This is a genomic window from Mesorhizobium sp. P2_D6 (genome assembly GCF_056404315.1).
Genome location: NZ_JBFUEG010000005.1, coordinates 388,139 through 445,000 on the forward strand (window position 1 = coordinate 388,139; position 56,862 = coordinate 445,000).

At 63.5% G+C, this 56,862-nt stretch carries 53 protein-coding genes (2 of these 53 only partly in view); 25 read left to right on the plus strand and 28 right to left on the minus strand.

The window, feature by feature from the left end:
- From AC1D1L_RS13955 to AC1D1L_RS13995, 9 genes are all read left to right on the plus strand, one after another.
- On the plus strand, positions 1-9 hold the 3' portion of the coding sequence (locus tag AC1D1L_RS13955) for a DUF4893 domain-containing protein (protein ID WP_477342061.1). Its footprint begins 567 nt before the window's first position; 9 of the gene's 576 nt are visible here — the last part of the coding sequence; its start codon lies beyond the left edge, outside the window; its stop codon occupies positions 7-9.
- A gap of 112 nt (positions 10-121) precedes the next feature.
- On the plus strand, positions 122-904 hold the full coding sequence (locus tag AC1D1L_RS13960) for a formyl transferase (RefSeq protein WP_477342063.1): 783 nt from the start codon (positions 122-124) through the stop codon (positions 902-904).
- A gap of 191 nt (positions 905-1,095) precedes the next feature.
- Positions 1,096-1,398: a virulence factor gene (locus tag AC1D1L_RS13965; protein WP_477342065.1), complete on the plus strand. Its 303-nt coding sequence runs from the start codon at positions 1,096-1,098 to the stop codon at positions 1,396-1,398.
- Complete coding sequence (locus AC1D1L_RS13970) at positions 1,391-1,987, plus strand: methylenetetrahydrofolate reductase C-terminal domain-containing protein (protein ID WP_477342067.1); 597 nt, start codon at positions 1,391-1,393, stop codon at positions 1,985-1,987. The genes AC1D1L_RS13965 and AC1D1L_RS13970 overlap by 8 nt, the downstream gene beginning before the upstream one ends.
- Complete coding sequence (locus AC1D1L_RS13975; RefSeq protein WP_477342069.1) at positions 1,984-3,075, plus strand: methylenetetrahydrofolate reductase; 1,092 nt, start codon at positions 1,984-1,986, stop codon at positions 3,073-3,075. Before AC1D1L_RS13970 ends, AC1D1L_RS13975 begins: the two co-directional genes overlap by 4 nt.
- A gap of 76 nt (positions 3,076-3,151) precedes the next feature.
- Positions 3,152-4,126 carry a methyltetrahydrofolate cobalamin methyltransferase gene (locus AC1D1L_RS13980; RefSeq protein ID WP_477307418.1) on the plus strand — a complete coding sequence of 325 codons (975 nt, stop codon included), beginning with the start codon at positions 3,152-3,154 and terminating at the stop codon, positions 4,124-4,126.
- Positions 4,077-6,206, plus strand: a complete 2,130-nt coding sequence (locus AC1D1L_RS13985; RefSeq protein WP_477342071.1) for an ASKHA domain-containing protein — start codon at positions 4,077-4,079, stop codon at positions 6,204-6,206. The genes AC1D1L_RS13980 and AC1D1L_RS13985 overlap by 50 nt, the downstream gene beginning before the upstream one ends.
- A 175-nt stretch (positions 6,207-6,381) precedes the next feature.
- Positions 6,382-6,555 carry a hypothetical protein gene (locus AC1D1L_RS13990; protein ID WP_185970170.1) on the plus strand — a complete coding sequence of 58 codons (174 nt, stop codon included), beginning with the start codon at positions 6,382-6,384 and terminating at the stop codon, positions 6,553-6,555.
- 252 nt (positions 6,556-6,807) lie between these two features.
- Complete coding sequence (locus tag AC1D1L_RS13995; protein ID WP_477342073.1) at positions 6,808-7,773, plus strand: alpha/beta hydrolase; 966 nt, start codon at positions 6,808-6,810, stop codon at positions 7,771-7,773.
- Between the two features lies 1 nt (position 7,774).
- Here the strand turns inward: AC1D1L_RS13995 and AC1D1L_RS14000 are convergent, their stop codons facing one another.
- Complete coding sequence (locus AC1D1L_RS14000; RefSeq protein ID WP_023670389.1) at positions 7,775-8,674, minus strand: LysR substrate-binding domain-containing protein; 900 nt, start codon at positions 8,672-8,674, stop codon at positions 7,775-7,777.
- A 203-nt stretch (positions 8,675-8,877) separates the two neighbouring features.
- On the opposite strand from AC1D1L_RS14000, the gene AC1D1L_RS14005 reads away from it, so the two are divergent.
- The 3 genes from AC1D1L_RS14005 (at position 8,878) to AC1D1L_RS14015 (ending at position 10,827) form a co-directional block, all read left to right on the plus strand.
- Complete coding sequence (locus AC1D1L_RS14005; protein ID WP_023700331.1) at positions 8,878-9,063, plus strand: hypothetical protein; 186 nt, start codon at positions 8,878-8,880, stop codon at positions 9,061-9,063.
- Positions 9,064-9,404: 341 nt separating this feature from the next.
- Entirely contained in the window at positions 9,405-9,539 is a 135-nt protein-coding gene (locus AC1D1L_RS14010) for a hypothetical protein (RefSeq protein WP_023681787.1), read from the plus strand.
- A gap of 349 nt (positions 9,540-9,888) precedes the next feature.
- On the plus strand, positions 9,889-10,827 hold the full coding sequence (locus tag AC1D1L_RS14015; protein ID WP_352560327.1) for a GlxA family transcriptional regulator: 939 nt from the start codon (positions 9,889-9,891) through the stop codon (positions 10,825-10,827).
- A gap of 15 nt (positions 10,828-10,842) precedes the next feature.
- Here the strand turns inward: AC1D1L_RS14015 and AC1D1L_RS14020 are convergent, their stop codons facing one another.
- From AC1D1L_RS14020 to AC1D1L_RS14085, 14 genes are all read right to left on the minus strand, one after another.
- Positions 10,843-11,640 carry an ABC transporter ATP-binding protein gene (locus tag AC1D1L_RS14020; protein WP_477231352.1) on the minus strand — a complete coding sequence of 266 codons (798 nt, stop codon included), beginning with the start codon at positions 11,638-11,640 and terminating at the stop codon, positions 10,843-10,845.
- Positions 11,637-12,410 carry an ABC transporter permease gene (locus AC1D1L_RS14025; RefSeq protein WP_477342075.1) on the minus strand — a complete coding sequence of 258 codons (774 nt, stop codon included), beginning with the start codon at positions 12,408-12,410 and terminating at the stop codon, positions 11,637-11,639. The genes AC1D1L_RS14020 and AC1D1L_RS14025 overlap by 4 nt, the downstream gene beginning before the upstream one ends.
- Before the next feature lie 90 nt (positions 12,411-12,500).
- A complete protein-coding gene (locus tag AC1D1L_RS14030) occupies positions 12,501-13,451 on the minus strand; it encodes an ABC transporter substrate-binding protein (RefSeq protein WP_477342077.1) in 951 nt (316 codons plus the stop codon).
- Between the two features lie 97 nt (positions 13,452-13,548).
- Positions 13,549-14,397, minus strand: coding sequence for a DUF1194 domain-containing protein (locus AC1D1L_RS14035; protein ID WP_477342079.1), 849 nt, complete (start codon positions 14,395-14,397; stop codon positions 13,549-13,551).
- A 94-nt stretch (positions 14,398-14,491) separates the two neighbouring features.
- Complete coding sequence (locus AC1D1L_RS14040) at positions 14,492-17,053, minus strand: GcvT family protein (RefSeq protein ID WP_477342081.1); 2,562 nt, start codon at positions 17,051-17,053, stop codon at positions 14,492-14,494.
- Between the two features lie 154 nt (positions 17,054-17,207).
- A complete protein-coding gene (locus AC1D1L_RS14045) occupies positions 17,208-17,966 on the minus strand; it encodes an FkbM family methyltransferase (RefSeq protein ID WP_477342083.1) in 759 nt (252 codons plus the stop codon).
- Positions 17,963-19,198, minus strand: coding sequence for a hypothetical protein (locus AC1D1L_RS14050; RefSeq protein WP_477342085.1), 1,236 nt, complete (start codon positions 19,196-19,198; stop codon positions 17,963-17,965). The genes AC1D1L_RS14045 and AC1D1L_RS14050 overlap by 4 nt, the downstream gene beginning before the upstream one ends.
- A 15-nt stretch (positions 19,199-19,213) precedes the next feature.
- Positions 19,214-20,644: an aspartate aminotransferase family protein gene (locus AC1D1L_RS14055; RefSeq protein ID WP_477342193.1), complete on the minus strand. Its 1,431-nt coding sequence runs from the start codon at positions 20,642-20,644 to the stop codon at positions 19,214-19,216.
- A 68-nt stretch (positions 20,645-20,712) separates the two neighbouring features.
- Positions 20,713-21,720 (minus strand): NAD-dependent epimerase/dehydratase family protein, encoded by a 1,008-nt coding sequence (locus AC1D1L_RS14060; protein ID WP_352560222.1) that lies wholly within the window; start codon positions 21,718-21,720, stop codon positions 20,713-20,715.
- Positions 21,717-22,151: an EamA family transporter gene (locus AC1D1L_RS14065; protein WP_477342087.1), complete on the minus strand. Its 435-nt coding sequence runs from the start codon at positions 22,149-22,151 to the stop codon at positions 21,717-21,719. The genes AC1D1L_RS14060 and AC1D1L_RS14065 overlap by 4 nt, the downstream gene beginning before the upstream one ends.
- A gap of 107 nt (positions 22,152-22,258) precedes the next feature.
- Positions 22,259-23,626, minus strand: coding sequence for an FAD-binding oxidoreductase (locus tag AC1D1L_RS14070; RefSeq protein WP_477342089.1), 1,368 nt, complete (start codon positions 23,624-23,626; stop codon positions 22,259-22,261).
- 3 nt (positions 23,627-23,629) lie between these two features.
- Positions 23,630-25,063: a UbiA family prenyltransferase gene (locus tag AC1D1L_RS14075; RefSeq protein ID WP_477342091.1), complete on the minus strand. Its 1,434-nt coding sequence runs from the start codon at positions 25,061-25,063 to the stop codon at positions 23,630-23,632.
- Positions 25,064-25,269: 206 nt separating this feature from the next.
- On the minus strand, positions 25,270-25,533 hold the full coding sequence (locus AC1D1L_RS14080; RefSeq protein ID WP_477231363.1) for a hypothetical protein: 264 nt from the start codon (positions 25,531-25,533) through the stop codon (positions 25,270-25,272).
- Between the two features lie 145 nt (positions 25,534-25,678).
- Positions 25,679-28,165 carry a mechanosensitive ion channel family protein gene (locus AC1D1L_RS14085; protein WP_477342093.1) on the minus strand — a complete coding sequence of 829 codons (2,487 nt, stop codon included), beginning with the start codon at positions 28,163-28,165 and terminating at the stop codon, positions 25,679-25,681.
- A gap of 207 nt (positions 28,166-28,372) precedes the next feature.
- On the opposite strand from AC1D1L_RS14085, the gene AC1D1L_RS14090 reads away from it, so the two are divergent.
- From AC1D1L_RS14090 to AC1D1L_RS14110, 5 genes are all read left to right on the plus strand, one after another.
- Complete coding sequence (locus AC1D1L_RS14090; RefSeq protein ID WP_477342095.1) at positions 28,373-29,632, plus strand: sarcosine oxidase subunit beta; 1,260 nt, start codon at positions 28,373-28,375, stop codon at positions 29,630-29,632.
- Positions 29,633-29,641: 9 nt separating this feature from the next.
- Positions 29,642-29,938 (plus strand): sarcosine oxidase subunit delta, encoded by a 297-nt coding sequence (locus tag AC1D1L_RS14095; RefSeq protein ID WP_023670367.1) that lies wholly within the window; start codon positions 29,642-29,644, stop codon positions 29,936-29,938.
- On the plus strand, positions 29,935-32,931 hold the full coding sequence (locus tag AC1D1L_RS14100) for a sarcosine oxidase subunit alpha (protein WP_477342097.1): 2,997 nt from the start codon (positions 29,935-29,937) through the stop codon (positions 32,929-32,931). Before AC1D1L_RS14095 ends, AC1D1L_RS14100 begins: the two co-directional genes overlap by 4 nt.
- Positions 32,924-33,526: a sarcosine oxidase subunit gamma gene (locus AC1D1L_RS14105; RefSeq protein WP_477342099.1), complete on the plus strand. Its 603-nt coding sequence runs from the start codon at positions 32,924-32,926 to the stop codon at positions 33,524-33,526. The genes AC1D1L_RS14100 and AC1D1L_RS14105 overlap by 8 nt, the downstream gene beginning before the upstream one ends.
- Positions 33,527-33,684: 158 nt before the next feature.
- On the plus strand, positions 33,685-35,127 hold the full coding sequence (locus tag AC1D1L_RS14110; protein ID WP_477342101.1) for an MFS transporter: 1,443 nt from the start codon (positions 33,685-33,687) through the stop codon (positions 35,125-35,127).
- Between the two features lie 22 nt (positions 35,128-35,149).
- On the opposite strand, the gene AC1D1L_RS14115 is transcribed toward AC1D1L_RS14110, so the two are convergent.
- Positions 35,150-35,854: a nitroreductase gene (locus tag AC1D1L_RS14115; RefSeq protein ID WP_477342103.1), complete on the minus strand. Its 705-nt coding sequence runs from the start codon at positions 35,852-35,854 to the stop codon at positions 35,150-35,152.
- Between the two features lie 283 nt (positions 35,855-36,137).
- Between AC1D1L_RS14115 and AC1D1L_RS14120 the strand changes: the two genes are divergently transcribed.
- The 5 genes from AC1D1L_RS14120 to AC1D1L_RS14140 all read left to right on the plus strand — a co-directional run bounded on the left by AC1D1L_RS14120 (position 36,138) and on the right by AC1D1L_RS14140 (position 43,751).
- On the plus strand, positions 36,138-36,680 hold the full coding sequence (locus AC1D1L_RS14120; protein ID WP_477342195.1) for a helix-turn-helix domain-containing protein: 543 nt from the start codon (positions 36,138-36,140) through the stop codon (positions 36,678-36,680).
- Between the two features lie 96 nt (positions 36,681-36,776).
- On the plus strand, positions 36,777-39,230 hold the full coding sequence (locus tag AC1D1L_RS14125) for a GcvT family protein (protein WP_477342105.1): 2,454 nt from the start codon (positions 36,777-36,779) through the stop codon (positions 39,228-39,230).
- Entirely contained in the window at positions 39,227-40,126 is a 900-nt protein-coding gene (locus AC1D1L_RS14130; protein WP_477342107.1) for a homocysteine S-methyltransferase family protein, read from the plus strand. Before AC1D1L_RS14125 ends, AC1D1L_RS14130 begins: the two co-directional genes overlap by 4 nt.
- Positions 40,126-41,307, plus strand: coding sequence for a pyridoxal phosphate-dependent aminotransferase (locus AC1D1L_RS14135; RefSeq protein WP_477342109.1), 1,182 nt, complete (start codon positions 40,126-40,128; stop codon positions 41,305-41,307). Before AC1D1L_RS14130 ends, AC1D1L_RS14135 begins: the two co-directional genes overlap by 1 nt.
- A complete protein-coding gene (locus AC1D1L_RS14140) occupies positions 41,304-43,751 on the plus strand; it encodes a GcvT family protein (protein ID WP_477342111.1) in 2,448 nt (815 codons plus the stop codon). The genes AC1D1L_RS14135 and AC1D1L_RS14140 overlap by 4 nt, the downstream gene beginning before the upstream one ends.
- 145 nt (positions 43,752-43,896) lie before the next feature.
- On the opposite strand, the gene AC1D1L_RS14145 is transcribed toward AC1D1L_RS14140, so the two are convergent.
- The 7 genes from AC1D1L_RS14145 to AC1D1L_RS14175 all read right to left on the minus strand — a co-directional run bounded on the left by AC1D1L_RS14145 (position 43,897) and on the right by AC1D1L_RS14175 (position 50,886).
- Positions 43,897-44,484 carry an NAD(P)H-dependent oxidoreductase gene (locus AC1D1L_RS14145; protein WP_477342113.1) on the minus strand — a complete coding sequence of 196 codons (588 nt, stop codon included), beginning with the start codon at positions 44,482-44,484 and terminating at the stop codon, positions 43,897-43,899.
- Positions 44,484-45,065: an NAD(P)H-dependent oxidoreductase gene (locus AC1D1L_RS14150; protein ID WP_477342115.1), complete on the minus strand. Its 582-nt coding sequence runs from the start codon at positions 45,063-45,065 to the stop codon at positions 44,484-44,486. Before AC1D1L_RS14150 ends, AC1D1L_RS14145 begins: the two co-directional genes overlap by 1 nt.
- Positions 45,066-45,270: 205 nt before the next feature.
- Positions 45,271-46,674 (minus strand): FAD-binding oxidoreductase, encoded by a 1,404-nt coding sequence (locus AC1D1L_RS14155; RefSeq protein ID WP_477342116.1) that lies wholly within the window; start codon positions 46,672-46,674, stop codon positions 45,271-45,273.
- Complete coding sequence (locus AC1D1L_RS14160; protein WP_477342118.1) at positions 46,674-47,987, minus strand: cytosine deaminase; 1,314 nt, start codon at positions 47,985-47,987, stop codon at positions 46,674-46,676. The genes AC1D1L_RS14155 and AC1D1L_RS14160 overlap by 1 nt, the downstream gene beginning before the upstream one ends.
- Positions 47,988-48,216: 229 nt before the next feature.
- On the minus strand, positions 48,217-49,068 hold the full coding sequence (locus AC1D1L_RS14165) for an ABC transporter permease (protein ID WP_477310841.1): 852 nt from the start codon (positions 49,066-49,068) through the stop codon (positions 48,217-48,219).
- Positions 49,055-49,864, minus strand: coding sequence for an ABC transporter ATP-binding protein (locus tag AC1D1L_RS14170; protein WP_477342121.1), 810 nt, complete (start codon positions 49,862-49,864; stop codon positions 49,055-49,057). The genes AC1D1L_RS14165 and AC1D1L_RS14170 overlap by 14 nt, the downstream gene beginning before the upstream one ends.
- Positions 49,865-49,881: 17 nt before the next feature.
- Complete coding sequence (locus AC1D1L_RS14175) at positions 49,882-50,886, minus strand: ABC transporter substrate-binding protein (RefSeq protein ID WP_477310837.1); 1,005 nt, start codon at positions 50,884-50,886, stop codon at positions 49,882-49,884.
- A 254-nt stretch (positions 50,887-51,140) separates the two neighbouring features.
- Between AC1D1L_RS14175 and AC1D1L_RS14180 the strand changes: the two genes are divergently transcribed.
- Together AC1D1L_RS14180 and AC1D1L_RS14185 are read left to right on the plus strand one after the other, a co-directional pair.
- On the plus strand, positions 51,141-51,524 hold the full coding sequence (locus AC1D1L_RS14180; protein WP_477342123.1) for a RidA family protein: 384 nt from the start codon (positions 51,141-51,143) through the stop codon (positions 51,522-51,524).
- 218 nt (positions 51,525-51,742) lie between these two features.
- Positions 51,743-52,546 (plus strand): creatininase family protein, encoded by an 804-nt coding sequence (locus AC1D1L_RS14185; protein WP_477342125.1) that lies wholly within the window; start codon positions 51,743-51,745, stop codon positions 52,544-52,546.
- 3 nt (positions 52,547-52,549) lie between these two features.
- Here AC1D1L_RS14185 and AC1D1L_RS14190 read toward each other — a convergent pair whose 3' ends face one another.
- The gene (locus AC1D1L_RS14190; RefSeq protein WP_477342127.1) at positions 52,550-53,059 is read right to left on the minus strand and encodes a tyrosine phosphatase family protein; all 510 of its coding nucleotides are present in this window, start codon (positions 53,057-53,059) and stop codon (positions 52,550-52,552) included.
- Positions 53,056-54,111 (minus strand): threonine-phosphate decarboxylase CobD, encoded by a 1,056-nt coding sequence (gene cobD / locus AC1D1L_RS14195; protein WP_477342197.1) that lies wholly within the window; start codon positions 54,109-54,111, stop codon positions 53,056-53,058. The genes AC1D1L_RS14190 and cobD overlap by 4 nt, the downstream gene beginning before the upstream one ends.
- On the opposite strand from cobD, the gene cbiB reads away from it, so the two are divergent.
- Positions 54,110-55,087, plus strand: a complete 978-nt coding sequence (gene cbiB / locus AC1D1L_RS14200; protein ID WP_477342129.1) for an adenosylcobinamide-phosphate synthase CbiB — start codon at positions 54,110-54,112, stop codon at positions 55,085-55,087. The genes cobD and cbiB overlap by 2 nt on opposite strands.
- A 39-nt stretch (positions 55,088-55,126) precedes the next feature.
- Here cbiB and cobO read toward each other — a convergent pair whose 3' ends face one another.
- The 3 genes in view from cobO to AC1D1L_RS14215 are tightly spaced (each overlapping or abutting the next) and all read right to left on the minus strand, a layout consistent with a single transcriptional unit that may run on beyond the window.
- Positions 55,127-55,741, minus strand: a complete 615-nt coding sequence (gene cobO, locus AC1D1L_RS14205; protein ID WP_477342131.1) for a cob(I)yrinic acid a,c-diamide adenosyltransferase — start codon at positions 55,739-55,741, stop codon at positions 55,127-55,129.
- The gene (cobU, locus tag AC1D1L_RS14210) at positions 55,741-56,253 is read right to left on the minus strand and encodes a bifunctional adenosylcobinamide kinase/adenosylcobinamide-phosphate guanylyltransferase (protein ID WP_477342133.1); all 513 of its coding nucleotides are present in this window, start codon (positions 56,251-56,253) and stop codon (positions 55,741-55,743) included. Before cobU ends, cobO begins: the two co-directional genes overlap by 1 nt.
- A protein-coding gene (locus AC1D1L_RS14215) for a CbtA family protein (RefSeq protein ID WP_477342135.1) crosses the window boundary here: on the minus strand, positions 56,246-56,862 show its 3' portion. The gene runs 163 nt beyond the window's last position; only the last 617 of its 780 coding nucleotides appear in the window; its start codon lies off the right edge, out of view; its stop codon occupies positions 56,246-56,248. The genes cobU and AC1D1L_RS14215 overlap by 8 nt, the downstream gene beginning before the upstream one ends.

Consider the following 56,862-nt stretch of genomic DNA (forward strand, 5'->3'; position numbering starts at 1 on the left):
AAACGCTGATCCCGCTGGCCTCTCACCGGCCGGGCGGTCATCAAGATTTAACCCCGCCTGGCACAGAATTGAGCCAGGCAGCGCACGGGAAGACGGTTGCGCGCCGGCAAGAAGGCGCGCCATGGCTTCAGCTGACAAGAACAGTGCTGCGATCGTTGTCGTCACCGAAGGCGGCCCGCACATCTGGGCCATCGTCAACGCCATCGCCGACCGTCTCGGCCCTGTCAGCGTCGTCCTCGAAAACCCTGAATCCAAAAAGCAATTGCTGCTCGGCCGCGCCCGCCGCCAGGGCTGGTTTTCTGCCATCGGCCAGTTCGGTACGATGGTGCTGACCAGGCTGGGCAAACGCTTCTTTGCCGGCCATGCGGCGCAGCTGATTGCCGGGCAGAAACTTGGGACCGAACCAAGGCCGGACCAGAAGATCATCCACGTCTCCTCTGCCAACGCGTCGGATTGCCTGCAGGCGATCGCCGACATCCGGCCGGGTGTGGTGTTGCTTGCCGGCTGCCGGCTCTTGTCCCGGCAGACGCTGGCGCAAATGCCGTGCCCGGTGCTCAACTATCACGCCGGCATCGCGCCGAAATATCGCGGCATGAATGGCGGCTACTGGGCGTTGGCCTCTGGCGATGCGGCAAATTTCGGCACCACCGTGCATCTGGTCGATGCCGGCGTCGACACCGGTGGAGTGCTGAAACAGGCGCGCGGCAAGCCCAAGCCCGGCGACACCATTTCGAGCTATGCGTTGCGCCAGGCGGCCTTCTCACGCGACATCTGTGTTGAGGCGGTCCGCGATGCGCTGGATGGCAAGCTGGCCACGATCGACCCCGGCCTGCCGTCGAAACAATGGTACCACCCGACGATCTGGTTCTATCTCTGGACCGGCCTCACCAGGCGGGTCTGGTAGCCGGTTTCGCCTGCGAATCTCGCCTTTCTTTTTGCGACGTCCAATAGCGTCGCTTTTGAATGCGCGCGCGTCGTCCCATAACAAGCAGCCCCACTGCGCATCCGGCAATGCTCGCTCCTGCTGAATAGAGTGGCCGAGCGTCCTTCATGCGTCCAAGCGGACGCACTGCGCTCGGCAGGGAGTGAGAATTCATGGCCGATCTGATCGTCGTCTACTGGCGCGACATCCCAGCCCAGGTCATCGTCAAGAAAGGCCGGCAGAACGCCAAGCGCGAACTGCCGCTGCGTTTCACCGAGGCGATCGACATGTGCGCCATGCGCACCGGCGCCGGTGGCACCGACGACTATCTCGCCGAATGGCGCAAGGCCGATCCGGTTCCGGTCGGCGACGATCTCGAGGCCGAGGTCGAGAAGGCTTTCAGCGACATCGACGCAAAATACGACCGCGAGCGGCTGGTCGCTCTGGTCAAGGCGGGCGGGAAAGAACATGTCTGAAACGAATCCGGCGGTTACCCAGGCCACCCTGGTCAAGAAGGCAGCGCCGAAATCCGACTACAAGCCGGCCGATGTGTCGCCGCAGCGGCGCGTCCAGCGCTCCTTTGCAGTCAGACTGTGGTCGATCCGGCATTCGCGCCTGCTCGAATGGTTCTACTCCAGATTAGCCGACATGTTCCTGCTTCTCCACCCTTTGTGGAAAGGCCTTGGCTACGGGCGGGTCGAGGCCCCGATCAAGTTTGTCGAAAAACGCGTCAAAGGCTTCATGTTCGACTGCCGCATGTGCGGCCAGTGCGTGTTGTCCTCGACCGGCATGTCGTGCCCGATGAACTGCCCGAAGCAGTTGCGCAACGGCCCCTGCGGCGGCGTGCGCGCCAATGGCAATTGCGAGGTCGAGCCCGACATGCCTTGCGTCTGGGTCAAGGCCTGGGAAGGCTCCAAGAACATGGTGCATGGCGACAAGATCCTCGACGTGCAAAAGCCCGTCGACCAGTCGCTGCGGGAAACCTCAGCCTGGCTGCGGGTGACTGCGCAGTCGGCAGCAGCCCGCGAAGCTGCGGCCAATGCCAAGACCGGAGCAGCCGCATGATCGCCCGCCAGCGCGACGAGAACCCGGCCGGCATCCATCTGCCGCTCGAACCCCTGCCCGGCCACTCCTCACGCGGCCGGCTGGAGCGCGTGCTGCGGCGCGGCGAATTCGCCGTCACCACCGAGCTCAACCCGCCCGACAGCGCCGATCCGGAAGACGTCTACAACCGGGCTAAGATCTTCGACGGATGGGTCGACGCCATCAATGCCGTCGATGCCTCCGGCGCCAACTGCCATATGTCCTCGGTCGGCATCTGCGCGCTTTTGACCCGCATGGGCTATGCCCCGATCATGCAGATCGCCTGCCGCGACAGGAACCGCATTGCCATCCAGGGCGATGTGCTGGGCGGCGCAGCGATGGGCGTCGCCAACATGCTGTGCCTCACCGGCGACGGTGTGCAGGCCGGCGACCAGCCCGGCGCCAAGCCGGTGTTCGACCTTGATTCCATGTCGCTGCTCGAAACCTGCCGCATCATGCGCGACAACGGCAAGTTCCTGTCCGGCCGCAAGCTGACGACACCGCCGCAGATTTTCCTCGGCGCCGCCGTCAATCCGTTCGCGCCGCCCTTCGATTTCCGTCCGATCCATCTCGGCAAGAAGATCGCCGCCGGCGCGCAGTTCGTGCAGACGCAGTACTGTTTCGACGTGCCGATGTTCAAAACCTTCATGCAGAAGGCGCGAGATCTCGGCCACACCGAAAAGGTGTTCATCCTGTGCGGCGTCGGCCCGCTGGCCTCGGCCAAGACGGCCAAATGGATCCGCTCCAACGTGCCCGGCATCCATATCCCGGACGCGATCATCAAGCGGCTGGAAGGCGCACAGGACCAGAAAAAGGAAGGCAAGCAGCTCTGCACCGACATCATCAACGAGGTGAAGGAAATCCCGGGCGTCTCCGGCATCCATGTGATGGCCTACCGCCAGGAGGAATATGTCGCCGAGATTGTCGATGAATCAGGCGTGCTGAAAGGCCGCCAGCCGTGGAAACGTGAGATCCGCCACGACGACCAGATGGTCGCCGACCGGCTCGACCGCATATTGCATGACGAGATTACCGAAACACAGGTGGACATGGTAAAGACCGCGCACTAAGCCCGGCCAAGCACCAGACCTGGAACGAAACCAGACACGATATAAAGAAGCACTTTATATCAGGCGGAGAGACTTCATGACCCGGACCATCGTCGCCTCGGCGACACGCGAGATCATCATCGGCTTCGACCAGCCCTTTTGCGTGATTGGTGAGCGCATCAACCCGACCGGCCGCAAAAAGCTGGCCGCCGAGATGATCGCCGGCAATTTCGAGACCGTCATCAAGGACGCGCTGGAACAGGCCGCCTGCGGCGCCACCATGCTCGACGTCAATGCCGGCGTCACCTCGGTCAATCCCAATGAGACTGAACCGGGCCTTCTGGTGCAGACGCTGGAGATCGTGCAGGGCCTGGTCGATCTGCCGCTGTCGATCGATAGCTCCGTTACCGCCGCCATCGAAGCCGCTCTCAAGGTCGCCAAGGGCCGCCCGCTGGTCAACTCCGTCACCGGCGAGGAAGAAAAGCTCGAAGCCATCCTGCCGCTGGTCAAGAAATACAACGTCCCGGTCGTGGCCATCTCCAATGACGAGACCGGCATTTCGATGGATCCGGACGTGCGCTTTGCCGTCGCCAAGAAGATCGTCGAGCGCTGCGCCGATTTCGGCATCCCGGCGCATGACGTCGTCGTCGACCCGCTGGTGATGCCGATCGGCGCGCTGGGCGATGCCGGCCGCCAGGTGTTCGCGCTGCTGCGCCGCCTGCGCGAAGAGCTCAAGGTCAACACCACTTGCGGCCTCTCCAACATCTCGTTCGGCCTGCCGCACCGCCACGGCATCAACGCCGCTTTCATCCCGATGGTGATCGGCGCCGGCATGACGAGCGCCATCATGAACCCGGTGCGCCCGCAGGAAATGGAAGCCGTGCGCGGCGCCAATGTGCTGAACGGCACCGACGAGAACTGCACCAACTGGATCAGGACCTACAAGGACTACAAGCCGGCCGAAGGTGGCCAGGCGGTAGCTGCACCCACGGCCGTCAACGCGCCGGGCGACGCTGCTGCCAATGGTGGCCGCCGCCGTGGCGGCCGCGAAGCCCGGATGGGTCGAGGATAAGCGCGCAATCGTGAACTCGCCTGCAAACATTACCGATCCGCTCGTGCTGTTCATGCCGTCAGGCAAGCGCGGGCGGTTTCCCGTTGGCACATCGGTGCTGGATGCCGCGCGCCAGCTCGGCGTCTATGTCGAAAGCGTCTGCGGCGGCCGCGCCACCTGCGGACGCTGCCAGATCGAGGTGCAGGAAGGCAATTTCGCCAAGCACAAGATCGTCTCGTCCAACGACCACATTTCGCAGAAGGGCGCCAAGGAAGAGCGCTACGAGCGCGTCCGCGGCCTGCCCGAACGGCGCCGCCTCTCCTGCTCGGCGCAGATCCTCGGCGACCTCGTCATCGACGTGCCGCAGGACACGGTCATCAACGCGCAGACCATCCGCAAGGATGCCGACACCCGCGTCATCGCCCGCGATGCGGCAATCCGCATGTGTTATGTCGAGATCGAAGAACCCGACATGCACAAGCCGCTCGGCGATCTCGACCGCCTGAAGATCGCCCTGATGAAGGATTGGGGCTTCAAAAACCTCGAATTCGATTTCTACCTGATGCCGCAGGTGCAAGGCATTTTGCGCAAGGGCAACTGGACCGCTACCGCCGCCATCCACAAGGATGCCGAAAGCGACATTGCCCGCGTCATAGCGCTGTGGCCCGGCCTCAAGAACGAGGCCTATGGACTGGCCTGCGACATCGGCTCGACCACCATCGCCATGCATCTGGTGTCGTTGCTGTCGGGCCGCGTCGCCGCGTCGTCCGGCACGTCCAATCCGCAGATCCGCTTCGGCGAGGATCTGATGAGCCGCGTCTCCTATGTGATGATGAACCCGGACGGCCGCGAAGGCATGACGGTCGCCGTGCGCGAGGCGATCTCCGGCCTGGTCGACAAGGTCTGCGCCGAAGGCAATGTCCAGCGCAATGACATCCTGGACAGCGTCTTCGTCGGCAATCCGATCATGCACCACCTGTTCCTCGGCATCGATCCGACCGAGCTCGGCGGCGCGCCCTTTGCGCTCGCCGTCTCGGGCGCCGTGCGCATCAAAGCCTCCGATATCGGCCTGAAGCTCAACCAGGGCGCGCGTCTCTACATGCTGCCTTGCATCGCCGGCCATGTCGGCGCGGATGCTGCCGCCGTGACTTTGTCGGAAGGTCCGCACCGCCAGGATGAAATGATGCTGATCGTCGATGTCGGCACCAATGCCGAGATCGTGCTCGGCAACCGCTCGCGCGTTGTCGCGGCCTCCTCCCCCACCGGTCCGGCCTTTGAGGGCGCTGAAATCTCCGGCGGCCAGCGCGCAGCGCCCGGCGCGATCGAGCGCGTGCGCATCGATCCCGACACGCTGGAGCCGAAATACCGTGTCATCGGTTCGGAACTTTGGTCCGACGAGCCAGGCTTCCTCGACAGCGTCCAAGCCACCGGCGTCACCGGCATTTGCGGCTCCGGCATTATCGAGATCGTGGCCGAAATGTATCTCGCCGGCATCATCTCCGAGGATGGCGTTGTCGACGGGTCGCTCGCCGAGCGTTCGCCGCGTGTCACCGCCAATGGCCGCACCTTCTCCTATGTGCTGAAGGAAGGCGAACCCAAGATCACCATCACCCAGACCGACGTGCGCGCCATCCAGCTCGCCAAGGCGGCCCTTTATGCCGGCACCAAGCTGTTGATGGAAAAGCAGAACACCGAGCACGTCGACCGCATCCATTTCGCCGGCGCCTTCGGCTCCTTCATCGACCCGAAATACGCCATGGTGCTTGGCCTGATCCCGGATTGCGACCTCGACAAGGTCTCGGCCGTCGGCAACGCAGCCGGCGCCGGCGCGCGCATGGCGCTGCTCAACCGCGGCTATCGCCGCGAGATCGAGGACACGGTCAGCCATATCGAGAAGATCGAGACCGCGCTGGAACCGAAATTCCAGGAGCATTTCGTCTACGCCATGGCGCTGCCCAACAAGGTCGATCCGTTCCCGAAACTGTCGGCGGCGGTAAAGCTACCACCACGCAAGACCGTCAGCGAGGACGGCGTCGCCGGCGACGCTGCCCCACGCCGGCGTTCGCGCGAAGGCCACGCGGCCAGGCGCAGCCGCGAGTAAGCCGGCCGCCAGTCTTCAATTTCGTTTGTATGCAAATGTTTCCAGATCGCTCCGATCTGGAAACCGAAGCGCTGTTTTCGCGCAATCCACCCGATACAGACGTGAAGCATTTAACGGACACCGAATGGCGGGCCGGACTATTGCGCCGTCACAACGCTTCAAAAGGAGAATGAAGATGTCGATGTTCGACAGCCTCGGCCGTTTTCGTGCGGCCATCAAGCATGCCCAGTCCGTGCGGGCCATGAACAGCCTGCCGCCTGAAGTGCAGAAGGACATTGGCTGGCCCGTGTCGCCGCGCATCGACGCCCAGGCCAACCTGACGCGCCTGATCCTGGGCTCGGGCCGCTAATGACCTTCGCCGACAAATGCAAATTGCTGACAAAACGCCGGGGCCGCCGCGTGGTCCCGGCTGCGCCTGACATCAAGCTGCGCGCCGCGCTACTGCCCCGGCGCTGAGGCCGTTGGCGGGAAAACCGCAAACTCGGTCGATCAAACAACCGTGTTGCGTTGGTCCAGATTCTTGACATTTCGGCTGGAGGCGCGATCTTCCAAATAGTAGGGGAATTCTCTTAGTCGGCTGCTGCCGAGCTTGTGTATTCGAATGCCCAGTTTCAAAAGCCACGTCGTTTCCTTCATCCTCCGGCACAGCCGGAAGAAGGCATTTGCCAGCCCCGAAAACCTGCAGCGCTGGATCGCCTATGCGCGCAAGACCGAGGACCACCATCCTCCGGCATCGCTGCGCGAGCGCCTCCATATCACCGAGCGTAGCGTCGATGGTTTCCCCGTCTACGAGATCGCGCCGAAGGCCGGCAAGCGCAGGCGCATCCTCTACATGCATGGCGGCGCCTATGTCTTCCAGATCACCTCCTATCATTGGGGGCTGATCGCCGAGATGGCCGAACGGCTGGGTTTCGGCATCACCGTACCTATCTACCCGATCGCGCCTGAACACGATTTCCACGCCATGTTCGGCATGGTCGGCGACGTTTACCGGCAGATGCTGGACGAGACGGACGCCGAAAATGTCGTTTTCATGGGCGATTCCGCCGGCGGCAACATGGCCGTGGTGCTGACCATGATGGCGGCCGAAGAAGGCCTGCCCTTGCCGTCGCGCCACGTGCTGATTTCACCCGGGCTCGACATGTCGCTGTCCAACCCGGAAGTGTTCGAGGCGGAACGCAACGATCCGTGGCTCGGTATATCAGGCGGGCTGGAAGCGATCCGCATGTACAGCGCCGGCATCGATCGCAGCGACTGGCATATCAGCCCGCTCTACGGCGACCTCTCGGTGCTGCCGCAGACCCTGCTTCTGACCGGCTCACACGACCTGCTCAGCCCCGACAATCTGATCTTCGCCAAAAAGGCGCGCGCTGCGGGCGTCGATATCGACGTCGTCTACGAGGAAGGGATGTTCCACGTCTGGCCGCTGATCGAGATGCCGGAGGCCCGCCGCGCCAGGGATAGCATCGTCACTTTCTTGGCCGGTGAGCCCGCCAGGCGGCGCGCAACTGCGCGGCGCAGACCGCGAACCGCCTTCGCGGCGCGCCCTGCCGAGGCAGCGAAATAACTCAGAACTTGCCGGTTTCCCGGAACAGTTCGAAGGTCGCGCGGATATGGTCGGCGACGGCCTTGACCGGCGCGCTGGCGTCCGGCGACACCACCATCGCCAGATTGTAGGTGCCGATATCGGGCATGCCGTCCTTCGGGCAGAGCTCGACCATGTCGTTGCCGAGGAATGACTTCGGCAGCGGCGCAACCGCGAGATCCGACATGATGGCGGCGCGCTGGCCGGCCGTATGCGCGCTCATATAGGCGATGCGGTAGTTGCGGCCCTCACGGCTCAGCGCATCGAGCGCGCCGGCCCGCCAGGCGCAGCCCTCTTCCCACAGCGATACCGGCAATGGCTCGCGCAGATGCGCGCTGCCGCCCTTGGCGCCGGCCCAGACGATCGGCTCGGTCAGCAGCACCTCGGCGCCAAGCGCGCTGGTCTTGTAGGAATTGGTCAACAGCGTGATGTCGAGCGCACGGTCGTCCATGCGCCGGCGCAGATTGCTGCTTTGGTCGATGGTGACGTCGACGGCGATCGACGGATGCGATTGCGCGAAACGCTTCAGCACGTGCGGCAGCACGCGCTCACCATAATCGTCCGGCGATCCGAGCCGCACCACGCCGACGATCTCGGGGATGATGAATTTCGACACCACCTCGCGGTTGATCGACAGCAGCCGGCGGGCATAGCCGAGCAGCATTTCGCCATCGGTGGTCAGCGTCACCGAGCGCGCATCGCGCGCAAAGACCGAGCGGCCGAGAATGTCCTCGAGCTTCTTGATCTGCATGGAGACCGCCGACGGCGTGCGGAACACCGCATTGGCCGCGGTGGTGAAGCTGCCGGTCTCGGCAATGGCCACAAAAGTGCGCAAAACGTCGAGATCGAGCAGCGGCAGTGGGTGATTGAGTGGGGCGTTCATCGGGATCGACCTTCAATTTTTCTGATGTGAAGCATCATTCCATTTCGTTTGATTGAACATCAGATTGGGAGGATAGTCAACTCCATCGAAGGCAGACGTGCCCCGGATCGAAAAGCTCCTGACACGAAATTGCATTCGATGCGGAATATCCCGGTTACAGAACGCGTTCATGCGGGACGTGCCACAACCAAAGGAGAATGAAAATGTCTATCCTGTCATCCATCGGTCGGCTTGCGACCGAGTTCAGCGCGGCCCGCGCCCGCTTCCAGACCGAACGTGCGATCCGCTCGCTGCCGATCGAACTGCAGAAGGATATCGGCTGGCCTGAAGCTGCCGACACCAAGACCGGTGCACGCCACGGCGTCGGATCCTGGGCTGGAGCAAAGTAAACCATTGTGTACCATGTGCTGAAGGCCTGCCGCGCAGACCAGCCCGGCAGGCCTTCTCTATTTTATTCGTACTCAAATGAATTTCAGAGCCATGTTGCCACTGCATGGCGCATATGTGCAAGTTGCATAACGCCTTAATGTCGCGCTTAACACATTGTAAGTAATCGTAAATTTTAGGCAGAATGCCCAGAAATGTCGCAATCGATGTCGCATTTCCATTCAAGCGCTTCGCATTTGCGATTTAGTTTCTGCTCACACACGCCTATATCAGCGCCAGCAAACGAGCTGCCCCACTCCATCAAGCGAAGGCGACCCGTCTGAGCAACCGATAGGAGATGATGATGAAGCTTTTTGCCCGCCTTTTTGCCCGCCGCGAAATGAACCTGACGACCGCTCTCGAGCGCCAGCGCCTTGCCAACACCATGCCCGGCCAGACCGGCGCCATGAACGCGGTGCGCCTCGGCTTCGTCGCCTGAGATCACGACTACCGCGCAGCGCTCCCTGCCGCTGTCGACAGTCGATTACAGCGCCGCTTCGGTTTGACCGAGGCGGCGTTTTTCGTTCTGAAGCCGATGTTGCGGGATAGCGATGCTCATTCCGGCGGCAGCCTTTGCCCGTCATCCCGGACAATTGCCCATTTGCGACCCATGTCGCAAATTTAGTTGCCACTTGGCCGCCTAGCCGATTGACAGGAATGGTTTTTCCTGATGTCGCTATGCTGTTCGCGACATCCTGTTCGCGCCATGGCTGCGTGAGGTTCCCTTGAACGCCGTAAAGCATCCGATCAAGCGATCGTTTGTATTCTTCCTCGTCCCCGACTTCACCATGATCGCCTTTGCGACGGCGCTCGACCCGCTGCGCTCGGCCAACCGCATGCTCGGCTATGAGGCCTATCGCTGGCGCCTCGCCAGCATCGACGGCAAGCCGGTGCGCGCCTCCAACGGCGTCGAATGCGCTGTCAACACCTCGCTCGAGGAAGAGCGCAAGAAGATGGCCGGGCCGGATCGGCCGAACATGGCCATTGTCTGCAGCGGCGTGAATGTCGAGCGCTACCAGAACAGGTCGGCCTTCGCCTGGCTGCGCGAGGAGTATAACAGAGGCGTCGCCGTCGGCGGCCTGTGCACCGGCGCGCATATCCTTGCCGCCGCCGGCCTGCTCTCCAACAAGCGCTGCGCCATCCATTGGGAAAACCTGCCGGGCTTTTCCGAGGCCTTCCCGAAGGCCAACGTCTTTGCCGACCTCTTCGAAATCGACCAGAACATCTACACCTGCGCCGGCGGCACAGCAGCACTGGACATGATGCTGAAGCTGATCGGCGACGACTTCGACGACAATCTGGTCAACCGCGTCTGCGAGCAGGTGCTGACCGACCGCGTGCGCAGCCCGACCGACCGCCAGCGCCTGCCGCTGCGCGCCCGCCTCGGCGTGCAGAACTCCAAGGTGCTGACCATCATCGAATTGATGGAGGGCAACCTCTCCGAGCCGCTGTCGCTGATCGAGATCGCCGACCATGTCGACCTGTCGCGCCGCCAGATCGAGCGCCTGTTCCGTACCGAGATGGGCAGGTCCCCTGCCCGCTACTATCTCGAGATCCGCCTCGACCGCGCCAGGCATCTGCTGATCCAGTCGTCGATGCCGGTGGTCGAGGTGGCGGTCGCCTGCGGCTTCGTCTCGGCCTCGCATTTCTCCAAATGCTACCGCGAGCTCTACGCCCGCTCGCCGCAACAGGAGCGCGTCGACCGCAAGCAATTGCTGGCCGCCTGAACCGAACGCTTCAGATCAAGCCTCGGCCGGCTGCGCCTGTGCCGTCCGCATCGCCTCGACGCGGATATCTTCGGTCAGCCGCGCCTTCAGCGCCGAGAACTCCGGGCTGGTCTTCAGCGTGTAGTGGCGTGGATGCGGCAGGTCGATGGCGACGTCCGACTTGATGCGCCCCGGCCGCGCGCTCATCACGATCACCCGCGAGGCCATGAAGATCGCCTCCTCGATGTCGTGAGTGACAAATAGCACCGTTTTCTTGCGCCGTTCCCAGATGCCGAGCAAAAGCTCCTGCATCAGCCCGCGGGTCTGGTTGTCGAGCGCGCCGAACGGCTCGTCGAGCAACAGGATCTCGGGATCGTTGGCCAGCGCCCGGGCGATTGCCGTACGCTGCTGCATGCCGCCGGAAAGCTGCTTTGGCCAATGGTTCTCGAAGCCCTTGAGCCCGACAAGATCGACATAGGAGGCAACGATCCCGTCCCGCTCCTTTTCGGCCATGCCGCGTTCGCGCAGGCCGAAGGCGATATTCTGCGCCACCGTCAGCCACGGAAACAGCGTGTAGGACTGGAAGACCATGCCGCGATCCGGTCCCGGCCGCGTCACCGCCTTGCCGTCGAGCAACACGCGGCCTTCGCTCGGCGCCTCGAGGCCGGCGACAATCCTGAGCAGCGTCGACTTTCCGCAGCCCGACGGCCCGAGAATGGTGATGAAGTCGTTGGCCGCGACCGTCAGATCGACCGGCATCAGCGCCTTGACCGGCTGCCCGCCGCGCACGCCGGCGAATGTGCGCGAGACGCCTTCGATCAAAAGCTTGCTCATGCCAGGCTCCAGGGGAAGAGCCAGCGGTTGAACGCCTTGAAGGCGAAGTCGGACAACAGCCCGATCAGCCCGATGACGATGATGCCGAAGATGATCTGGCCCGTCGCCAGCCGCGACTGGCTGTTGATGATCATGTAGCCGATGCCTGAGGACGAACCGATCAGCTCTGCGACAATGACATAGGTCCAGGCCCAGCCAAGCACCAGCCGCAGCGTCTCGGCGATCTCCGGCGCATTGGCCGGCATGATCACCCGTTTGACGATGCCATTGTTGGTCGAGCCCAGCGTATAGGCGGCCTCGACCAGGTCGCGCCGCGTCGAGCCGACCTTGACGGCGACGATCAGGATGATCTGGAACACCGAACCGACGAAGATGACCAGCAGCTTTTCCAGCTCGCCAATGCCCGACCACAGGATCAACAGCGGAATGAAGGCCGAGGCCGGCAGATAGCGGGCGAAGGAGACGAACGGTTCCAGGAACGCCTCCACCGGCTTCCAGGCGCCCATGGCGATGCCGATCGGCACGGCGACGATCGACGCCAGCACAAAGCCGCCGAAGACCCTCCAGATGGTGATCAAAATGTCGAGCCAGAAACGGTCTTCGACCAGCAGCCGCCAGCCATCCCGCAGCATTGACAGCGGATCGGCGAGGAAGATGCGGTTGACGTGGCCGCCAAGCGTGATCCACGCCCAGAAGGCGACGAACAGCACGAAGAAGGAAATGCCGAGCACGGTTCGAATGCCCGGCGACACCGGATGCAAGGGGCGCATCGTCAGATCGTCCGCATCTTCAAATCACCACTTGTCCAGGAGGAGGCGGCGGCGCCAAGCACCGCCGCCTGATGGTCAAAGGCGAGCCCGTCAGTTCGATACCGCGCTGGTGTCGGCCAGCGTGGCGACATCTGGCGCTTCCTTGATCAGCCCCATCTGCAGGAGCAGTTCGCCGGCGGTCTTGGAAAAGTCCTGGAATTCCTTGGTGAAGAACTGCTTGTTCTCCGCCTTGTCGGCCCACTTCAGATATTTCGCCGAATCCTCGAACTCCTTGGCCGACTGTTTTACGTCGGCACCCATGATCTCGTAGGATTTCTGCGGATCGCTCTTGATCAGGTCGAGTGCCTCGAAATAGCTGTCGGCGAGCGCCTTGGCGGCGTCGGGATTGGCGGTGAGGAACTCGGGCGTGCAGCCGACGGTGTCGAGCACCATCGGATAGTCGAGCGTGGTCGCCAAAATATGACCCTGGTCAGCCTTGTCGCGCACCGCCGAGATAAACGGCTCGTAGGTGACAGCGGCGTCATTCTGGCCGGCGAGGAAGGCTTGCGCTGCCGCATCCGGCTCCAGGTTGACCAGGGTGACATCCTTGGTCGACATGCCGTTCTTGTTCAGCACCCAGGCCAGCATGAAGTAAGGAGACGTGCCCGGCGCCGAAGAAGCGACATTCTTGCCCTTGAGGTCAGCGACGGTCTTTATGTCGTTGCGCACGACAATGCCGTCGGCGCCATAGGATTTGTCGAGCTGGAATATCTGTTTGGTGGTGACGCCGCTGGCGTTCCAGACCAGCCAGGTCTCGACCGTGGTGGCGGCGCATTGCAGGTCGCCGCTGGCAATGGCGAGCGGCCGGCTGGCCTGCGGCACCTTTTTCAAGGTGACGTCGAGGCCGTGCTTCTCGAAGATGCCCGTCTGTTTGGCAAGTGTCAGCGGCGCAAAGCCGGTCCATCCGCTGATGCCGATGGTCACCGATGTGGCGGCGTTGGCCGGAGCGGACAATCCCGCTGCAAGCGCCAATGCCGCGGCAAAGACGATGGTTCTGTTCATGTCAGTTCCCCTTGTTTTTTCGGATGGGGAATTGTGTCACAGACGCCCATGGGCTTGTCAATGAAACTGATGCTGCATTGCGGCATGGGCCAAAGGTCTAATGCGCGTCGAACATCCAGCTGCGGTCGCGCCACATTTTTTCGCCGACCTGGCAGTCAGTCGGCCGGTCCTGCGCCAGCACCACCGGCGGGTGAGCGGCCTCTTCGCTTGGCCATTGCGGCGAAGCGGGGCCGGCCAGTTCCAGCACCAGCTTGCGGCGGATCGCTTCGGGAAACTGCGTCCAGTCATTGACCGGGATCATGAAGGCGCCAGGCCCGCCGATGACGCAGTCGCTGTAATAGCGGTCGAGATTGTTGACGTCATAGGCGCCGCCAAACCCCCCACCGCGCGTCATCAGCGGTAGTCCATTGATGATTATGCCTTGCTTGACCACCGCGTCGCGGGTGATGTCGACGGGCGCGCCCTGATTGTTGGGGCCGTCGCCGGAAATGTCGATGACGCGCTTTGTCCCCTGGAAGCCGCTTTCGGCAAAAAGATCGCTGCCGAATTCGAGCGCGCCGGAAATCGAGGTGCGCCGGGCGCTGGCCGGCGGATGGGCGGAAAGCTGCGCCGCCACCCGCTCGGCGTCGGCCCGGCTGGCGATCACCGTCCACGGCACGACGATCTGTTGCGTGGTCGCTCCCGCCCATTCGACATAAGTGACGGCGACCTTGCCATAGGCGCCGTCGGCTATGGCTTGCAGCACATTGTCGTGTGTCAGCGCAGCCGCATAGCCGTGACGTTGGATTTCGAGTTCGGCCGGCGACATCGACAGCGACACGTCGACGGCCAGCACCAGCTCGACATCGACCGGCTCGGCGGCATGGATCGGTGGTGTCAGCCAAAGCATCAGCGCCAGTGCGGCGCTGCCTGAGAGGAAATGTCCTGCGCGCGAAAAAGCAGACATGCCGCAAGGTAAGCGAGAATCAGCGGCTGACAAAGGGAAAAGCCCGGCTATGAGCCGGGCTTTGCATTCATACTTCCGCGATTGCGGCGTCCGCTCAACTTCTCGGCTTCAAATTCTCCGGATCGTAGAGCGGCTTGTAGCCGACACCAGCAACCTCGATGGGATAGGTCTCGCCAAAATACTCGACACTGAGCTTGCGGCCTTCCTGGGCATAGGCCCGGGGCAGATAGGCGAGCGCGATGTTCTTGCCGATGGTCGGGCCATAGGCCACGGATGTGGTGAAGGAGCGGCGGCCGAGTTCATCGACCAGCGTCTCGCCGGTCTTCGGATCCATCACCGGCATGGTGCCGACGGGATAGCGGGCGACGCCTTTCGAATCGACGTTCTCGGTCATCACCAGCGTGCACAGGATCGCCGGCTGGTGCTCACGGGCACGGTACTCCACGTGCTTCGCCTTGCCGCAAAAATCGTTCTCCTTGACCTTTGGACGCGCGAGATCGGCTTCCAGCAGATTGTACTCGGTCAGAAGGTCGGCATTCTGCAGCCGCAGGCTCTTTTCCATACGCCGCGTGTTGGCGTAGGTCTCGACGCCGAACGGCATCACCCCGGTCGAGCGCAGCGCATCCCAGACGGCGAGACCGTCCTCGTAGCGCATATGCAATTCCCAACCCTGCTCGCCGACATAGGAGATGCGGAAGGCGGTGACATCCTTGCCGCCGATCCTGACCGGCTTGATCGCCGCGAACGGGAAATTCTCGAGCGACAGGCCGTCCGGATTCTCGACCACCTTCTGCAGCGTCGTGCGGGCGTTCGGACCCCAGACGCCGATGGTGACAAACTTCTCCGTCACGTCGGTGATGGTGACATCAAAACCTTTGTCCTGCGCGGTGCGCTGCATGTAGCGGAAGTCGCGCGGGCCGGCGTCGGCGCCGTCGATCAGACGGCAGCGATCGGCCATGCGGATGACGGTAAAGTCGGCGCGCACCATGCCTTCCTCGTCGAGGAAGTGGGTGTAGATGCCCTTGCCGATGTTGTTGTCGCCGCCGATCTTGGCCGCGCACAGCCATTCCAGCAGCGCGACATGATCGGGTCCCTCGATGTCATACATCGAGAAATGCGACAGGTTGACGATGCCGCAATCCTCGCTCATCGCCAGGTGCTCGGCATTGGAGACGCGCCAGAAATGGCGGTTGTCCCACTCGTTCTCGCGCACGGGAACCCGGTTGCCATACTTCTCCAGGAGATGCTCGTTGGCGGCGTAACCATGCGCGCGCTCCCAGCCGCCCAGCTCCATGAAGTAGCCGCCGAGCTCCTTCTCGCGCTCCCAGAACGGCGAGCGGCGGATGTTGCGGCCCTTGGAGAACGGCTCGCGTGGATGTACCGCCGGATTGTAGACCTTCATCGCCGTTTCGGTGCAGCGATCCCAGATGAACTGTTCCTTGGTCTGGTGTGGATAGAAGCGCGCATAGTCGATGGCATGATGGTCGATCTCGGTGCGGCCGTCGGTCATCCAGTCGGCGATCAGCTTGCCCATGCCGGGCCCGTCCTTGACCCAGATGGCGACGGCGTACCACAGACCCCTCACCTTCTGGCTCTCGCCCATCGATGGGCCACCATCGGCGGTCACCTGCAAAAGGCCGTTGAAGGAATGGCTTTCATTGTAGCCGAGCTCGCCCAGGATCGGCGTCAGCTCCATGGCACGTTCCAGCGGCGCCAGGATCTGCTCCATGTCGAGGTCGCGCTGCGACGGCGACAGCCGTGCCTGGTCCTTTTCCAGGAGGTCGCGCGGATGGCAGAGGCGCGGATTGGTCTCTTCGTAGTAGCCCCATTCGATCTGGCCGCCCTCGGCCGTCTTGGGATCGCCGGTGTCGCGCATATAGGCCGAATTGCCCTGGTCGCGCAGCAGCGGCCAGCCGATCTCCTTGCCGGTGCCGGCAAACTCGTTGTAGGGGCCGAAGAAGGTGAGCGGATGGTCGATCGGCATCACCGGCAGGTCCTCGCCGACCATCTCGGCGATCAGCCGGCCCCAGATGCCGGCGCAGACGACGACATAGTCGGCCATGATGGTGCCGCGGTCGGTGACGACGCCCTTGATGCGGCCCTCTTCGACGATGAGGGATTTGGCCGGCGTGTTGGCGAAGGATTTGAGTTTCCCCGACGCTTCCGCCTGGTCGACCAGCTTGCCGGCGACCGTCTGCGAGCGCGGAATGACCAGGCCGGCATCCGGATCCCACAGGCCGCCCTGCACCATGGACTCTTCGATCAGCGGGAATTTTTCCTTGATCTCGGCCGGCTCGATCAGCCGGGCGCGGGTGCCGAAGGATTTGGCCGAAGCGATCTTGCGCTTGATCTCGTCCATGCGGCTGTCGTCGCCGACGCGCGCCACTTCGAGGCCGCCGATGCGGGCGTAATGGCCCATCTTCTCGTAGAAATCGATGGAATAGAGCGTCGTCCAGCAGGACAGGAAATCATGGCTCGTCGTGTAGCAGAAGTCGGACGCATGCGCGGTCGAGCCGATATCGGTCGGGATGCCCGACTTGTCGATGCCGACAATGTCGGTCCAGCCGCGTTCGATCAGGTGATGGGCGATCGATGCGCCGACAATACCACCCAGGCCGACGATGACGACCTTCGCCTGTTTCGGAAACTCTGCCATTGCGCGCGACTCCAAGGGGATAAAGCGGGCGCGTCGGCGCCCGTTCGAATGGCGCACAATATGCAGACGACGCGGATGGAGCTACCGCCTGTTTGCGACACGTCGCAGATGCGGCGCGACCAGCGCGCCGGCGTGTCGTCAGTGGCGATCTATCTCAGGCGAAGGCCCAGATGTCCTCGGCCTGGAAACCGACCTGGTAGCCTGCAGTCTTCAGCTTGACCACGACCTGGCCGATTTCGGCGGCCGGCAGTGCGCCGACCTCGACCTTGATCATGCCGGGACGGTAGCGCTTGAGGTCGAGCTGCTCAAAGACGATCCAGTCGGCGCCCTCGCAATCGACCAGGAAGGCGTCGATATGCGTGACGCCGTTGCGGTCGAGCAGCGTCTGCAACGTTTCCGACGGCACCTCGATATCCCTGAGGTGCGGCGCGAACTTGTTGAAATTGGCGTCGGCCTCGCCCCAGGCGTTCTTGCCCGACATCAGATTGGTGTCGGTGACCGACGAGCAGCCGATGAACTCGATTGGCAATGTGCCGGCCTCGAGCGCTGCTGCATCGAAAGTGTGGACGGTGATCGTGCCCTTGGTTTTGGTCACCGCAACCGGCTCGATGATGAATCGGGTCGTGTCGGGATAGTTGGCGCGCAGCCGCTTCTGATTGTACGGGATCGGCTCGACCAGCACGGCCCGCGCCCGCGGGATGCGATGCAGCCACGGCGTGACGTCGTCGAACAGCGCGCCGTCGCAGGCGCCGACATTGACCATCTGGAACGGTTGCCCGCCACCGCTGAAGCGCGCCTTCAGTGCCGCCTTGGCCAGGAATTTCGTGCCATGCAGCGCCGGCCCGCGATCGAGCAGGCCGACAGGCAGACCGAGTGAAAGGGCAATGCGCGCCAGACCGGATACAGAACTCATGGCTTATCTCCGGGAAGGGCGTGCAAGGCGATGGGCCGCCTTCCACCTGGGCTTGCCGACGCCCACAGCGCCATGACCGGACCCACCAGCAGCAGGAAGGGCGGCAGAAGGTTGGGGAAATAGATGCGGGTGTCGTGGATCGGAAAGACGGTGAATTTTGCCAGCACGCCGAGCACAAGTGCTGCCAGCAGGATGCCCGCGCGGCGATCGAGCCGGAAGCCCGCGCGGCTGAGCGCAAACCACCCGGCCAGCGCCAGCACCGAGACGCCGACCCAGCTGTTGAGCTCAATGGCGCGAAGGAAGGACGCGGCGAACGCCTTGAGATACGCGCCAACCGAAAACGGCGGCTCGAAACCATCCATATTGTAGTGCTGCTCGATGCTGGAGAACCACAGATGCGGCCACCAACCGGGATGCTGCGCCCAGTGCGAGATGGCGAAATAAGCGACGAAGGAAGCGGCAAAGCCGGCCAGTGCCCCCCATGCCCGCTGCCGGAAAACCAGCAGCAGAACGGCGAAAATGGCAAGGAAAACAATATTGTCCGGCCGCGCCATGAAGGCGAGGAAGAGCAGGATTGCCGTCGCTGCTTCGCGTCCGCGCACATAGGCAAGCAGACCGCCGAGGAACAGCGCCGAGCACAACAGATCCGGCGTCGAGGCGCGTGCCGCGTCACCGAAATCAGCCATGATCAGCACCGCGCCGACCACCAGCGCCAGCGCCAGCGCGCCTTCGGCTCGCAGCCACAGCAGTGTGATCATCCCGAACAGCAGAACCGAGACCACCTGCAGCACCCGCATCGCCTCGACCGGAGACATCACCGCGCTCATCGTCGACAGCATTTCGGCGTAGAGGAACTTGATCCGGTACATGCCAAGCAGCGAGTGGAAGTCGGCGGCATTTTCAGCCATATGGCTGCGGAAGCCGCCACCATCATCGGTCAGCGCCTTGTAATCGGCGGCCGACACGCCGGCCTGGACCGTGCTATAGGCATAGTCATGCAGCGCCTGCGCATCGGGGTACGTGCCCTCCTCGGCAACGGCGAGATAGGGCAGCATGTCCCAATTGGCGTCGGGCATCGTCCAGGCGGTAAAAGCCGTGAGCAGCATGTAGAGCGAAAACGCGATCGCGCCGATCGGCGCCGCCCATCGCGCATAAGTCCCCTCGCCCCACGCGAGAGCGGCAGCGGTCAGCCGGTCGAATGTGCTTTGCGCGGCGGGAGGCTTGCTCAGCATTGTCAGGCTCGGGACTTAACGGACTTGGCTTTTGACGAAATCCTTCACGATCGACACGATGCCTCGCGACAACAGGCTGTCGAAGGCATCGACGAAACGGTCGACATGTTCGCGCTGGCAGATCAGCGGCGGCTCGAGACGGATGACGTTGCGGTTGTATTCGGTGAAGGCGACGAGCACGTCATAGTCGCGCAACAACAGCGCGCCGACGAAGCCCGACAGCGAGCCCTTCAGCTTGTCGTCGAGCACGCTGACGATCGGCCGCAGCACCATCGGCAAGGTCTGCGAGAAGTCGTGAAACTCGAGCCCGACCATAAAACCCTTGCCGCGCACGTCCTTGATGATCTTCGGATATTTCTCCTTCAGCGTCTGCAGACGCTGCAGCAAATAGTCGCCGGTCGAGGCGGCATTTTCGATCAGCCCCTCATCATAGAGCACGTTGATGCCCTCGATCGCGGTGACGCAGGCCTCGCCCATGCCGCCGAAGGTGGCCATGGCGTGGATCATCGCCGTCTTCGGCGTGCCATAGGCCTTCATATAGACTTCGCGTCGGGCGATCATCGCGCCGACCGCGGCCTTGCCGGCGCCGAGTGACTTGGCCAGTGCCGTCACATCGGGCACGACGCCGTAATGTTCGAAGGCATAGAAGCGGCCCGAACGGCCATAGCCGCACTGCACTTCGTCGGCGACCCACAGCACGCCATATTGGTCGCACAGGGCGCGCAGTTTCTGCCAGTATTGCGCCTCCGCCTGGATGATGCCGCCGCCGCCCTGGATGGTTTCCAGCACGATGACGCCCACCTCCGGGTCGGAGCGGAACAAGCGCTCGACCGCATCGATGTCGGCGAACGGGATGCGCACCGTGTTCTCCGCCATCTTGAAGTCGGCGCGGTAGAGCTGGCCGTCGGTGATGCCGAGCACGCCCTTGGTCTTGCCGTGGAAGGAATTCTCGGCATAGACGATTTTCGGTCGCTTCGGGCCGGCGGCGCGCTCGGCGAGCTTCACCGCCGCTTCCATCGCTTCCGAGCCGGACGAGCCCAAAAACACCATGTCGAGATCGCCGGGCGAACATTTGGCGATGTTGTGCGCGAGTGCGGCCGCATATTGCGACATGAAGGCGATGGCGATTTCCTGGCGCTTTTCCTCCTGGAACTTGCGGCGGGCCTCCAGGATGCGCGGATGGTTGTGGCCGAAGGCCAGCGAACCGAAGCCGCCGAAGAAGTCGAGAATCTTGCGGCCGTTCTGGTCGACGTAGAACATGCCTTCGGCGCGTTCGATCTTGATCTTGTGGAAGCCGAGCAGCTTCATGAAATGCAGCTGGCCCGGGTTGAGATGCGCCTTGAACAGGTCGGTCATGCGCGCGACATCCATCGACTTCGCCTGCTCGACGCTGATCAGATCGGGCTTGGCAATAGTGGTGGGCGACAGCGCCGGCGCACTGACCATGGTGCGCGCGTTCGTCTGCTCAGGCTTGGCCATGACGGTCATCTCGGAGTTCTCCTGGTCGTCCCATTCTATTCGGCAGGGACATGATTGGCGTTGACGGCAAGGCCGTCCTTCTTGGCGCGGTATTCGCTGTAGGCGGCGATCAGCATGTCCTCGTCGCGATATTGCGGCACCCAGCCGAGCTGGCGCTCGGCCTTGGACACGTCGAGAACGCACTCCTCATCGGCAATCAGATATTGCTCCGGATCCATGATCGGCATGTTCATGAGATCGAGCAGGTCGAGCGTGCGCTTGACCGCCCAGCCGGGCGTCGGGATCAGCAACGATTTCGACCCGGCATGCTTGATCAGGTCGCCGAGCAATTTCCTGACAGGCGGCGGATTGAGCGAGCCCAGATTATAGGCCTCGTTGGGCACCCCGGCCTTCCAGGCCGCGCGGGCAGCCTCGGCGCAGTCGAACACCGAGATGAACTGATAGGGGTTCTTGCCCGAACCGATCATCGGCACCGGAAGGTTCCAGTCGATCAGCTTGAACAGTTTTTCCAATATGCCGAGCCGGCCGGGGCCGATGATCAGGCGCGGCCGAAACAGCGAGATCGACATACCGCGCTTGCGCCATTCGGCGGCGAGCTCCTCGGTCTTCTGTTTCGACCAGCCATATTCGCCAAGCGGCGCGACCGGGTGCTCCTCGGTCATCGGCTGGGTGACCGTGTGGCCGTAGATCATGTCGGTGGTGTAGTGGACGAGCTTGGGCGCGCCAGCCTTATCCATCGCCTGCATGATGTGTTCGGTGCCGTGGAAATTCACCGGGAAGAAGAAGTCGTGGCGCTTGGCGCGCACCTGGATCGGCGACAGCATCTTGGCCGACAGATTGTAGACCATGTCGTCGGCCTTCAATCCGACTTTGGCCACCGAGGCCGGATCGGTCACGTCGCAGGTGACGAAGCGGACCGAACGGTAGTGCGGCAGGTCGCTCTTGACGATGTCGGCAACGACAACCTCTTCACCGTCGGCCACAAGCTTCGGGGCAAGATGACGGCCGACGAAGCCGTCACCGCCGAAAATTATATGTCTCATCGAACGGTCTCGCTGCTGCTGATCTTGTCGGAGCTGATGGAAGCCGTCTGGTCCTCATGCCCGCGCCCGCTTTGCGCGATCAGCACCGTGCCGACGCAGATGAAGGCGATGCCGGCAATGCGCCAGGCGTTGAGGTCCTCGCGGAAGATGAAGTAGGCGAAGATCGCCACCGCGACATAGGCAAGGCTGAGGAACGGATAGGCAAAGCTGAGTTCGACCTTGGACAGCACATAGAGATGCGAGGCCATCGAGATGACGAAGGTGCACAGGCCGAGGAACACCCATGGGCTGAAGACGATCTGCAGGAGCTTCAGAAGCGGGTTGGTGCCTTCGAATGAAATCGGGCCGAGCGACATCATGCCTTGCTTCAGCATCAGCTGCGCCGCGGCATTGGTCATGACTGTGAACAGAATGAAGACGATATATTTCATATTTTCCACCCGCCGCTTGCGACGGTCCTACTACTAACCTGCAAACATTTCGTGAAGCCACGACAATGTTTGAACTACCCTGGGACTTACGGTCTATTTACCATAAACTATTCGAACTCTACCTGTTCCGCCGCCTCGACGCGCCCCGGCCTCATGCCAAGCTTTTTCGCTGTTCGCAGCCAGAAACTGGACATGAACGCAGGGTCGCGTAGCGCTTCCAGCCGCTGCCATTGCGGGAAGGATGCCGCGAAAGTCTCAGGCCCCATGCGCGCATCCTTGTAGGGATTGACCGCGCCGCCGGCCGCGACCGTGATGCGGTCGAGTTCGCCAAGCAGTGCCAGCGTCCTGCCGCCGCGATTGGGGAAATCGAGCGTCAGCGTGAAGCCGGGCCGCGGAAAGGACAGCAGACCCGGTGAGCGGATCGACCCGAAGCGTTTCAGCACGGTGAGGAAGGAGCCCTGCCCGGCCCGCCGCGCCGCGTCGAGCAGCGACGGCACAGCCTGGCGCGCGACATTTTCCGGCACCACGCTCTGGTGCTGGTAGAGACCTTTTGGGCCATAGAGCCGGTTCCAGTCACCGACACCGTCCAGCGGAAAGAAAAAGCCCTGATAGCCGGTTTGGCGCGGCGCCGCCGAGCGCCCTTTCTTCCACCGGTAGGCGGCGTTGAAAGCAGTCAGGAACGGCCGGTTGAGCACGTTGAACGGCGGCTGAATCGGTACCGAAAGGCGGGAGCCGGCACGAGACGCCGCATGCGAGCCATGCTCGGCGTGATTACCCGACAGCAACAGGCCGCGCCCGCGGCCATGGCCGCCGGCCAGCTGGTCGATCCAGGCGACGGCATATTCATTGGCCTGGTCGGCGGCCTCGGCCAGTTCGAAGAATTCACTGAGATCGGCAAACCGCGTCGCCGTCTCGACGATGTCGAGAGAAGGCACCCGCATCAGCCGGATCGAGGCCGACAGGATCAGGCCGGTCAGCCCCATGCCGCCCATCGTCGCTGCAAACAGCCGGGCATTGTCCACTGCCGAGCAGGTGTAGGTCCGCCCGTCCGAGCGCAGCAGCGTCAGCGATTCGACATGGCAACCAAAGGTGCCGCGCCGATGATGGTTCTTGCCGTGAACGTCGTTGGCGATGGCGCCGCCAAGGGTGACGAACTGGGTACCGGGAACCACCGCCGGAAAGAAACCGTAGGGTGCGGCGTGCGCAATGATGTCGGACAGGAGCACGCCGGCTTCCGCTTCGAGCAGGCCGGTCTCGGCGTCGAAGGCGCCGATACGGTTCAGCGGCCGCATGTCGACGACCGCGCCCGCCTCGTTCTGACAGGAATCACCGTAGGAGCGACCGTTGCCATAGGCGAGCAAGCCGTTTGCCTTTGCCTTGCCACTCTTCATCAGCTCGACAGCCGTATCGGCCGCGATGGTTCGCTTTGCGGCAGGCGCGGCGCGGCCGAAACTCTGGAACCGTTCGTCCGACACGCTCTACCAGCCTCCGGCGACCAGCAGTGCCGCGCCGATAGCCACGATGATCTGGCTGCGCCAGTCGCGGATGATGAAGACGACTGGATCGTCGTTCATCTCGTCGCGGCGCGCCAGGATCCAGACGCGCATGGTCAAATAGAGCACGATCGGCGCCAGCGGCCAGACCAGCCAGGGATGCGGATAGAGTTCGCGCACGGCGGCGCTGTCCATATAGAGCGCCAGCACCAGCGCCGAGGAGAAGGCCGAGGCCATGCCCGCCTGGGCGACGATCTCCTGGTCTTCGATGCGGTAGCCGCGGCCTGCAATACGCTCGCCCAACGGAATGGCCGTGGTGCGCAGTTCGACATAGCGCTTCACCAGCGCCAGCGACAGGAAGAAGAAAATCGAGAAGGCGAGCAGCCAGAACGAGACCTCGACGCCGGTTGCCGCGGCGCCCGCCAGCACGCGCACCGTGTAGAGGCCGGCCAGCGTCAGCACGTCGACCAGAAGCATGCGCTTGAACGACAGCGAATAGGCCGTGGTCACTACAATGTAGCCGGCGAGCACACCCAGGAACTCGATCGGCAATAGCAACCCAGCTGCAATGCCGATCGCCAACAGGCCGGCCATCGCGCCGAGGCCGAACGGGATCGACAGCGCGCCGCTGGCGAAAGGCCGGTTGCGCTTGGTCGAATGCTTGCGGTCGAGCGCTAGGTCGAAGAAATCGTTGAGGATGTAGATCGCCGAAGCCACCGCACTGAAGGAGACGAACGCCAGCATGCATTGCCAGATCATGTTGGCGTTGAAGTATTCGTGCGACAGCACCATCGGCACCGCGATCAGCGAATTCTTCAGCCACTGATGCATCCGCAGCATCTTGACGAATGTCTTCAATGTCCTTTTCGGCGCCGGCACCATTTCGGCGCTATGCGCGGTCTGCCAGCGCTTCGCGTGGCGGTCGGGCGCCACGACGATGGCGTCGCGCGCGGCTTCGAAAACCTTGAGATCGTGACGGCTGTTACCGGCATAGTCGAAACCGCCATCGCCATAGGCGGCGATGAGCGCGTCGCGCTTGCGGCCTGAGGTCATGTTGTGTGGACCGTCGGTCGCCAGCACATAGTCGAAGATGCCCAGATGGGCGGCGATCGCCTCGGCGAACTTGCGTGGCGTTCCTGTCGCCAGCACGATCTTGCGTCCGTCCACATGGTCGGCACGCAGGCGCTGCAGCAGCGCTTCGCGATAGGGCAGCGAGGCCGGATCGATGTCGATGCGGTCGGCGATGGCTTGCTTCAGCCGCGCCGGGCCGGCGACCAGCCAGAACGGAACCAGGAAGATATAGAGCGGATTCTTCTTGAGAAGGATGAACAGACCTTCCCACAGAAGGTCGGTCGCAATCAGCGTACCGTCGAGGTCGACCGCAAGCGGGATTGCGTTCTTGTCCGACCGCGCATCCATGTCTGTCCTGTCCTGCTCATAAACCCGTCGCGCCGTGTTTCGGCGTCTTCACAAGGGTATAGCGGCGGAACGGCATAGTGAACGTTAAAACGCCTGGTTGCAGCCGGTAGACACGATGATATTTCCCGCGTCATTGTTAAGCAATTGCTACCACGAACAATAAAAGGCCGGGCATTGCCCGGCCTCTACAAGAGCTACCGCCAATGTTACTTGATGCGGGCGACGCCGCCCGAAATTTCGACCGTTTCCGAGCCGGTCAGGGCCTCGAGGTCACCATTGGGCAAGGTGACGAAACAGCCGTTGGGGCAGAATTCCACGGTCTCGCCGGCGGCCAGCGCCAGCTCCGTCTTGCCGCCGCCTTCCGTCACGATCAGCGTACGGGTCTCAGCGTCCTTGTTGACCGCGCTGGCGGCAAAGGCCGAGCCACTCGCTGCGGTAAAAGCGATGGCGACGACGAGCGACTTCCACATTTTGCAATATCGGTGTTTCCACACCGCCTCTGTTGCATTTCGCAAGGCATTATCGCCTTTGCATGTGAGCTTATATGAGATGCAAGCTGAACCGCAACTGAATGCCGCATTCATGCCGCAATTGGTTTGGGAGGAGCCCGGGGCCCTAGCTGGGATCGGGTTTGCGCGCCTTGCGGCCTGATTTGGCCAGGCGCGCCTTCTCGGCGGCGGCTTCGGCCTCCGCCTGCTCCTTCTCGGCGAATTCGACTTCGATCTTGTCGTCGTCGAGTGGCCATGCCTCGGTCTGCTTGACCTTGACTTCGGCGCGCGGCGTCGAGGGGATTTCGATATGTTCGGCGTCAAAAGCATCGAGCACGGCAAAGCGGATATCGTTCTGCACGATGGCCCCGTTCAGCACATCGGCAAGGAACACGCGGATCTCGAACTCGAGTGCCGCCGCACCGAAATTGGTGAACAGCACGAAGGGCTCCGGGTTCTTCAGGACCAGCGGATGGCCGCGCGCAATCTCCAAGAGGATAGCGTGCACCCGCTTGACGTCGCTGCCATAGGCGACGCCGACCTTGATCTCCACACGCCCGAGCTTGTTGCGGTGCGTCCAGTTGCCGACCGCGTTGTTGATCAGGTTCGAGTTGGGCAGGATCACCGATTGCCGCTGGAAAGTCTCGATCTCGGTGGCGCGCACACTGATCTTCTTGACCGTGCCTGAGGTGTCGCCCGCGACGATCCAGTCACCGACCTTGAACGGCCGCTCGGCAAGCAGGATCAGGCCGGACACGAAGTTGGAGACGACATTCTGCAGGCCAAAACCGATACCCAGCGAAAGTGCGCCGGCAACCAGCGCCAGGTTGGAGAGATCGATACCCGCCGCCGAGATGCCGACGAGGCCGGCAACGGCGACGCCGGCATAGCCGACCGCCAGCCGGATCGAATTGCGCACGCCGGTATCGACCTTGCCTCGTGCCATCACCGAGCCGTCGAGCCAACCCTGGAACCAGCGGGTCAGGAAATAGCCGATGATGAAGACGACGATGCCGGTGAGGATGCCGGTGACCGAAATCGTCACCGATCCGATGGTGATGCCTGTCGCCAGCTTGTAGGCCCAAGCCTGGATGTCGCCGGGCTGGAACCCCCACATGAACAGGATCAGCGGCAGGAACACCAGCACGATCATCAGGTTGATGGCGACGCTGACCACCAGGCCGAGCTGGTCGAGCGCGGTATCCTCGTAGCCGGCATTGGCCGACAGCCAGCGCCCGATCGAGGTGCCGGCGAAACCACCCTCCTCGCCGATCTCGCGCGCCGACAGGAAGCCTATATAGGCGGTGACCAGGATGGTGCCGGTGACCACGACCTGCAGCGAGACGAAGATTGCAAGGCCGATATAACCGAACAGCGCCGCCGTAATGGTGGATAGGCCCAGCGCCACGGATGTGTAGCGCAGCCATGCCGGCCACGGGCGCCAGCTTCCGTCGGCTCTCTTATACGGCCTCAGCAACGCCATCAGGATCAGGATGACGCCGACGATGACGGTGGCGACAAAACTTCTGGCGATCGTCAGCGACAATGGCGAACCCATCTTGTCGTTGACGATCGACAGGAAGTTATTGACGCCGATGACGACCGCCATGGCCGTCGTCAGCCGCACCAGCCAGCGCGCCGGGCCGGTCTCGACCTGGATCAGGCGCCAGTTCGGCATCCGTGGCTCCAGCGCGGCATTGGTCAGGCGATTGACGCAGAACACCACCGCGATGACGGCAGCCAGGGCGTTGAGGAAGACGCCGATGTCACCGCGCAGGACATTGTAATAATTGTACAGAAAAACAGTCGAAACGAGGAAGGCGCAGACCGCCAGCGTCGGCAGCAAGGTCGACCAGAACGCCACCGACAGGCGGCTGAGATAAGTCGGATCCTCGACCGACGGATCGGCCTCGAAGATACGCCCGAACAGACGGCGTCCCCCGACGAGAAGCACCGCCGCCAGCCCCAGCGACATGAACGTCGCGGCAAGCATCGCCTGGAACTTGAACTTGAAGGCAAAGCTCAGCCACGACGATACCGCTCTGAAAAGGTTGGCGTATTCGTCCCTTGCGTCGGAGAACACCTGCGAGCTCAGCGCCTCGGACAGCGCGTAGCGCTTGGTCAAAAAGCTGCGGAACTGCTCGCTGCGCATATTGCCGATCTTGTCGATCAGCCCGCTGATGCGGATCGACAGGTTCTGGGCGCTGGCGACGACCGCATTGATCTCGGCCTTTTCCGATGCCAGCGCCTGGCGCTCGCCGGTCACGATGTCGGGCTCCTGCGGCTGGCCCGCCGCCGGCGGCGGACCCAGCACTTCGATGCGGTTGTTGATGTCGGTGAGCCGCGAACGGAACGCCAGCGCACTGGTCAGCGCCGCCCGCGACAGATCCTCCAGCTGCAGACGGATATCGACGAGGGAGGCATCGTCCTGGCCGTCCTGCTGTAATTTCTTCTCGAGATCGTCGGTCTTGGCGGTCAGGCCCTGGATGACCTTCTGCTGGTCGGTGACCAATCCGGCAGCACCCTGGCCGAGCGCCTGGGCCAACGCGTCGACAGACGGCGCGGACACGACCAGCGCTAGGATCAGAAGCAGGCGGAGCAGGCGAAAAAACATAATGTTAGCGACTCAATCGCGCGGCAAAGGCCGCTTCTAAAGCGATCCTTGATAAAGACGCTCATCCCAAGGGGCAAGTCATGGCCAGGTCATGGCGGTCGGCGGCCTTGCCGGAGTCGGCCAGTCGAAAAGCCATGGCGCAATCTTGGCTTTGCCGCGGCGGCCTGCTCTATAGTCTGCCGCATCGCATCAAGGATGGCATGAAGAATGGCGGAATATTCAGCCCTTTCGCTTCTCACGAACGCGCTCAAGGGAAACCAGGACTGGAAGCCGGCCTGGCGCAAGCCTGACCCCAAGGCTTCCTATGATGTCATCATCATCGGCGGCGGCGGCCATGGCCTGTCGACGGCCTACTATCTGGCCAAGGAACACGGCATCACCAATGTCGCTGTGCTGGAGAAGGGCTGGCTGGGCTCCGGCAATGTCGGCCGCAACACCACGGCGGTGCGCTCCAACTACCTGCTGCCCTCCAACACCCGCTTCTACGAACATTCGATGAAGATGTGGGAGAACCTGTCGCACGACCTCAACTACAACGTCATGTTCTCGCAGCGCGGCTGCCTGAACCTGGCCCACACGCCGGCCCAGTTCGACGACTATGCCAGGCGCGGCAATGCCATGCGCCATCTCGGCGTCGACGCCGAGCTGATGAGCACCGCCGAGATCAAGCGCCTGGTGCCGGCTTTGGACACGTCGGCCTCGGCGCGCTTTCCCATCGTCGGCGGGCTGATGCAGCCGCGGGCCGGCACCGCCCGCCATGACGCAGTCGCCTGGGGCTATGCCCGCGGCGCTGACCGCCGCGGCGTAGATATCATCGAGAATTGCGAGGTCACCGGCTTCCTGCGCGACGGCGACCGCATCACCGGCGTGCAAACGACGCGCGGCGAAATCCGCGGCAAGAAGGTCGCTGTGGCGGTTGCCGGCAGCACCGGACGGGTGATGCAGCTTGCCGGCGTCGACAGAATGCCGATCGAGAGCCATGTGCTGCAGGCCTTCGTCACCGAATCGCTAAAACCCTTCATCGACACGGTGCTGACCTTCGGCATGGGCCATTTCTATATGTCACAGTCCGACAAGGGCGGCCTCGTCTATGGCGGCGACATCGACGGCTACAACAGCTACGCCCAGCGCGGCAACCTGCCGATCGTCGACGAGGTGATGAGCGAGATGCTGGCGCTGTTTCCCGGCCTTGCCCGCGTGCGCATGCTGCGCTCCTGGGGCGGCGTCTGCGATATGTCGATGGACGGTTCGCCGATCATCACCACCGGGCCGCTGCCCGGCATGTATCTCAATTGCGGCTGGTGCTATGGCGGCTTCAAGGCGACGCCGGCCTCAGGCTGGTGCTTTGCATACACCATCGCCAAGGACGAGCCGCACGACTTCAACGCGCCCTTCACGCTCGACCGATTTTATCGGGGGCTTGTGATCGACGACAAGGGCCAGGGCGCAACGCCTCGGCTGCATTAGGGTTCAAACATGCTTATCACCTGTCCCTATTGCGGCCCGCGCGACGTCATCGAGTTCACCTATCAGGGCGATGGCAACCGCGAGCGCCCGCAGCCCAACTCGCAGGACCTCGACGCCTGGAATGCCTATGTCTACGACCGGCTGAACCCGGCTGGCGACCACAATGAGATCTGGCAGCATTCCGGCGGTTGCCGCACGCATCTGAGGATGGTGCGCAACACGGTCACGCATGAGATTTCCAGCACCGGTTTCGCGCGCGGCGACCACAATGCCGCCGCCCGGCACAAGGCGGGGGGCAAGTCATGAGCCCGCGCCGCATCGAGACCGGCGGCCGCATCGACCGGCTGCGTACCATCCGCTTCACCTTCGACGGCGTGCCCTACACCGGCCATGCCGGCGACACGCTGGCCTCGGCCTTGCTTGCCAATGGCGTCACGCTGTTCGGGCGTTCGTTCAAATACCATCGTCCGCGCGGCCTGCTGTCGGCGGGCGTCGAGGAGCCGAACGCACTGGTGACGGTGCTGCGCGGCGAAGTGCGCGAGCCCAACATCGCCGCGACCATGGTCGAGATCTATGACGGGCTGGTGGCCGTCAGCCAGAACCGCTTTCCCTCGCTCGCCTGGGACGTCAATGCCATCAACCAGCTCGGCGGCAAGATCCTGGCCGCCGGCTTCTACTACAAGACCTTCATGGGTCCGGTCTTCGGCCCGCTCAAAGGCACCCGCTTCTGGATGTTCTGCGAGCATTTCATTCGCCGCGCCGCCGGTCTCGGCAAGGCCGGAATTGCCGCGGACACCTCGCGCTACGAGCGCATGAATGCATTCTGCGATGTGCTGGTGGTCGGCTCCGGCCCGGCCGGCCTGTCGACAGCAAAGACGGCTGCCGACCAGGGCGCGCGCGTTATCCTGGCCGAGTTGGAGCCGCGTTTCGGCGGCTCGGCAAACTGGTCCGGCGAAATTATCGACGGCGCGCCGGCCGCCGACTGGGCGGCGCGCACCGTCAGCCAGCTCGAAGGCCACGACACGGTCCGCCTGCTGCCGCGCACCATGGTGTGGGGCTACTATGACGGCAACACGCTGGCCGCACTCGAGCGCGTCACCGATAACAAGGAAGTGCCTGGGAAGGGCGAACCGCGCCATCGCTACTGGGCTATCCGCGCCAAAACGGTGGTGCTGGCCACCGGCTCTTTTGAGCGGCCGCTGGTGTTTCCAGGCAATGACCGGCCGGGCGTCATGCTGGCGCATGCGGCCGAGCGCTATGCCAATGACTATGGCGTGCTGCCCGGCGACAGAATCGCGCTGTTCACCAACAATGACAGCGCCTATCGCTCGGCACTGGCGCTGAAGAAGGCCGGCGCGGCCATTGTCGCCATCGTCGACGTGCGCCCCGAGCTTTCCTCTGAGATGCGCAGCCTGGCCACCGAGGCCGAAGCCGAAATCCTCTCCGGCCACGCCGTGGTCGCCACCGAGGGCGGCAAGGCGCTCTCCGGCCTCAAGGTGCAGCGCTTCGACGTGAACTCCGGCTTGCTCAGCGGTGACGCCCGCAGCATCCACGCCGATTGCTTGCTGATGTCGGGCGGCTGGTCGCCGACCATCCATCTGGCCAGCCAGGCCGGCGCGAGGGCCGAATGGAACCCTGCCCGCCAGGCCTTCCTGCCACCGAAGCCGACGCAGCAGCGCTGGATCGGTGCGGGCGCTTTCAATGGCAGCTTTTCGACCGTCGAAGCCATCACTGAGGGCCGCGCCGCCGGCCTGTCCTCGGCAGGCGGCGCAAGCGCGCCGGCAGCATTGCCCGATGTCGAAGCAGCCCCTGGGGATCCCAATCCGGCGCCGGTGTTCGAGATCAGGGCGAAAGGCAAAAGCTTTGTCGACTTCCAGCATGACGTCACCGCCGAAGACGTGCGGCTGGCACATCGCGAAGGTTTTGTATCGGTCGAGCATTTGAAGCGCTACACCACGCTCGGCATGGCGACCGACCAGGGCAAGAATTCCAATGTGCCGGGTCTCGCCATCATGGCCGAGGCATTGGGGAAACCGATCCCCGAAGTCGGCACGACACGCTTCCGCCCGCCCTATTCGGCGGTGTCGATCGGCTCGCTCGCCGCCGAACGTTTCGGCGATCTGAAGCCCGAGCGGCTGACGCCGATGCATGACTGGCACCTCGCCAATGGCGCGACCATGTATTCGGCCGGCCTCTGGTTCCGGCCGATGATCTACGGCCTTGCCGGCGAGACGATCGAACAGGCCTATGTTCGTGAAGCCAAGGCGACGCGCGAAAGCGCCGGCATCGTCGATGTCTCGACGCTGGGCAAGATCGCCGTGCAGGGACCGGATGCGGCGGAATTCCTCGACCGCGTCTACACTAACATGTTTTCGACGCTTGCCATCGGCAAGGCCCGCTACGGCCTGATGCTGCGCGAGGATGGGCTGGCCTTCGACGACGGAACCACATGGCGGCTGGGCGAACAGGATTTCCTGATGACCACCACCACGGCGAACGCCGGCAAGGTGATGCAGCATCTGGAATATTTCCTCGACGTCATCTGGCCGGAGCTGAAGGTGCACGTCACCTCGGTGACCGACGAATGGGCAGGTGCCGCGATCGGCGGACCGAAAGCGCGGGCCATCCTCGCCGCCTGCGTCACTGGCACTGCCGTCGACAACACAACCCTGCCCTTCATGGGCATTGTGCATGGACAGATTGCCGGCGTTCCGGTGATGATTTGCCGGCTGTCGTTCTCCGGCGAGATGGCCTTCGAGGTCTATTCCGGCGCAGGCTACGGCACACATGTCTGGGAAGCCTTGATCGAAGCCGGCAAGCCGTTCGGCCTGGTCACCTACGGGCTGGAGGCGCTGGGCACGATGCGCATCGAGAAGGGCCATGTCACCGGCGCCGAAATCGACGGCCGCACCACGGCGCGCGACCTGCATCTCGGCTGGATGCTGTCGAAGAAAAAGCCCTTCATCGGTTCGGCGATGATGGACCGCGAAGGCCTGATCGCACCCGACCGGCTGCAACTGGTCGGCCTGGTCTCGCTCGACAACCTGCCGCTTAACGGCGGCGCCCACATCGTGGCGGAGCTGGACGAGGCCAATCCGCACGATTCGCTCGGCCACATCACCGCCTGCTGCTATTCGCCGGCACTCGGCAAGCATATCGCGCTGGCCCTGGTCGAGGGCGGCAAAGCGAGGCATGGGACCCGTGCGTTCGTCTCCGATCCGCTGCGCAAGCGTTTCGGGCCGGTCGAGATCGTCTCCAACCACTTCTACGACCCGGACGGGAGCCGCATGCATGGTTGAGCGTCAATCACCCGAACGCCTTTCGCCGCTAGAGCCCGTATTCCATCCGGGTTCGCACGGCAATTTTGAACATGGCGTCGATGTCATCCTGACCGAGACCCGGCCGGGCTCGATCCTGCAGCTTGCCGCATGGCCGGGCGCGGAGAAGCAGCTGATCGAAGCGATCCGCAAGGTCACCGGCCTCGCGCTGCCCGATGGCGCCGGCGGCGGCGTTGCCAGGGACGGCAAGGCCGTATTCGGCTTCGCGCCGGGAAAGTTCACGGTCGTTGACGAGGCCGAGGGCCTGGCATCGGCCTTTTCCAAGGCCGTCACCCCGGCCATCGGCACCGTCACCGACCTGTCGCATGGCCGCACCGCCATCCGCATCGCCGGGCCGAAGGCCGAATGGGTGCTGGCGAAATTCTTCGCCATTGACTTCGCTTTGCCCGCCTTCCCCATCGGCGCCGGCCGCTCGACCACGCATCACGATATCTTCGCCCAGATCCAGCGCACCGGCGCCGACCAGTTCGACATCTATGTCTTCCGCTCCTTCGCCCGTTCGTTCTGGAAGGCGCTTTGTCACGCCAGTGAGGAAGTCGGCTACGAGGTGCAGTAGGTGGCCGAATAGCCGTTCTGGCATCAAGGCCAGCCGGTTCTGCCGCTAGAGAATCCTGCCGCGTGCGCCCATGGTAGAAGATGTGACCGCCCAACCGGTCCAAGGGATCAAGAAATCCCGTCTCAGAGTCGGCATCGTCGTTTGGTTCGAACATCCCCATGACCGCAGAACTATCCGCCGGTGCCACGGATCGCGCCGATGTGTCGGCCAGAGCCTTGCTCCTGCTGCCGCTGACGGTCGCCTGCGGCGTGTTCATGACCAGCCTCGACCAGAATGTCGTGGTCACTGCGCTGCCCGGTATCAGCGAAAGCCTCGGCCGCCCGCCCAGCCAGCTCGGCCTGCTGATCACGGTCTATGTCGCCAGTCTGATCATCTCGATGCCGCTTGGCGGCTGGGCAGCCGACCGCTTCGGCCTGCGCAATGTCTACTGCTTTGCCTTGCTGGTGTTTGCGGCGTCATCGGCGCTGTGCGGGCTGTCCAACGACATCTGGACGCTGGTCGGCGCCCGCGCGCTGCAAGGGTTTGGCGGCGCCTTGATGGGGACGCTGGGTCAGGTCGTCATCCTGTCGACGTTCCCGCGCAGCCGCACGCTGAAGATCAACATGTACATTTCGCTCGCCGGCCAGTCCGGACCGCTTGTCGGGCCGCTCGTCGGTGGCGCGCTCACCACCTACATTTCCTGGCGCTGGATCTTCTTCATCAACGTGCCGTTCGCGCTGGCGGCCGCCGTCCTTGCCGCCTCGCTGTTTCCGACGGTTACCAAACCGGTGCGCACACCGTTCGATTTTCCGGGCTTCCTGCTGGTCGGCAGCGGCATGGTGCTGCTGGTCTTCGGCATGGATTCGCTTGCCGCAAAAGATGCCGCAGGCAGCGTGATCGCGGCCGAGCTGGCGCTGGCGATCGTCATCCTGACGCTAGCCTCTTTCTACTGCCTGCGCGCCCGCAACCCGCTTCTTGACCTCAACCTCCTGCGCATCCGCACCTTTCGCATCTCCTTCCTCACCGGGGGCGGACTGGACACGATCGGCTTAAGCTCCGTGGTCTTCCTGCTGCCGCTGATGTTCCAGCTCGGCTTCGGCATGAGCGCGGTGCAGGCGGGTTCGCTGACCTTCGTGGCAGCGATCGGATCGCTGATCATGCGTGTGTTCATGCCGCACCTGCTCAACCGCTTCGGCTTTCGCCGCGTGCTGGTCGTCAACACGCCGATCGTCGCCGCGATGGTTGCCGGCTTCGCCTTGATAGAGGCAACGACACCAGTATGGATCGTGCTCGCCTATATCTTTGCCTTCGGCGTCCTGCGCTCGGCGCAGTGGGCATCGACCGGCAATCTCGCCTATTCCGACATCGCGCCCGACCAACTCGCCCGCTTCAGCGCGCTCTATTACATTCTCTGGCAGCTGGCGGTGGCAATCAGCGTCGGCCTGGCCGCCGCGTTGCTGTCATTCCTGGCCGACGGTGGGCCTGCCGTGACCAACGACTTCCGCATCCTGTTCGTGGTCGAGGGCGTCATCACGCTGTGCGCGCTGATCGCCTATCTCAAGCTGACGCCGCAGGACGGCGCCCATGTCAGCGGCCACGGCGCGCAATTGAGTGTGGAATAGAGCCCGTTGGGCAACGCTCGCTTTATTCGCTGAACGTCACCCACTCTTCCAGTGGCACGCGGTCGGTGCGAAAATCGTTTTCGGGCTTGGACGTATCCTCATGGCCGAGCGCCATGCCACAGACGACGATTTCCTCGTCGGGAATGTTGAGCACCGGCCTTATCTGCCGGTGATAGGGCGCAAAGGCTGCCTGTGGGCAGGTGTGCAGGCCCCTGCCCCGCGCCGCGACCATGATGTTCTGCAGGAACATGCCGTAGTCGATCCACGAGCCCTGGTTCAGCCGCCGGTCGATGGTGAAGATCATGCCGACCGGCGCATCGAAGAAGACGAAGTTGCGGTCGTGCTGGGCGCGCATCTTGTCGACCTCGCGGCGACCGATGCCAAGCGCCCCGTAGAGCCCGAAACCGTTGGCGCGCCGGCGGGTCAGATAAGGTTCGAAGAACTGGGTGGGATAATAGCGATACTCGTCCCAATCGGCCTTTTCGGCGCGGATACCGGAGTTGAGGATGGCATCTGATATCTGCTGCTTGATCTCGCCCTTGACCACATAAACCCGCCAGGGCTGCATGTTGGTGCCGGAAGGCGCGCGCGCGGCAACGGAGAGAATGGCGCGGATCGTCTCGTCATCGACCATGTCGGGCAGAAAGGCGCGCACCGAACGGCGCGACAGGATCGCCTCGTCGACAATAGCCGCGTCCTGCGCGATTTGGGCGTTTTTTTCCAGCATGGGCCGTCCCTTTGCGCATACCCGGAAAGCCGAAACGGCTTTCAGGGAAGACCTTGCGCAGATTCCAAACCTTGGTTGCCGACCCGGCGCCCCCACATCAGCCGTTCGTGGCCGAGCCTTTGCATGAACCGTCGAAATCGCGCAAGCAAATCTTGTGGCCTCATGAAAATCCCCTTGATTTTTTCACGCACGTGGGGTCTCATGAAATTCACTCCAGAATTTTCATCCAGTGAGCGTTTTGCCCCCAGCTATCGCCAAAACATTGCAGGGACCTGACGAGCGCTTGCTGGCGAGCGACATCCGTGCGCTGCGCAAAGCGCGCGGGCTGACACTGGCCGAGATCGCGCTGAACCTCGGCCGCTCCGTCGGCTGGGTCAGCCAGGTCGAGCGCGGCCTGTCGATCCCTTCGCTGGGCGACCTCAGGGCCTTCGCCGACCTGTTCGGCGTGCCGCTCAGCCTGTTCTTCAGCCATGACGTGCCTATCGAGAAGGAACGCGGCGTGATCGTGCGCGCCGGCAGCCGGCGCACGCTTGGCACAAGCGAAACCGGCCTTGTGGAGGAGCTTCTGTCACCCGATCTCGGCGGTAGTTTCGAGATGGTGCGTTCGATCTTCGCGCCGGGCGCGGAGCTGAAGACCGAACAGCTGCGACCGACCGAGGAAGCCGGCTATATCGCTTCGGGTATTTTCGAGATCGAGATCGCCGGCGTCTGGCATCGGCTCAGTGAAGGCGATTCCTTCCGCTTCGGGCGCAAGCCGTACCGCTGGCGCAATCCCGGCAGAGAGCCGGCCGTGGTCATCTGGGTGGTTTCCCCACCCGTATATTGAATGCATGTCGCCCAAAAGTGTGCAGCGGTTTTGGGACAACGACATGCATCAAACAAAAAGTAGAAGCGCAACGCGCTTCAGGTTTGGGAGAAGAACATGGCCGGTTTGCCGACCACGGCACGCGTGGTGATTATCGGAGGCGGTGTCGTCGGCACCTCCGCGCTCTACCACCTTTGCAAGGCGGGCTGGACCGACTGCGTGCTGCTTGAGAAGAACGAGCTGACATCGGGCTCGACCTGGCATGCCGCCGGCAATGTGCCGACCTTCTCGTCGTCCTGGTCGCTTATGAACATGCAGCGCTATTCGACCGAGCTTTATCGCGGTCTCGCCGACGCGGTCGACTACCCCATGAACTATCATGTGACCGGCTCGCTGCGGCTTGCCCACACCAAGGAGCGGATGCAGGAATTCCAGCGCGCCAAGGGCATGGGCCGCTACCAGGGCATGGATATCGACATTGTCGGTCCCGACGAGATCAAGCGCCGCTATCCCTTCATTGAGACGCATGATCTCAAAGGCGCGCTCTACGACCCGAGCGACGGCGACATCGACCCGGCGCAGCTAACCCAGGCGCTGGCCAAGGGCGCGCGCGACATGGGCGCTAAGATCGTCCGCTTCTGTCCGGTCACGGGTGTGCGCCGCGAGAACGACGAATGGGTGGTTGTAACCCCGCAGGGCGAGATCCGCTGCGAGATCGTCGTCAACGCCGCCGGCTACCGTGCCGCCGAAGTCGGCAAAATGTTCGGCCGCGACGTGCCGATGATGGTGATGAGCCATCAATATATTTTGTTCGAGGAAATCCCCGAACTGATGGCCTGGTCGAAGGAACAGGGCAAGAAACTGCCGCTGCTGCGCGACGTCGACACGTCCTACTATCTGCGCCAGGAAAAGAACGGCATGAATCTCGGCCCCTATGAGCGCAATTGCCGCGCGCATTGGGCGACCCACAACGACCCTATGCCGGAGGATTTCTCCTTCCAGCTGTTCCCCGATGATCTCGACCGTCTCGAACATTATCTGGCCGACGCCGTCGCCCGCGTGCCGATCCTCGGGACCGCAGGCCTGTCCAAGGTCATCAACGGACCGATCCCCTACGCGCCGGACGGCAATCCGCTGATCGGTCCGATGCCCGGCGTTCCCAATGCTTTCGAGGCCTGCGTCTTCACTTTCGGCATCGCGCAAGGCGGTGGCGCCGGCAAGGTACTGGCCGAATGGATCACCGAAGGCCAGACCGAATGGGACATGTGGTCCTGCGATCCGCGCCGCTTCACCAGCTTTGCCGCCGCACAAGACTACAGCGTCGCCAAAGGCATGGAGATCTACGGCAACGAATACGCCATCCAGTTCCCGCGCCATGCCTGGCCTGCGGGGCGCGACCGCAAGCTGTCGCCGATCCATGATCGCATCAAGGCGCTCGGCGCCCAGTTCGACGCTTACAATGGCTGGGAGCGTGCCACCTGGTACGCGAAGGACGGCGACGATACGTCGGAAGAAGCCACGCTTACCTTCAACCGAGAAGGGCCGTGGCATCACCGCGTGCGCGAAGAATGCCTGGCGGTGCGCGATGCCGCCGGCATTCTGGACCTGCCCGGCTTCTCGCGCTTCAACCTCGAAGGCCCTGGCGCAGCCGAATGGCTGGCGCTGCAGGTCACCGGCCTGGTGCCCAAGCCCGGCCGCATCGGCCTCGTCTACTTCGCCGACGACAAGGGCCGCATCGTCACCGAGATGTCTGTGGTGCGCCATGGCGAAGAGCAGATGACGCTGATCACCGCGGCGGTAGCGCAGTGGCACGATTTCGAATGGCTGAAGTCGCGCATGCCGAAGGACGCAGCTTTCACCCTCACCGACAGGACCGAAGACTATTCGACGCAAATCCTCGCCGGTCCCAATTCGCGCAAGATCCTGGCCGAGGTCTGTGGCGCGGATCTCTCGCTGCCCTGGCTGACGCATCAGGAAACCACCATCGCCGGCCGCTGGGCGAAGCTGGTGCGGGTATCCTTCGCCGGCGAACTCGGCTGGGAAATCCACACCAAGGTGGAAGACACCGGCGCCATCTTCGACGCCGTCTGGGCGGCAGGACAAAGGCACGGGCTAAAGCCGTTCGGCATGTATGCGCTGGATTCGCTGCGTCTCGAAAAAGGCTACCGGACCTGGAAGGGCGACCTGTCGACCGACTATACGGTCCTGCAGGGCGGGCTCGAGCGCTTCGTCAAATGGGACAAGCCCGACTTCCGCGGCAAGGCAGCCCTGCAGAACGAAAAGCAGCAAGGCGTGAGGAAGCGCTTCGTCACCCTGGTGGTCGAAAACCCCGGCGATTGCGACGCGCCTTCGGTGTCGACGCTATGGCATGACGGCAAGATCGTCGGCGAGACGACCTCGGGCGGTTGGGGTCATCGTATCGACAAATCCATCGCGCTCGGCATGCTGCGCGCCGATCTGGCTGAACCCGACACCGCCATCGAGATCGAAATCTTCGGCGACCGTTTCAAGGCGGTTGTGCAGAAGGACGAGCCGCTGTGGGATCCGAAGAATGAGAGGCTGCGGGCGTGAAGACTGTTATCCTCACCGATGGCGGTATGGGCCAGGAGCTGGTCCGCCGCAGCAAATCCGAACCGACGCCGCTGTGGTCGGCCAGGGTGCTGATCGACGAACCGGATCTGGTGCGCGACCTGCATGCGGAATTCATCCGTGCCGGCGCCCGCGTCATCACCATCAACACCTATTCGGCCACGCCGGAGCGGCTGGCTCGCGAGGGCGCAGAGGAACTGTTCAAGCCGCTGCAGAAGCGCGGCATCGAGCTTGCAAGGCAAGCTTGCGAGCAAGCCGGAGAGGCAACCATCGCCGGCTGCCTGTCGCCGCTGTTCGGCAGCTATGCGCCGGCACTGACCATTTCCTATCAGGACACACTCGACATCTACCGCCGCATCGTTGCCGAGCAGGCGGACGGCGTCGATCTCTTTCTGTGCGAAACCATGGCCTCCGCCGATGAAGCGCGCGCGGCCGTCACGGCGTCATCGGAAAGCGGCAAGCCGGTCTGGGTGTCATGGACGCTGGCCGACCACGGCACCCCGCGCCTGCGGAGCGGCGAAGCGATCGCCACGGCCTCGCGTGCACTCGACGGCCTGCAGCTCGCAGCACGGCTGGTCAATTGCTGTCGGCCCGAAGCGATCGCCGCGGCACTGCCCGAACTGATCGATCTCGGCGGCCCGGTCGGCGCCTATGCCAACGGCTTCACCTCTACCGAAGCGCTCAAGCACGGCGGCACCGTCGATGTGCTGCACGCCCGCCACGACCTTGGTCCTGATGCCTATGCCGACCAGGCGCTCGGCTGGGTCGAGGCCGGCGCCACCATCGTCGGCGGATGCTGCGAAGTCGGCCCTGCCCACATCGCTGCCTTGCGTGACCGGCTCGAACAGGCCGATTACCAGATTTCGGGAGTTCAATGATGCCCAGACCGTCAAAGCGCATTTCCGGCATCGTGCCTTCGGGCAAGGATGGCTGGGAGGTCCACACCGAGGCCTGGGCCCGCAAGGAGGCCGGCCAGGACATCATCATGCTGTCGGTCGGCGACCATGATTTCGACACGCCTACGCAAACCATCGAAGCCTGCGTGACGGCGGTTCGCGGCAGCAACCACCACTACACTCCGCTTCCCGGCGTTCCGCGCCTGCGCAGGGCGATGGCAGCGGCATCGACCGCCTGCACCGGCATCGAAACGAGCCCCGCTCAGGTGATCGCGACGCCGGGCGGCCAGGCAGCCCTTTATGCTGCCGTGCAGGCCGTGCTCGACCAGGGCGACCATGCCATCGTCGTAGCGCCGTATTACGCCACCTACCCCAACACGTTCAGCGCCGCCGGCGCCAGTTTCACCGTGGTCGAGACGCCGGCCGCGGACGGTTTCCAGCCGCGCGCCGACAGCATCCGCGCAGCGCTCAAGCCGAACACGCGCGCCATATTGATCAACACGCCGAACAATCCGACCGGCGCCGTCTATTCGCGGGAGCGGCTGGAAGAACTGGCCGCAATCTGCAGGGAGCACGACCTCTGGCTGCTGTCGGACGAGGTCTACTGGACGCTGGGCGGCGGCGAACACATTTCGCCGCGCGGCCTGCCCGGCATGGCTGAGCGCACGCTGGTCATCAACTCGATGTCCAAGAGCCATGGCATGACCGGCTGGCGCATGGGCTGGCTGACCGGCCCGACTGAGATGATCACGCTGTTGACCAACCTCAATCTGGTGACGACCTACGGCCTGCCGGCCTTCATCTCGATCGCCTGCGCCGAGGCGCTGGAAAACCGTTACGGCGTCAAGGAAATCGCCGAGCGCTACGCGGCGCGCCGCACCGCGATGCTCGACGCGGTGCGCGGCATGAACAATGTCACCGTGCACGGCTCCGAGGGCGGCATGTATGTCATGCTCGACATCTCGGCGGTCGAGCCCGACGACGAGAAATTCGCCTGGGCTTTGCTCGATGCCGAAAAGGTCGGCGTCATGCCGGGCTCCAGCTTCGGCAAGGCCGCCGCCGGCCATATCCGCATCAGCCTCTGCCAGCCGGAACCTGTGCTTCAGGAAGCCGCAAAACGCCTGCGCCGCTTCGCATCCAGCTATCGCCGCGAGGCCGCATGACCAAACCCATTCCCACCAAAGCCCGCGCCGTGATCATCGGCGGCGGCGTCTCCGGCTGCTCGGTCGCCTATCATCTGGCCAAGCTCGGCTGGACCGACATCGTGCTGCTCGAACGCAAGCAGCTGACATCGGGCACGACATGGCACGCCGCCGGCCTGATCGGCCAGCTGCGCGGCTCGCAGAACATGACGCGGCTGGCGAAATATTCGGCCGACCTCTACGTCAAGCTGGAGGCCGAAACCGAAGTCGGCACCGGCATGCGCCAGGTCGGTTCGATCACCGTGGCGCTGACCGAAGAGCGCAAGCACGAAATCTATAGGCAGGCCTCGCTCGCCCGCGCCTTCGATGTCGATGTACGCGAGATTTCACCTAGGGAAGTCAAAGAGATGTATCCGCATCTCAACGTCTCCGACGTGGTCGGCGCCGTGCATTTGCCGCTCGACGGCCAGTGCGACCCGGCCAACATCGCCATGGCGCTGGCCAAGGGCGCGCGCCAGCGCGGCGCCACCATCGTCGAAAATGTGAAGGTCACCAAGGTCCACACCAAAGCCGGCCGTGTCACCGGCGTGTCGTGGGCGCAAGGCGAGGACCAAGGCACGATCGAGGCCGACATCGTCGTCAACTGCGCCGGCATGTGGGCGCGTGAACTCGGCGCCCAGAATGGCGTCACCATCCCGCTGCATGCCTGCGAGCATTTTTACCTGGTCACCGAGCCCATCCCCGGCCTCGGCCGGCTGCCGGTGCTGCGCGTGCCGGACGAATGCGCCTACTACAAGGAAGACGCCGGCAAGATGATGCTCGGTGCTTTCGAGCCTGTGGCAAAACCCTGGGGCATGGACGGCATCCGCGAGGATTTCTGCTTCGACCAACTGCCCGAGGATATGGAGCATTTCGAACCGATCCTCGAAATGGGCGTCAACCGCATGCCGATGCTGGCGACTGCCGGCATCCACACCTTCTTCAACGGCCCCGAAAGCTTTACTCCGGACGACCGCTACTATCTCGGCGAAGCGCCGGAGCTGCGGGGTTATTGGATGGCGACCGGCTACAACTCGATCGGCATCGTCTCCTCCGGCGGCGCCGGCATGGCGCTGGCACAATGGATCAACGATGGCGAAGCGCCCTTCGACCTCTGGGAAGTCGACATCCGCCGCGCCCAGCCGTTCCAGAAGAACCGCCGCTATCTAAAGGAGCGTGTCTCCGAAACGCTCGGCCTTCTCTATGCCGACCATTTTCCTTACCGGCAGATGGCAACGTCCAGGAATGTCAGGCGCTCGCCGCTGCATGAGCATCTGAAGGCGCGCGGCGCGGTCTTCGGCGAAGTCGCCGGCTGGGAGCGCGCCAACTGGTTTGCCAGGCCGGGACAGGAGCGCGAATACCGCTACTCCTGGAAACGGCAGAACTGGTTCGGCAACCAGCGCGAGGAACACCTCGCGGTCCGCAACAAGGTCGGCCTGTTCGACATGACCTCGTTCGGCAAGATCCGCGTCGAAGGCCGCGATGCCTGCGCCTTCCTGCAAAAGCTCTGCGCCAACGACATGGACGTCGCGCCGAGCAAGATCGTCTACACCCAGATGCTCAACCAGCGCGGCGGCATCGAAAGCGATCTCACCGTATCGCGGCTGTCGGAGACGGCCTATTTCCTCGTCGTTCCCGGCGCGACGCTGCGGCGCGACCTGGCCTGGCTGCTCCGGCATGTCGGCGAGGAATTCGTCGTCATCACCGACGTGACCGCAGCTGAAAGCGTGCTCTGCCTGATGGGGCCGGATGCGCGGAAGCTGATCCAGAAGGTCAGCCCCAACGATTTTTCCAACGAGAACAATCCGTTCGGCACGTTCCAGGAGATCGAGATCGGCATGGGCCTCGCCCGCGCCCACCGCGTCACCTATGTCGGCGAGCTCGGCTGGGAGCTTTACGTCTCGACCGATCAGGCAGCGCATGTCTTCGAAGCGATCGACGAGGCCGGCGCGGATGTCGGCCTGAAACTCTGCGGCCTGCATACGCTCGATTCCTGCCGCATCGAAAAGGCCTTCCGCCATTTCGGCCACGACATCACCGACGAGGACAATGTGCTGGAGGCCGGCCTCGGCTTTGCAGTGAAGACGGCAAAAGGCGACTTCATCGGTCGCGACGCGGTGCTCAAGAAAAAGGAGGCCGGCCTGTCACGCCGGTTGGTCCAGTTCCGGCTGAAGGACCCTGAGCCCCTGCTCTTCCACAATGAGGCCATCCTGCGCGACGGCAAGATCGTCGGCCCAATCACCTCAGGCAATTACGGCCATCATCTTGGTGGCGCGATTGGGTTGGGTTATGTGCCAAGCAAGGGCGAGAGCGAGGCGGATGTGCTTTCCTCATCCTACGAGATAGAGATCGCCGGCGAGCGTTTCACCGCCGAAGCATCGCTGAAGCCGATGTATGATCCGAAGGCGGAACGGACGAAAATGTAGCGCTCTCTTCCTTCGCCCCGTTCACGGAGAGAAGGTGGCCCGAAGGGCCGGATGAGGGGGCGGCGCCAAGGTCTGCAGAGTTCGCGCCGCCCCTCATCTGCCTGCCGGCATCTTCTCCCCGTAAACGGGGCGAAGAAGGCTAACCTCAAAACCGCTCCAGCTTCCTGCGAACTTTCGTGAGAAACGCCGCCCGGCTCTTCGGCGTCGAGGCGTCCATCAGGTAATGCGCCAGGAAGAACGTCCGGCAGCGGCGAGCGCACAGCGCCCGCGTGCCGCGCAGCAAGGTCTTGCGGCCAGGCTGGCCGACGACGACGCTCCACCAGGTCGGCGCGCCGCAGGTGGTGATAACGCCGACCTTGGTGACATGTGTCATCAGCGACGTGATGCGCCCCTTGCCCGCCGGCAGCTTGAAGGCGACATCGGTCGCCCACACCCGATCGAGCCAGCCCTTCAGCATTGCCGGCAACCCGTACCACCAGGTCGGATAGATGAAGAGGATCGCCTGCGCCCAGGCGAGATGCTCGAAATGCGGCTTCAGCGCCAGATCCTCCGGCGCGCGCTCATTGTAGGCGCGCCGCTCATCGCTTCCCATCACCGGGTCGAAGTTTTCCGCATAGAGGTCGAGCAGGCGCACCTCCCAGCCTCGCGCCTGAAGCACATCGACAGCCGTGTCGCGAATAGCGGCGCAAAAACTTTCGGGCACCGGATGGCAGTAGACCACCAGCACGCGCATCAGAATTGATCCATCCTGGCCGCGACCCTGGCGAGGAAGGCCGCCCGCGTCTCGTCGGTCGACAGGTTCATCGAATAATGCGCGAGGTAGGACACGGAGGCGCCGGGCTTGATCGTCGCCCGCAGCATCCGTTTGACCAGCCGGCGCGGCGGATCGCCCATCAGCATGGCGCGAAACCGGCCGCCGCCATAGGTGGTGACGGCCGCCAGTTTACGGATGTTGTGCAGCGATGGCTGCGCCTGGCCGTCGACCAGCTTGAACGACACTCCGGGCAGGAAGACGCGGTCGAAAAAGCCTTTCAGGATGGCCGGAAAGCCATAATTCCAGACGGGGTAGGACAGCACCAGCGCCTCGGCCATAAGCAGACGCTCGACATAGGGTGCGGCCGGGTCCGCGGGGCTGCGCTGGTTGTGATAGTCCAGCCTCTCCCCGCGCGTCAGCCTGGGATCGAAATCCTCGGCATAGAGATCGCAGTCGTCGACGTCATGGCCGGCCGCCGTCAGCCGCTCGACGATCGTCCGGTGCATGCCGGCGTTGAAGCTGGTCTCCACCGGATGCGCATAGAGGACGAGAACTTTCATGGGGAGGCATTGCCGGGGTCAGCGCGAAGCACCCCCCTCTGCCCTGCCGGGCATCTCCCCCTCAAGGGGGGAGATTGGCAGCTTTTACGCCGCGCCTGTCCTTCCAACATTGGAGATTGGCGAAAGAGGTGGAGCGAATAATCTCCCCCCTTGAGGGGGAGATGGCCGGCAGGCCAGAGGGGGGTGGACGGGCGCAAACCTCTCATCACACCGCCTTCTGCAGGCCCTTGAACAAATAAGTCCGGCCCGAGCGATAGTCATAGTCCGGATTTTCCCAGGCGATCATCTTGCCGGGGTTGAGCAGGCCTTGCGGATCGGTCTCGCGCTTGAAGGCGAGCTGGATTTCGTCGGTCTGCTTCATGCCGCCTTCTTCCAGCGTGTAGCGATGCGGGTTGAAGATCGGGCAGCCGTTCTCCTCATGCAGCCGGATGATCTCGTTAAGCCGCGCCTCTGTGGTGAATTTGACCAGCGGCAGGCCGAAGCAGGTGATGTTGCCGTCGAGCCGCACGAATTCGAGATGCGAGAAGACCTCGCCCGGAAACATCGCATCCATCTTCTCGACCAGCGCCAACTGGTTGGGAAACGGATAGAGCGACTGTAGGTAGGTGATCGCGGGATCGACGCGCAGTGCCCGCAGCGTGGTGTGGTTCCACGCCAGTTCGAAGCCCGGCGGCAGGCCTTTCTTGTCCTCGTCCGTCACTGTTGCCGCATTGAAGATGATTTCGCCGCCGGCGCGACCGGTGAACGCGAGGAAAGCGTCGAGCCCATGCCGGGCAACCATCACGACGCAGATGCTCTGCCCTTCCCTGAAAAACTTCTGGTGCCGCTTGAAATAGAGTTGGGGCACCGGGGCGGCGATCGGCGTGATCAGCTTGGTCAGGATGCCGTCCTGGCAGGCCAGCGCATTGCCGTAGCGGGCCGCCGGCATGAAAGCGTCGAAGCCGACGATCACGTCGATCCACTCATAGGCCGCCGTCAGCGGCATCTCGACTTCTGTGATTATACCATTGGTACCGTAGGCGTGCGTGACCTTGTGCAAATCCTCGCCGGTGAGTTCGAGTGCCTTCGGCTCGGCCTCCATGGTGACGACCCGCAGGCGCAGCACATTGCCGAAATCGCGCAAGCCACCGAAATTGATCGAGCCGACACCTCCCGAGCCACCGGCGATGAAGCCGCCGATCGACGCCGTGTTGTAGGTCGATGGCGACAGCCGCAGTTCCTGCCCGGAATGCGCCCGCGTCGCTCTGTCGATGTCGGCGAGGATCGCGCCCGGCCCGGTCACGACGCGGCCCGGCGCGATGGTCTTGATCTCGTTCATCTCGGCCAGATTGAGCACCACGCCGCCCGACAGCGGCATCGCCTGCCCGTAATTCCCGGTGCCGCTGCCGCGCGGCGTCACCGGTACGCCGTGGCGGTGGCAGGCGGCGAGCACGCGGATCAGTTCAGCCTCGTTTTTCGGCGTCACGATCAGGTCGCCCGTGACATGGTCGAGCTGCTGTTTCAGCACCGGGCTGTACCAGTAGAAATCGCGGCTCTTCTGCTGGACGATGGCTGGATTGTCGTCGAGTTTTATCCCGTCGAGATCGCGTTTGAGCGCCGAAACATCCATTAGTCCACCATCAGTTCGTCGAGTTCGGCATAGTCGGGCAGCTGGCGTTCGATGGCCTTGCCGTCGCGCACGACGATGCGATCCGATTCGGGCCGCGACAGCAATTCCGTCCAGCTCCGTCCCTTGAAGACGATGAAGTCTGCGCTGCCGCCGGCAGCCAGCGTACCGAGACCGTCGAGCCGCATCACCTTGGCCGGCGTCGTCGCCACCGCTTGCGGCCAATCGCCGACCGGATGATCGAAATGCAGGATGCGCGTCGCCATACGGTAGACCTCCAGCATGTCGAGATCGCCATAGGCATAGAACGGGTCGCGCGTGTTGTCGGAGGCGACGGCGACCGGAATGCCCCTCGCCTTCATCTCGTGCAGCAGTGTCACCCCGCGCCAGCGTGGCGTGGTCTGGTCGGCGCGCCGGTCCTGCAGATAGAGATTGCACATTGGCAGCGACACCACGGCCAGCCCGGCCTTGGCCACCTTGTCCAGCGTGTCCAGCACGTCGAGATCCGGCTGGCGTGCCAGCGAGCAGCAATGTCCCACCAGGATGTTACCCTCGAAGCCGTTCCAGAGGGCAGCCTCGGAGATCTTCTTCAGCGAGATCGCCGCGACGTCGTCCGTCTCGTCGGCGTGGAAATCGAGATCGAGCCCGTGCTTGATCGCCTCAGAAAACACCTTGTCGAGCAGTTCTTCGAGATCCGGCACCATATAGGTGACGACGCCCAGTACGCCCTTGGCGGCAGCGACACGCTTGGCCAGCCTCTCGAACCATTCCTTGTCGCGCACGCCCTCGATGCCGAGCAGGCAGGCAGCCTGCAGCTCGATGCGGCCGCGCCATGTCTCCCGCATCGTCTCGAACACCGGCCAGGAGATTTCTTCCTGCGGCGGCACGCTGTCGAGATGCGTGCGCAGCGCCTTGGTGCCGTGCGCATAGGCTGAGCGCAGCGAGAAATCCATGCGCCGCGCCACATCCTCGGCATTCCAGCGTGCGGCGCGATCGGCGCCGGTGGCATTGAGTGCGCCCATGAAGGTGCCATCGGGATTGGGTTTTCGCGGCCAGATGTGGCCTTTGTCGATATGGGTGTGGCAGTCGACGAAGCACGGCAGGATGATGCGGCCGGCAAGGTCGATGGCATCGGCCGGCGCTTTTGATTTCTTGTGCGGCGTGATGGCTGAGATCTTGCCACCGGCGACAGTGATGTCGGCCAGCGCGAAGCCATCGCTATCAAAGGCCGCGGCAAAGCCGGGCGTGACGGATGTGTGAAGCCGGACTTTGGAAAGTGCGAAGTGGCCGGATTGTGGAATAACCGCCGAAGTCACCGCTGCCCCTCATCCGCCTGCCGGCACCTTCTCCCCGTATAGTGACGGGGAGAAGGGGCTGTCACGACTGTCGGCGCTCGTTTTGCGACGCTAACGATCGGCGAAACCATATGTGACGGCATCTTTCTCCCCGTCACTATACGGGGAGAAATGTCCGGCAGGACAATGAGGGGCAGCGCCAACGTCTGCACGGACGGCAGCCAGCTTTTGTCCAAGGCGTAAAACATCCCTACCGCTCCTGCTTCAGCGCGCTCTCGTGCCAGCGCCGCAGGATGAGATGCGACACCAGCGACAGCACCAGGAAGATCACTATGCCCGTCAGCGAAATCAGGATCAGCGCCGCAAACAGCCGCGGCGCATTGAGCCGGTAGCCGGCCTCGATGATGCGCGACGCCAGCCCCGACGACTGCCCCTGCGCGCCGGCGACGAACTCGGCCACCACGGCGCCGATCAGCGACAGGCCGCCGGCGATTTTTAACCCACCGAGGAAATACGGCATCGCCGCCGGCAGCCTGAGATAGCGCAATTGCTGCCAGCGTGTGGCGCCGTTGAGCTTGAACATGTCGCGCAGGTTGCGGTCGACCGAATTGAGGCCAAGCGTGGTGTTGGACAGGATCGGGAAGAAGGCGACGATCCAGGCGCACAGCAGCAGCTTCACCGTCTGGTTGTTCACATAGATGTTGATCAGTGGGAAGATCGCCACGATCGGCGTCACCTGCAGCACGATGGCGAAGGGGAAGAACGACATTTCCACCCATTTCGATTGCGCAAACAGCACCGCCAGCCCAACGCCGCCAATGACGGCGAGCAACAGGCTGAGGAAGGTGATCCTGAGCGTCACCAGAAGCGAGGAGAACAGCAGCCCGGCATCGTCGTACAGCGTCTGCAGCACGACGCCCGGACGCGGCAGGATGTATTTCGGAATCTCGTTCCAGACGCAGATACGGTCCCAGAACCAGATCGCCAGGATCATGATTGCCAGCGGCAGCAGCCATCTACCAATCCGCTCCAGCCGCTCCTGGCGCACACGGCCCGCCTCCTCCGGATCGAGAGTCAGTGAGGGCTGCTCAATGGCCGTCATGGTGCGGTCCGGCTGATGTGTTGATGGCGTTGACCAGAATGTCCGAGGCCTGGCGGCAGAGCGCGGCATAGTCGGGCGAGGTCCGAAACACCTCGTCACGCGGATAGGCGGCATCGATGGCCAACTCGGCATGGACGCGTCCCGGCCGCGCCGCCATGACGACGACTCGGTTGGACAGGAACACGCTTTCGAAGACGCTGTGGGTGACGAAGACGACGGTGAAGCGTTCGTCCTGCCATAGCTCCAGAAGATCGTTGTTGAGCTTGAAACGGGTGATCTCGTCGAGCGCTGCGAACGGCTCGTCCATCAACAGGATGCGCGGCTTGGTCACCATGGCGCGCGCGATCGAGACGCGCATCTTCATGCCGCCGGAAAGCTCGCGCGGCACGGCATTCTCGAAGCCGGTCAGATGCACCCGCGCCAGCATCTCCGTCACCGCCGGCGCTGCCTTGGCGCGCGAGATGCCTTTCAGCCGCAGCGGCAGCCAGACATTGTCGAAGACATTGGCCCAGGGCAGCAGCGTCGGCTCCTGGAAGACGAAGCCGATGTTCGAGCGGTCGATCGAACCGCGCCAGTCGAGCACGCCTGAGGTCGGCGTCGACAGGCCGGCGATCAGCCTGAGCGCCGTCGACTTGCCGCAGCCTGACGGCCCGAGCAGGCTGAGAAAATCGCCTTCGCGGATTGTCAGGTCGACATCGCTCAGCGCCGTGACGCCGTTGGAAAACACCTTGCCGACATGGCGCAGCGCCAAAAGCATCGGGCTTTCGCCCGACGCTGTCATGGGCGCCTTCGCCATTGTCTCCAGTCTCACGATTACTTCTTCAGCTCGAGCCCGACGCCCTTGTTGATGAAGGCCAGCGTATAGGCCTTCTTGATGTCGATGCCGGGCTGCGCAACCTTGGCCTTGACCATCTTGTCGTAGAAACTCTGGATACGTGCGTCGGTCATGGCGCCGATGCCGAGCTTTTCCGAATCGCCGGAATCGACCACGCCGAATTTTTTCAGCTGTTCGATCGAGAAGGCGATCTGCTCATCCGTCATGTCAGGATTGTCCTTCTTGATCATGTCGTTGGCGGCCTTGTTGTCGCCGTAGAGGTAATTGTACCAGCCCTTGGCCGAGCCATCGACGAAGCACTGGACGACCTCCGGCCGCTTGTCGATCGTGTCCTGCATGACCTCGACGGTGGTCGCATAGGTCTCCCAGCCATAGTCGGCGAGCAGGAACTGGTTCGGCAGGAAACCGCCGGCTTTCTGCACCGCGAACGGCTCGGAGGTGACATAGCCCTGCTGGATCGACTTCTTGTTGGCGATGAAGGGCGCCGGATTGAAGGTGTAGGGCACGCGCTTGGCGGCATCGAAGCCGAGCTCGGTGACCATCCACTGGAAGAAGGTCTGCGCGCCTTCGTCGCCGAGAATGTACTGGTCGGCGTTCTTCAGGTCCTCCCACTTGTCCAGTCCCTGCCCCGGCTGGGACATGATGACTTGCGGGTCCTTCTGGAAATCGGCCGCGACGACGCGCATCGGAATGCCCTGCTGCACGGCATCGAAGGCCGACAAGAGATTGCCGCCCATATAAAAATCGAGCTTGCCGGCCAGCAGCAGCGGCCGGCCGCTGACCTGCGGACCGCCCTGCGAGATCGTCACGTCGAGGCCGCAGGCGGCATAGGTACCGTCGGCGACAGCCTGGTAGTAGCCGCCATGCTCGGGCTCGGCCAGCCAGTTGGTGCCGAAGGTGACTTTCTCGTTCGCAGCCGCACCCAGCGTGCTGGCTCCAAGCAGCGCGAGAGCGCCAGCCAAAATCTTCCGTCTTCCGTACATCGACACCACCCTTTGTTGGCTCCGGAGCGTCACGCGCCGGGCTCGACACCATTGGTCCAAGAAGCAAGACACATGCCACCGCCCGGACCGCCTGCTTCACGCGGACGTCATTGCCAAGACCGGACGGGTCATGCTGTGCGGGAGGCATCGTGCCTATTTTTTGGACGCCTGTCCACAATCGCCCCTATGCCATGCACCGCATCTTGAGGGCCCAGCCGTCCGGCCCTAGGCTAGCCGCAGAACCGGAGATTGCCATGGTCAGATTCCTCACCCCGAAGTCGATCAAGCCGCCTTTCGCCCGCTACAGCCATGGCGTCGAAGTGCCGGCGGGCAAGCGGCTGGTGCTGTGCTCGGGTCAAGTCGCTATAACGGCGGATGACCAGATTCCGGAGGATGCCGGCGCCCAGGCCGAACTCTGCTTTCAAAACATAGCGGCGATTCTGGCTGAAGCCGGGCTCGGGCTTGCCGACATTGTACGCATCAACGCCTACGTCACCGACCGCGCGCATCTGCGGCCCTATATGGATGTCCGCGATCGGCTGTTTGCCAGCCCGGCTCCAGCCTCGACACTGATGATCGTGTCGGGCTTCGCGCGACCGGAATTCAAGGTGGAGGTCGAGGCGATCGCGGCTGGATAAGAAGTGCCGGAGAAATCTACGAATCGACAGATCGATAGTCTAAAGTCACGCAAAGTTAGCGCTGCCCTTCATCCGCCTGCCGGCACCTTCTCCCCATATAGTGACGGGGAGAAGGGTCTAGCTCAAACGCCGGCGATCCCCCTCTCCCCGTTCTCACGGGGAGAGGGTAAGGGTGAGGGGCAGCGCAAACGCCAAACCAGTTCCTCCGAGGCCTTAATATGAGCGAAACGAACAGACGCGTGTGGTGGGGCAATTACCGGACCACCGAATACGCCGCGATCGACCCGGAGGCGACCATTGCCGTCCTGCCGGTGGCGGCGATCGAGCAGCACGGCCCGCATCTGCCTGTATCAACCGACACATCGATCATGAACGGCATGCTGGAGACGGTGATCGCCCGCCTGCCAGGCGATCTCGATATCCGCATCCTGCCGGTCCAGGCGGTCGGCAAATCGAACGAGCATCTGCATGCACCGGGCACGCTCACTTTGCCCGCGACGACCCTGGTCGATGCCTGGACCGAACTTGGCCTGTCAGTCGCCCGCGCCGGGGTGAGAAAACTGATCGTCGTCAACTCGCATGGCGGCAATGAAGAGATCATGGGCATCGTCACGCGCGAGCTGCGCGTGCGTGAAAGGATGCTGGCGGTGAAGACCAGCTGGCAGCGTTTCGGCCGCCCGGCCGGCATGTACACCGGGCTGGAAGATCGCCACGGCATTCATGGCGGCGACGTCGAGACTTCACTAATGCTGCATTTCCGCCCGGAGCTGGTCGACATGGGCATGGCCGACAATTTCGTCTCCAAGGTCGCCCGCGCCGAGACCGAATTTGCGCTGCTGCGCCACACCGGCACACACGCCTTCGCCTGGATCGCCAGCGACCTCAACCCCAACGGCGTCGTCGGCGACGCCTCGATCGCCACCGCGGAAAAAGGCCGGCTGACGGCGGAGCATCAGGCCGACGGTTTCATCACCCTGTTGAAGGACGTGCGCAAGGCGAAGCTCGCCGACTGGTTGGCGTAAAGCTCAGCCATCGATCTTGAGAACAAACGGCGTGCCCTCAAAAGCGTCGGCGCCACGTCCGATCGCTTCGATCGCTTCGATCATGCGGCCTTGGCGTGAGAGCAACGTATCGGCTACCGCGATCAGCCGCGGATTGGGCGTCGCCGAGGGCGAAAGCTTCCGCAATGTCTGCGCCAGTTCCGCCTCGTCGCGCTTCGGCGCCAGCGCTGCAGCAATGATATAGGCCGAGGCGGTCGAGCGGCTGATGCCGGCGTAGCAGTGCACGACCATCGGCTTGGCGCGATCCCATTTGCGGGCAAAATCGAGCAGATTGCGCACATGATCTTCGCCCGGCATGGTCATGCCGTCCTGCGCCACCGCAATATCGTGCATGACCAGATGCAGGTGGTTTTCCCGCGCAATCGAGGCCGGCCGCGTCACCTCGGTGCCGGCGGCAAGCAGCGACAGCACGCGCTCGGCGCCGCTTCTGGCCACCGTCTCCTCGAGCTTGGACAGCGAACAGACATGGATCATCGCGCTATCTCCCTGGCGCTATCGTCGCGCCGTGCGGCCCAGTCGGCAAGCGCCGATTCGAGCCGTTGCCATTCCTCATCGGCACCAGGCAGCCCGGCACGCAGCACCTGTGGTCGGTCGGAAAAATGCCGAAGCAGGATGCCGCGCTCGCCGAGCGCCGAAAACAGCCCGGCCGCGTCCGGCATTTGAAGATAGCGAAACAGCGTCGTGCCACCGGCGACGGGAATCCCAAACCGGGCAAACAGCGCATCCAGCCGCGCGGCATCCTCCGCCAGCCGGCGCCGCATGTCAGCCTGCCAGCCGCTGTCGGCAAGCGCGCGGATGCCATATTCGAGCGCCGGACCGGCGACGGCCCAGGGTCCGAATTGCGTCTCCAACCTCTCGACCGCCAGCGTGTCGGAAAGTGCAAAACCGAGCCGCAGGCCGGCAAGGCCAAAGAACTTGCCGAAGGAGCGCAGCACGACGATGCCGCCCTGCCCGACATCGCCGGCCAGGCTTTCCACGTGCGGGCCGACATCCATGAAGGCTTCGTCGACCACCAGCAGCCCGCCCTTGGCGCGCAACTCCCCGGCAAGCAGCAGCAGCCTTTCCCGCGACACGACACGTCCATCGGGATTGTTGGGATTAACGACAATGGCAAGGTCAGCTGCGGCAAGCACCTCGACATCCTCGACCTCCGCCACCGCATGGCCGGCGATGGCGGCCACCCTGGCGTGTTCGGCATAGGTCGGCCCCAGCACCAACGCCCGGCCTGGGCTCACCAGCGAGGCGACGCGCGGCAACAGGATCTGCGTGCCCGGGGCTGCTGCAACATGCACCGCCGACGGCGCGCCATAGGCATCGGCGGCGACCTTAGCCAGTTCATGCAGACGCGCCACTTCCGGCAATCGCGACAGAGCGGTGGCGGGCAGATCGAAAAGCGGGTAGGAGTGCGGATTGATACCTGTCGAGAGATCGACGAAAGGCTGTGGCGCGTGGGGGAAGAGCGCGCTCGCCCGGCCAAGGGATCCACCGTGATCCACCGCAGCAATCGCTCCATCAGAAAGCTTCATGTCGGTCCTGATCGCTTTCCTGTCGCTGGCCATCGAACGCATCCTGGGCTACCCGGACTGGCTGTTCCGTGCCGTTGGCCATCCCGTCACCTGGTTCGGCAGGCTGATAGCCTTTCTCGACCTCCGGCTCAACCGCGACACTGATTCCGACGCGCGGCGTCGTCGCCGCGGCATGCAGGCGCTGCTGGTGATCGTGCTGGTGCCGGCGCTGATCGCCTTCATCGTGCAAATCCTGCTGTGGCAACTCTTTCCTGCCGGGATGATCATCACGGCGATCATGGCCTCGTCGCTGCTGTCGCAGAAGAGCCTCACCGAACATGTCGAAGCGGTGGCCGATGCGCTGGACACCGGCGGGCTGGCGCTCGGCCGTATTGCCGTCGCGCGCATCGTCGGCCGCGACCCCGAAAAGCTCGACCACGCCGGCGTCAGCCGCGCCGCGATCGAAAGCCTGGCCGAGAATTTCTCCGACGGCATCGTCGCGCCTGCCTTCTGGACCGGGGTCTGCGGGCTGGCCGGCGGTGTCGCCTACAAGGCCGCCAACACCGCCGATTCGATGATCGGCCACCGCACCCCGCGCCACGAGGCCTTCGGCCGGGCGGCGGCACGCTTCGACGACTGGATCAACCTGCCGGCCTCCCGGCTGACGGCGCTGTTGATCGTCGCTGCCGCCTTTCTTGTCCGCGACGCCGACCCTCGCAACGCTTGGGAAGCTGTGCGCCGCGACGCCAAAAAGCACCGCTCGCCCAATGCCGGTTGGCCGGAGGCGGCGATGGCAGGAGCGCTCGGCCTGGCGCTGGCCGGCCCGCGCAGCTATGGCGGCGTTGTCGTCGAGGATGCGTTCATGGGCGAAGGCGGCCGTCGCGAGGCGGAGAGCCTGGACATCAGGCGGGCGTTGAAACTCTACCAGGTCGCCGACTATCTGCTGATCGCGCTGTTCGGGTTGCTCTCGGCGGCGCTGATCGCGATGACGTTCTGAACGGTTCTTACCCTCCCCACAAGGGGAGGGTAACCCGGCTCAAAACTCAATCCCTTGCTGCGCTTTCACGCCCGCAGAAAAATGGTGCTTGGTCACGCCCATCTCGGTGACAAGATCCGCTGCCTCGACCAACGCCGGCTTGGCGTTGCGGCCGGTGACGACGACATGCAGGCCTTCGCGCCGCGCCTTTAGGGCCGCCACGACCTTGTCGAGATCGAGATAGTCGTAGCGCAGCGCGATGTTCAGTTCGTCCAGCACGACAAGGCTGATGGACGGATCGGCGATCAACTCCAGCGCCTTGGCCCAGGCTGCCTCGGCCGCCGCAATGTCGCGCTTCAGGTCCTGCGTTTCCCAGGTGAACCCCTCGCCCATCGTGTGCCAGATGACACGGTCGCCGAAAGCGGCGAAAGCATTCTTTTCGCCGGTGTGCCATTTGCCCTTGATGAACTGGACGACGCCGACCCGCTTGCCATAGCCGAGCATGCGCAACGCCAGGCCGAAGGCCGCCGTGGTCTTGCCCTTGCCGGGTCCGGTGTTGACGATGAGCAGTCCCTTCTCGACCGTCTTTTCGGCAACCTCGGCGTCCTGCACCGCCTTGCGCTTGGCCATTTTGGCACGGTGGCGTTCCTCGTCTTTTGCGTCGATGTCGGTCATTATTTCACCTTGAGCGGCAGCCCGGCCACCATCAATAGCACCGTATCGGCAATTGCCGCGACGTGCTGGTTGAGTCGCCCGGCAGCGTCGCGGAACCGGCGTGCCAGCGCATTGTCGGGCACGATGCCTTGCCCGACTTCGTTGGAGACCACGAACCACGGTCCGCGCGGCTGCGAAAGCACATCGGCGAGCCGCTGGCATTCCACCGCGAGATCATGGTCGGCCAGCATATGATTGGTCAGCCACAGCGTCAGGCAATCGACAAGCACCGGCTGGTTGTCGGGCAAGGCCTCGAGCGCGCCGGCGAGATCGAGCGGCGCATCGACGGTTGCCCAGCCCTCGCCGCGCCGCGACCTGTGTTGCGCGATGCGCTCACGCATCTCATCGTCATAGGCTTCAGCGGTGGCGATATAGACCCATGGCGGCGGTAGCGCCGTCGCCAGAGTTTCGGCATGCGCGCTCTTGCCGGAGCGCGCACCGCCGATGATGAAGGTCAAACTGCGATCAGGCAAAGCTGTCGCGCAGGCTGGTCGCCGTACCGGTGAAGCGTCCGCGCACCACACCGACAACCGCGCCGAGCACCAGCCAGAACACCAGATTGGTCACCGTCACCGCCACCACGAACTGGTGGTGCAGGCCTTCGGGGATCGGCGTCTCGAAGCTGTCCGGCTGCGGCGCGCCGACAATATGCGGCGCCACGATCAAGGCCACGGCCAGGATCGCCAGCGGCAGCGATTTGCGGAAGGCGATCAGGCCGAGACCGGCCGCGGTCGCCGCCACCGTTGCCCACCACCAGATCTGGCGCTGGGTGAGGTCGGCCGCCGGCATCGCCGGCAGTTCCGGCGGCAGGCCGAGGCCCGGCGCGAGCGTGAACACGGCAAAGCCGGCCAGACCCCAGAACACGCCCTGGCGCCAGTTGCCGATGCCGCCGGCGAATTCGGAAACCGCCACCAGGACCAGCGCGAAACCGATGCCGGTGACGATATTGGCCAGCACGCTGAAGGCGAAGCGTTCGAAGCCGTCGGCCGGCGCCCAGCCTTCGTCCTCCGCCGGCGCGGCTGCTTCAGCCGGTGCCGGTGCTGCGCTGCTCATGGCATTGGTGTCCTCAGCGTTGGCGGCGG

Bases quoted from the DNA above. Each gene is read 5' to 3' on its own strand.
- AC1D1L_RS13985 (WP_477342071.1), top strand. From the start codon at position 4,077: ATGGTGGCCGCCGCCGTGGCGGCCGCGAAGCCCGGATGGGTCGAGGAT.
- AC1D1L_RS13960 (WP_477342063.1), top strand. From the start codon at position 122: ATGGCTTCAGCTGACAAGAACAGTGCTGCGATCGTTGTCGTCACCGAA.
- AC1D1L_RS13995 (WP_477342073.1), top strand. From the start codon at position 6,808: ATGCCCAGTTTCAAAAGCCACGTCGTTTCCTTCATCCTCCGGCACAGC.
- AC1D1L_RS14125 (WP_477342105.1), top strand. From the start codon at position 36,777: ATGGCCGGTTTGCCGACCACGGCACGCGTGGTGATTATCGGAGGCGGT.
- AC1D1L_RS14140 (WP_477342111.1), top strand. From the start codon at position 41,304: ATGACCAAACCCATTCCCACCAAAGCCCGCGCCGTGATCATCGGCGGC.
- AC1D1L_RS13965 (WP_477342065.1), top strand. From the start codon at position 1,096: ATGGCCGATCTGATCGTCGTCTACTGGCGCGACATCCCAGCCCAGGTC.
- AC1D1L_RS14135 (WP_477342109.1), top strand. From the start codon at position 40,126: ATGCCCAGACCGTCAAAGCGCATTTCCGGCATCGTGCCTTCGGGCAAG.
- AC1D1L_RS14005 (WP_023700331.1), top strand. From the start codon at position 8,878: ATGTCTATCCTGTCATCCATCGGTCGGCTTGCGACCGAGTTCAGCGCG.
- AC1D1L_RS14055 (WP_477342193.1), bottom strand. From the start codon at position 20,644: ATGGTCAGTGCGCCGGCGCTGTCGCCCACCACTATTGCCAAGCCCGAT.
- AC1D1L_RS13975 (WP_477342069.1), top strand. From the start codon at position 1,984: ATGATCGCCCGCCAGCGCGACGAGAACCCGGCCGGCATCCATCTGCCG.
- AC1D1L_RS14020 (WP_477231352.1), bottom strand. From the start codon at position 11,640: ATGAGCAAGCTTTTGATCGAAGGCGTCTCGCGCACATTCGCCGGCGTG.
- AC1D1L_RS14180 (WP_477342123.1), top strand. From the start codon at position 51,141: ATGGTCAGATTCCTCACCCCGAAGTCGATCAAGCCGCCTTTCGCCCGC.
- AC1D1L_RS14175 (WP_477310837.1), bottom strand. From the start codon at position 50,886: ATGTACGGAAGACGGAAGATTTTGGCTGGCGCTCTCGCGCTGCTTGGA.
- AC1D1L_RS14040 (WP_477342081.1), bottom strand. From the start codon at position 17,053: ATGGCAGAGTTTCCGAAACAGGCGAAGGTCGTCATCGTCGGCCTGGGT.
- AC1D1L_RS14000 (WP_023670389.1), bottom strand. From the start codon at position 8,674: ATGAACGCCCCACTCAATCACCCACTGCCGCTGCTCGATCTCGACGTT.
- AC1D1L_RS14045 (WP_477342083.1), bottom strand. From the start codon at position 17,966: ATGAGTTCTGTATCCGGTCTGGCGCGCATTGCCCTTTCACTCGGTCTG.
- AC1D1L_RS14170 (WP_477342121.1), bottom strand. From the start codon at position 49,864: ATGGCGAAGGCGCCCATGACAGCGTCGGGCGAAAGCCCGATGCTTTTG.
- AC1D1L_RS14030 (WP_477342077.1), bottom strand. From the start codon at position 13,451: ATGAACAGAACCATCGTCTTTGCCGCGGCATTGGCGCTTGCAGCGGGA.
- AC1D1L_RS14095 (WP_023670367.1), top strand. From the start codon at position 29,642: ATGCTTATCACCTGTCCCTATTGCGGCCCGCGCGACGTCATCGAGTTC.
- AC1D1L_RS14085 (WP_477342093.1), bottom strand. From the start codon at position 28,165: ATGTTTTTTCGCCTGCTCCGCCTGCTTCTGATCCTAGCGCTGGTCGTG.
- AC1D1L_RS14105 (WP_477342099.1), top strand. From the start codon at position 32,924: ATGGTTGAGCGTCAATCACCCGAACGCCTTTCGCCGCTAGAGCCCGTA.
- AC1D1L_RS13990 (WP_185970170.1), top strand. From the start codon at position 6,382: ATGTCGATGTTCGACAGCCTCGGCCGTTTTCGTGCGGCCATCAAGCAT.
- AC1D1L_RS14075 (WP_477342091.1), bottom strand. From the start codon at position 25,063: ATGGATGCGCGGTCGGACAAGAACGCAATCCCGCTTGCGGTCGACCTC.
- AC1D1L_RS14050 (WP_477342085.1), bottom strand. From the start codon at position 19,198: ATGCTGAGCAAGCCTCCCGCCGCGCAAAGCACATTCGACCGGCTGACC.
- AC1D1L_RS14150 (WP_477342115.1), bottom strand. From the start codon at position 45,065: ATGAAAGTTCTCGTCCTCTATGCGCATCCGGTGGAGACCAGCTTCAAC.
- cobD (WP_477342197.1), bottom strand. From the start codon at position 54,111: ATGAAGCTTTCTGATGGAGCGATTGCTGCGGTGGATCACGGTGGATCC.
- AC1D1L_RS14090 (WP_477342095.1), top strand. From the start codon at position 28,373: ATGGCGGAATATTCAGCCCTTTCGCTTCTCACGAACGCGCTCAAGGGA.
- AC1D1L_RS13970 (WP_477342067.1), top strand. From the start codon at position 1,391: ATGTCTGAAACGAATCCGGCGGTTACCCAGGCCACCCTGGTCAAGAAG.
- AC1D1L_RS14110 (WP_477342101.1), top strand. From the start codon at position 33,685: ATGACCGCAGAACTATCCGCCGGTGCCACGGATCGCGCCGATGTGTCG.
- AC1D1L_RS14060 (WP_352560222.1), bottom strand. From the start codon at position 21,720: ATGAGACATATAATTTTCGGCGGTGACGGCTTCGTCGGCCGTCATCTT.
- AC1D1L_RS14165 (WP_477310841.1), bottom strand. From the start codon at position 49,068: ATGACGGCCATTGAGCAGCCCTCACTGACTCTCGATCCGGAGGAGGCG.
- AC1D1L_RS14010 (WP_023681787.1), top strand. From the start codon at position 9,405: ATGAAGCTTTTTGCCCGCCTTTTTGCCCGCCGCGAAATGAACCTGACG.
- AC1D1L_RS14155 (WP_477342116.1), bottom strand. From the start codon at position 46,674: ATGGATGTTTCGGCGCTCAAACGCGATCTCGACGGGATAAAACTCGAC.
- cobO (WP_477342131.1), bottom strand. From the start codon at position 55,741: ATGACCGACATCGACGCAAAAGACGAGGAACGCCACCGTGCCAAAATG.
- AC1D1L_RS14145 (WP_477342113.1), bottom strand. From the start codon at position 44,484: ATGCGCGTGCTGGTGGTCTACTGCCATCCGGTGCCCGAAAGTTTTTGC.
- AC1D1L_RS14065 (WP_477342087.1), bottom strand. From the start codon at position 22,151: ATGAAATATATCGTCTTCATTCTGTTCACAGTCATGACCAATGCCGCG.
- AC1D1L_RS14080 (WP_477231363.1), bottom strand. From the start codon at position 25,533: ATGTGGAAGTCGCTCGTCGTCGCCATCGCTTTTACCGCAGCGAGTGGC.
- AC1D1L_RS14185 (WP_477342125.1), top strand. From the start codon at position 51,743: ATGAGCGAAACGAACAGACGCGTGTGGTGGGGCAATTACCGGACCACC.
- AC1D1L_RS14100 (WP_477342097.1), top strand. From the start codon at position 29,935: ATGAGCCCGCGCCGCATCGAGACCGGCGGCCGCATCGACCGGCTGCGT.
- cbiB (WP_477342129.1), top strand. From the start codon at position 54,110: ATGTCGGTCCTGATCGCTTTCCTGTCGCTGGCCATCGAACGCATCCTG.
- AC1D1L_RS14115 (WP_477342103.1), bottom strand. From the start codon at position 35,854: ATGCTGGAAAAAAACGCCCAAATCGCGCAGGACGCGGCTATTGTCGAC.
- AC1D1L_RS14015 (WP_352560327.1), top strand. From the start codon at position 9,889: ATGATCGCCTTTGCGACGGCGCTCGACCCGCTGCGCTCGGCCAACCGC.
- AC1D1L_RS13980 (WP_477307418.1), top strand. From the start codon at position 3,152: ATGACCCGGACCATCGTCGCCTCGGCGACACGCGAGATCATCATCGGC.
- AC1D1L_RS14035 (WP_477342079.1), bottom strand. From the start codon at position 14,397: ATGTCTGCTTTTTCGCGCGCAGGACATTTCCTCTCAGGCAGCGCCGCA.
- AC1D1L_RS14190 (WP_477342127.1), bottom strand. From the start codon at position 53,059: ATGATCCATGTCTGTTCGCTGTCCAAGCTCGAGGAGACGGTGGCCAGA.
- AC1D1L_RS14025 (WP_477342075.1), bottom strand. From the start codon at position 12,410: ATGCGCCCCTTGCATCCGGTGTCGCCGGGCATTCGAACCGTGCTCGGC.